Annotated in this window: 45 protein-coding genes and 1 riboswitch (1 of these 46 running past the window's edge); of the genes, 10 read left to right on the top strand and 35 right to left on the bottom strand. The window is 73.0% G+C overall.

Annotated elements, in window-relative coordinates:
- From AC3EVP_RS17010 to AC3EVP_RS16985, 6 genes are all read right to left on the bottom strand, one after another.
- Positions 1-450, bottom strand: the 5' portion of a protein-coding gene (locus AC3EVP_RS17010) for a GNAT family N-acetyltransferase (RefSeq protein WP_435130788.1). Its footprint begins 48 nt before the window's first position; the window shows 450 of its 498 coding nt (coding positions 1-450); its start codon is at positions 448-450; its stop codon lies beyond the left edge, outside the window.
- Between the two features lie 116 nt (positions 451-566).
- Entirely contained in the window at positions 567-2,192 is a 1,626-nt protein-coding gene (gene cimA, locus AC3EVP_RS17005; RefSeq protein ID WP_435130787.1) for a citramalate synthase, read from the bottom strand.
- Between the two features lie 368 nt (positions 2,193-2,560).
- Positions 2,561-3,649, bottom strand: a complete 1,089-nt coding sequence (locus AC3EVP_RS17000; RefSeq protein WP_335974209.1) for a branched-chain amino acid aminotransferase — start codon at positions 3,647-3,649, stop codon at positions 2,561-2,563.
- 138 nt (positions 3,650-3,787) lie between these two features.
- Complete coding sequence (locus AC3EVP_RS16995) at positions 3,788-4,831, bottom strand: 3-isopropylmalate dehydrogenase (RefSeq protein WP_435130786.1); 1,044 nt, start codon at positions 4,829-4,831, stop codon at positions 3,788-3,790.
- A 509-nt stretch (positions 4,832-5,340) separates the two neighbouring features.
- Complete coding sequence (pruA, locus tag AC3EVP_RS16990) at positions 5,341-6,981, bottom strand: L-glutamate gamma-semialdehyde dehydrogenase (RefSeq protein ID WP_435130785.1); 1,641 nt, start codon at positions 6,979-6,981, stop codon at positions 5,341-5,343.
- 52 nt (positions 6,982-7,033) lie between these two features.
- Positions 7,034-7,963: a proline dehydrogenase family protein gene (locus tag AC3EVP_RS16985; protein ID WP_435130784.1), complete on the bottom strand. Its 930-nt coding sequence runs from the start codon at positions 7,961-7,963 to the stop codon at positions 7,034-7,036.
- Between the two features lie 214 nt (positions 7,964-8,177).
- On the opposite strand from AC3EVP_RS16985, the gene AC3EVP_RS16980 reads away from it, so the two are divergent.
- Entirely contained in the window at positions 8,178-9,440 is a 1,263-nt protein-coding gene (locus AC3EVP_RS16980) for a PucR family transcriptional regulator (RefSeq protein ID WP_435130783.1), read from the top strand.
- Positions 9,441-9,468: 28 nt separating this feature from the next.
- Here AC3EVP_RS16980 and AC3EVP_RS16975 read toward each other — a convergent pair whose 3' ends face one another.
- From AC3EVP_RS16975 to AC3EVP_RS16945, 7 genes are all read right to left on the bottom strand, one after another.
- Positions 9,469-10,056 (bottom strand): Uma2 family endonuclease, encoded by a 588-nt coding sequence (locus AC3EVP_RS16975; protein WP_435130934.1) that lies wholly within the window; start codon positions 10,054-10,056, stop codon positions 9,469-9,471.
- 146 nt (positions 10,057-10,202) lie between these two features.
- A complete protein-coding gene (gene serA, locus AC3EVP_RS16970) occupies positions 10,203-11,795 on the bottom strand; it encodes a phosphoglycerate dehydrogenase (RefSeq protein ID WP_335974224.1) in 1,593 nt (530 codons plus the stop codon).
- A 330-nt stretch (positions 11,796-12,125) separates the two neighbouring features.
- On the bottom strand, positions 12,126-13,124 hold the full coding sequence (ilvC, locus tag AC3EVP_RS16965) for a ketol-acid reductoisomerase (RefSeq protein WP_335974227.1): 999 nt from the start codon (positions 13,122-13,124) through the stop codon (positions 12,126-12,128).
- A 124-nt stretch (positions 13,125-13,248) separates the two neighbouring features.
- Positions 13,249-13,776, bottom strand: a complete 528-nt coding sequence (ilvN, locus tag AC3EVP_RS16960; protein ID WP_335974241.1) for an acetolactate synthase small subunit — start codon at positions 13,774-13,776, stop codon at positions 13,249-13,251.
- A 32-nt stretch (positions 13,777-13,808) separates the two neighbouring features.
- On the bottom strand, positions 13,809-15,677 hold the full coding sequence (locus tag AC3EVP_RS16955; RefSeq protein WP_335974245.1) for an acetolactate synthase large subunit: 1,869 nt from the start codon (positions 15,675-15,677) through the stop codon (positions 13,809-13,811).
- A gap of 239 nt (positions 15,678-15,916) precedes the next feature.
- Entirely contained in the window at positions 15,917-18,997 is a 3,081-nt protein-coding gene (locus AC3EVP_RS16950) for a putative bifunctional diguanylate cyclase/phosphodiesterase (RefSeq protein ID WP_435130782.1), read from the bottom strand.
- Positions 18,998-19,244: 247 nt separating this feature from the next.
- Complete coding sequence (locus AC3EVP_RS16945; RefSeq protein WP_335975208.1) at positions 19,245-20,165, bottom strand: 2-hydroxyacid dehydrogenase; 921 nt, start codon at positions 20,163-20,165, stop codon at positions 19,245-19,247.
- A 111-nt stretch (positions 20,166-20,276) separates the two neighbouring features.
- Here AC3EVP_RS16945 and AC3EVP_RS16940 point away from each other — a divergent pair, with 111 nt between their 5' ends.
- Entirely contained in the window at positions 20,277-21,314 is a 1,038-nt protein-coding gene (locus AC3EVP_RS16940; RefSeq protein WP_335974253.1) for an aldo/keto reductase, read from the top strand.
- Between the two features lie 303 nt (positions 21,315-21,617).
- Positions 21,618-22,799, top strand: a complete 1,182-nt coding sequence (locus AC3EVP_RS16935) for a PQQ-dependent sugar dehydrogenase (protein ID WP_435130781.1) — start codon at positions 21,618-21,620, stop codon at positions 22,797-22,799.
- 38 nt (positions 22,800-22,837) lie between these two features.
- Here AC3EVP_RS16935 and AC3EVP_RS16930 read toward each other — a convergent pair whose 3' ends face one another.
- The 11 genes from AC3EVP_RS16930 to mnmA all read right to left on the bottom strand — a co-directional run bounded on the left by AC3EVP_RS16930 (position 22,838) and on the right by mnmA (position 37,509).
- Positions 22,838-25,186 (bottom strand): MMPL family transporter, encoded by a 2,349-nt coding sequence (locus tag AC3EVP_RS16930; protein WP_435130780.1) that lies wholly within the window; start codon positions 25,184-25,186, stop codon positions 22,838-22,840.
- 257 nt (positions 25,187-25,443) lie between these two features.
- Complete coding sequence (gene gatB, locus AC3EVP_RS16925) at positions 25,444-26,946, bottom strand: Asp-tRNA(Asn)/Glu-tRNA(Gln) amidotransferase subunit GatB (RefSeq protein ID WP_435130779.1); 1,503 nt, start codon at positions 26,944-26,946, stop codon at positions 25,444-25,446.
- Between the two features lie 39 nt (positions 26,947-26,985).
- Positions 26,986-27,267, bottom strand: coding sequence for a hypothetical protein (locus AC3EVP_RS16920; protein WP_335974265.1), 282 nt, complete (start codon positions 27,265-27,267; stop codon positions 26,986-26,988).
- Entirely contained in the window at positions 27,264-28,757 is a 1,494-nt protein-coding gene (gene gatA, locus AC3EVP_RS16915) for an Asp-tRNA(Asn)/Glu-tRNA(Gln) amidotransferase subunit GatA (RefSeq protein ID WP_335974268.1), read from the bottom strand. Before gatA ends, AC3EVP_RS16920 begins: the two co-directional genes overlap by 4 nt.
- Positions 28,758-28,761: 4 nt before the next feature.
- Positions 28,762-29,058, bottom strand: a complete 297-nt coding sequence (gene gatC, locus AC3EVP_RS16910) for an Asp-tRNA(Asn)/Glu-tRNA(Gln) amidotransferase subunit GatC (protein WP_335974273.1) — start codon at positions 29,056-29,058, stop codon at positions 28,762-28,764.
- Between the two features lie 274 nt (positions 29,059-29,332).
- The gene (locus AC3EVP_RS16905) at positions 29,333-31,462 is read right to left on the bottom strand and encodes a putative bifunctional diguanylate cyclase/phosphodiesterase (protein WP_435130778.1); all 2,130 of its coding nucleotides are present in this window, start codon (positions 31,460-31,462) and stop codon (positions 29,333-29,335) included.
- A gap of 235 nt (positions 31,463-31,697) precedes the next feature.
- Positions 31,698-33,977, bottom strand: a complete 2,280-nt coding sequence (gene ligA / locus AC3EVP_RS16900; RefSeq protein ID WP_435130777.1) for an NAD-dependent DNA ligase LigA — start codon at positions 33,975-33,977, stop codon at positions 31,698-31,700.
- Between the two features lie 48 nt (positions 33,978-34,025).
- A complete protein-coding gene (locus AC3EVP_RS16895; protein WP_435130776.1) occupies positions 34,026-35,051 on the bottom strand; it encodes a methionine synthase in 1,026 nt (341 codons plus the stop codon).
- A 42-nt stretch (positions 35,052-35,093) separates the two neighbouring features.
- Entirely contained in the window at positions 35,094-35,783 is a 690-nt protein-coding gene (locus tag AC3EVP_RS16890) for an SDR family oxidoreductase (RefSeq protein WP_435130775.1), read from the bottom strand.
- On the bottom strand, positions 35,780-36,310 hold the full coding sequence (locus AC3EVP_RS16885; RefSeq protein WP_335975212.1) for an LOG family protein: 531 nt from the start codon (positions 36,308-36,310) through the stop codon (positions 35,780-35,782). Before AC3EVP_RS16885 ends, AC3EVP_RS16890 begins: the two co-directional genes overlap by 4 nt.
- Before the next feature lie 80 nt (positions 36,311-36,390).
- Positions 36,391-37,509 (bottom strand): tRNA 2-thiouridine(34) synthase MnmA, encoded by a 1,119-nt coding sequence (mnmA, locus tag AC3EVP_RS16880; RefSeq protein ID WP_435130931.1) that lies wholly within the window; start codon positions 37,507-37,509, stop codon positions 36,391-36,393.
- Between the two features lie 203 nt (positions 37,510-37,712).
- Between mnmA and AC3EVP_RS16875 the strand changes: the two genes are divergently transcribed.
- The gene (locus tag AC3EVP_RS16875; RefSeq protein ID WP_335974292.1) at positions 37,713-38,573 is read left to right on the top strand and encodes a thioesterase family protein; all 861 of its coding nucleotides are present in this window, start codon (positions 37,713-37,715) and stop codon (positions 38,571-38,573) included.
- Positions 38,574-39,138: 565 nt separating this feature from the next.
- Positions 39,139-40,311 (top strand): cysteine desulfurase family protein, encoded by a 1,173-nt coding sequence (locus AC3EVP_RS16870; protein WP_435130774.1) that lies wholly within the window; start codon positions 39,139-39,141, stop codon positions 40,309-40,311.
- A gap of 54 nt (positions 40,312-40,365) precedes the next feature.
- Here the strand turns inward: AC3EVP_RS16870 and AC3EVP_RS16865 are convergent, their stop codons facing one another.
- The 9 genes from AC3EVP_RS16865 to AC3EVP_RS16825 all read right to left on the bottom strand — a co-directional run bounded on the left by AC3EVP_RS16865 (position 40,366) and on the right by AC3EVP_RS16825 (position 50,108).
- Positions 40,366-41,286: an amino acid ABC transporter permease gene (locus AC3EVP_RS16865; protein ID WP_435130773.1), complete on the bottom strand. Its 921-nt coding sequence runs from the start codon at positions 41,284-41,286 to the stop codon at positions 40,366-40,368.
- Complete coding sequence (locus tag AC3EVP_RS16860; protein WP_435130772.1) at positions 41,283-41,927, bottom strand: amino acid ABC transporter permease; 645 nt, start codon at positions 41,925-41,927, stop codon at positions 41,283-41,285. The genes AC3EVP_RS16865 and AC3EVP_RS16860 overlap by 4 nt, the downstream gene beginning before the upstream one ends.
- 9 nt (positions 41,928-41,936) lie before the next feature.
- Positions 41,937-42,926 carry a glutamate ABC transporter substrate-binding protein gene (locus AC3EVP_RS16855; RefSeq protein WP_435130771.1) on the bottom strand — a complete coding sequence of 330 codons (990 nt, stop codon included), beginning with the start codon at positions 42,924-42,926 and terminating at the stop codon, positions 41,937-41,939.
- Positions 42,927-43,013: 87 nt separating this feature from the next.
- Positions 43,014-43,805 (bottom strand): amino acid ABC transporter ATP-binding protein, encoded by a 792-nt coding sequence (locus AC3EVP_RS16850; protein WP_435130770.1) that lies wholly within the window; start codon positions 43,803-43,805, stop codon positions 43,014-43,016.
- 48 nt (positions 43,806-43,853) lie between these two features.
- On the bottom strand, positions 43,854-45,068 hold the full coding sequence (locus AC3EVP_RS16845; RefSeq protein ID WP_435130769.1) for an ABC transporter ATP-binding protein: 1,215 nt from the start codon (positions 45,066-45,068) through the stop codon (positions 43,854-43,856).
- A gap of 17 nt (positions 45,069-45,085) precedes the next feature.
- Positions 45,086-46,156, bottom strand: coding sequence for an ABC transporter ATP-binding protein (locus AC3EVP_RS16840; RefSeq protein WP_435130768.1), 1,071 nt, complete (start codon positions 46,154-46,156; stop codon positions 45,086-45,088).
- On the bottom strand, positions 46,153-47,166 hold the full coding sequence (locus tag AC3EVP_RS16835; RefSeq protein WP_335974309.1) for an ABC transporter permease: 1,014 nt from the start codon (positions 47,164-47,166) through the stop codon (positions 46,153-46,155). Before AC3EVP_RS16835 ends, AC3EVP_RS16840 begins: the two co-directional genes overlap by 4 nt.
- A gap of 97 nt (positions 47,167-47,263) precedes the next feature.
- A complete protein-coding gene (locus AC3EVP_RS16830; protein ID WP_335974312.1) occupies positions 47,264-49,006 on the bottom strand; it encodes an ABC transporter substrate-binding protein in 1,743 nt (580 codons plus the stop codon).
- 103 nt (positions 49,007-49,109) lie between these two features.
- Entirely contained in the window at positions 49,110-50,108 is a 999-nt protein-coding gene (locus AC3EVP_RS16825) for an ABC transporter permease (protein ID WP_335974315.1), read from the bottom strand.
- A gap of 325 nt (positions 50,109-50,433) precedes the next feature.
- On the opposite strand from AC3EVP_RS16825, the gene AC3EVP_RS16820 reads away from it, so the two are divergent.
- The gene (locus AC3EVP_RS16820; protein ID WP_435130767.1) at positions 50,434-51,966 is read left to right on the top strand and encodes a DUF885 family protein; all 1,533 of its coding nucleotides are present in this window, start codon (positions 50,434-50,436) and stop codon (positions 51,964-51,966) included.
- Positions 51,967-52,025: 59 nt separating this feature from the next.
- On the opposite strand, the gene AC3EVP_RS16815 is transcribed toward AC3EVP_RS16820, so the two are convergent.
- Positions 52,026-52,754: an enhanced serine sensitivity protein SseB C-terminal domain-containing protein gene (locus tag AC3EVP_RS16815; RefSeq protein WP_335974322.1), complete on the bottom strand. Its 729-nt coding sequence runs from the start codon at positions 52,752-52,754 to the stop codon at positions 52,026-52,028.
- Positions 52,755-52,929: 175 nt separating this feature from the next.
- The gene (locus tag AC3EVP_RS16810) at positions 52,930-53,700 is read right to left on the bottom strand and encodes an enhanced serine sensitivity protein SseB (RefSeq protein WP_435130766.1); all 771 of its coding nucleotides are present in this window, start codon (positions 53,698-53,700) and stop codon (positions 52,930-52,932) included.
- A gap of 123 nt (positions 53,701-53,823) precedes the next feature.
- Positions 53,824-53,942: riboswitch (glycine riboswitch) on the top strand.
- A 197-nt stretch (positions 53,943-54,139) separates the two neighbouring features.
- Here AC3EVP_RS16810 and gcvT point away from each other — a divergent pair.
- From gcvT to AC3EVP_RS16790, 4 genes are all read left to right on the top strand, one after another.
- Positions 54,140-55,255, top strand: a complete 1,116-nt coding sequence (gene gcvT / locus AC3EVP_RS16805) for a glycine cleavage system aminomethyltransferase GcvT (RefSeq protein ID WP_435130765.1) — start codon at positions 54,140-54,142, stop codon at positions 55,253-55,255.
- Positions 55,256-55,463: 208 nt separating this feature from the next.
- On the top strand, positions 55,464-55,844 hold the full coding sequence (gene gcvH, locus AC3EVP_RS16800; protein ID WP_335974330.1) for a glycine cleavage system protein GcvH: 381 nt from the start codon (positions 55,464-55,466) through the stop codon (positions 55,842-55,844).
- Positions 55,845-55,856: 12 nt separating this feature from the next.
- A complete protein-coding gene (locus AC3EVP_RS16795) occupies positions 55,857-57,131 on the top strand; it encodes a serine hydroxymethyltransferase (protein ID WP_435130764.1) in 1,275 nt (424 codons plus the stop codon).
- Positions 57,132-57,276: 145 nt separating this feature from the next.
- Positions 57,277-57,671 (top strand): serine dehydratase beta chain (locus AC3EVP_RS16790; RefSeq protein WP_435130763.1); only part of this gene is annotated, 395 nt, incomplete at its 3' end.

Raw genomic sequence — 57,671 nt, 5'->3', positions numbered from 1 at the left:
CATGTCCGGTTCCCGCTCCATGTTCCGCGAACCGTCGTTGCGGTCCACCACCGTGAAGCCGTGGCGCGCGTAGAACGCCTGAGCGTCGGTGTTGCGCTGGAAGACGTGCAGATCCAGGCCCTGCGGGCGGTGCGCCTTCGCGCGGGCCAGCAGCAGCGAGCCGATGCCGCGCCGCCGCGCGCCGGGCAGCAGGTAGAGGTGCTCCAGCCACTCCCCCTCCACCGCCGCGTATCCGAGGACGGTGCCGCCGCCGTCGACCGCGACCCAGACGTCGGACTGCGCGAGCACCACCTCGCGCACCCAGCGCTCCACCTCCGCGTCGGTACGCCTGCGCGGCGGCAGCCACGGCATCGCGGCTTCCCGCGAGGTGATGTGCACCTGGGCGATGGCGGACGCGTCGGCGGCCTCCGCCGGACGGACGGATGGTGGCTGCTGCTCGGTTGCTGTCACGCCCGGCAGGCTAGGGCCTGCCGGGCGCGGACTCGACCGGTTTTCGCGGCCCGCGAGGCACTGCGGCCGGTCGGGGTCAGGCGCGGCCGGTCGGAATCAGTCGGCGTCAGGCGGCGTCAGGTGCTCGGTACCTCGTCCTGCGGCTCCAGGCCGGCCCGGATCAGGCCGTAGGCGTAGGCGTCCTCGAGGGCCTGCCAGGAGGCGGCGATGACGTTGTCGGCGACACCGACCGTGGACCACTCGGACGCGCCGTCGGAGGTGGTGATCAGCACCCGGGTGGTCGAGTCGGTGCCGGAGCGGCCTTCGAGGATGCGGACCCGGTAGTCGACCAGCGCGAAGGTGCCCAGCTGCGGGTAGATCCGCTCCAGCGCCACCCGCAGGGCCCGGTCGAGCGCGTTGACCGGCCCGTTGCCCTCGGCGGTGGCGACGATCCGCTCGCCCTTCGCCCACAGCTTCACCGTGGCCTCGTTGGCGTGCGAGCCGTCCGGGCGGTCCTCGGTGATGGCGCGCCAGGACTCGATCCGGAAGAAGCGGCGCGGGCCCTCCGGGTGGCCGCTCTGCAACTCGTCGCGCAGCAGCAGCGCGAAGGACGCGTCGGCGGCCTCGTAGGTGTAGCCGCGCAGCTCGCGCTCCTTGACGCGGGCCACCACCCGGCCGACCAGTTCGCGGTCGCCGCCGAGGTCGATGCCGAGCTCCTTGCCCTTCAGCTCGATCGAGGCGCGGCCGGCCATGTCGGAGACCAGCATCCGCATGGTGTTGCCGACCCGTTCGGGGTCGATGTGCTGGTAGAGGTCGGGGTCCACCTTGATCGCGGAGGCGTGCAGCCCGGCCTTGTGCGCGAAGGCGGACACGCCCACGTACGGCTGGTGGGTGGAGGAGGGCAGGTTGACGATCTCGGCGATGGCGTGCGAGATGCGGGTCATCTCGCCGAGCGCACCCTCGGGCAGCACCCGCAGGTCGTGCTTGAGTTCCAGGGCCGCGGTGACGGGGAAGAGGTTGGCGTTGCCGACCCGCTCGCCGTAGCCGTTGGCGGTGCACTGGACGTGGGTGGCGCCGGCGTCGACGGCGGCGAGGGTGTTGGCGACCGCGCAGCCGGTGTCGTCCTGGGCGTGCATGCCCAGCCGCGCGCCGGTGTCGGCGAGCACCTGCGCGGTGACGGTCTGGACCTGCTTGGGCAGCATCCCGCCGTTGGTGTCGCACAGCACCACCACGGACGCGCCGGCCTCGTGGGCGGCGGCCACCACGGAGGTGGCGTAGCCGGGGTTGGCGCGGTAGCCGTCGAAGAAGTGCTCGCAGTCCACGAAGACCCGGCGGCCCTGCTCGACCAGGTACGCGACGGTGTCGCGGACCATCGCGAGGTTCTCCTCCAGCGTGGTGCGCAGCGCCAGTTCCACGTGCCGGTCATGGGACTTGGCGACCAGGGTGATGACCGGGGCGCCGGACTCCAGCAGCGCGTTGACCTGCGGGTCGTCGGCGGCCTTGGTGCCCGGGCGGCGGGTGGCGCCGAACGCGACCAGCGTGGCGTGCTTCAGGTCCAGTTCGGCGGCGGCGCGGGCGAAGAACTCGGTGTCGCGGGGGTTCGCACCGGGCCAGCCGCCTTCGATGAAGCCCACGCCGAAGTCGTCCAGGTGCCGTGCGATACCCAGCTTGTCGGCGACGGTGAGGTTGATGCCCTCGCGCTGCGCGCCGTCGCGCAACGTGGTGTCGAAGACGTGGAAGCTGTCGTCGGGTTCGGCGGTCATGGTGGTTGCAACTCCTGTCGGGTGGGTGGGGTTGGCCCCGGACGGCGTTCATCCGGAGGTTCCGACTCCACTTGCCCCCAGTCTCCTCGTGCGGTTCCGCCTCCGGCGCGGGTGGGCCGGGAAACGAAAAAACCCCTCGCGGATGCGAGAGGTCTGCACGCGGGTCTGGGGCACGGTGAGGTTCCGCCTGGGTTCAGCGGAAGCGTCACTGCGGACCGGCGTGCCTGCGGCCAATAATCAGCGTGGCGTACGAGGACACGCGAGCAGTGTGGCACACCTTTCCGCCATACGGGTGGCCGTCTCACGTTCTGAGCAGGACGGCGAGCCCCCCGCCACGGCAGGCGGGGGGCTCGGCAGCGTACCGGCGCTCACGCGCCCAGGGGGTGCATCCAGCCGTGGGGGTCGGGGGCGTGGCCGGTCTGGATGTCGAGCAGGGCCTCGCGCAACCGCAGGGTGACCTCGCCCGGACCGCCGTCGCCCACCGTCCAGTTCGCCCGGGTGGACTTGATCGAGCCGACCGGGGTGATCACGGCCGCGGTGCCGCAGGCGAACACCTCGGTGAGGGTGCCGTCCTCGTTGCCCTGCTTCCAGTCGTCGACGCTGATCCGGCCCTCGCCGACCTCGTACCCCAGGTCGGCGGCGATCGCGAGCAGGGAGTCCCGGGTGATGCCGGGCAGCAGCGAGCCGCTGAGCGAGGGGGTGACGATGCGGTTGCCGTAGACGAAGTACAGGTTCATGCCCCCCATCTCCTCGATCCAGCGCCGCTCGATCGCGTCGAGCCACACCACCTGGTCGCAGCCCTGCTCGGCGGCCTGCGCCTGGGCGACGAGGGAGGCCGCGTAGTTGCCGCCGGTCTTGGCCGCGCCGGTGCCGCCGGGGGCCGCGCGGACGTACTCCTCGGACAGCCACACCGAGACCGGCTTGACCCCGCCGGAGAAGTAGGCGCCGGCCGGGGAGGCGATGACCAGGAAGAGGTACTCGCGGGAGGGCCGGACACCGAGGCCGACCTCGGTGGCGATCATGAAGGGCCGCAGGTAGAGGGATGCCTCGCCCTGGCTGGGCACCCAGTCCTTGTCCTGGCGGACCAGCACGTCGCACGCCTCGACGAAGGTCTCCACCGGCAGCTCCGGCATCGCCAGCCGCCGTGCGGAGTTCTGGAAGCGCCGCGCGTTGGCCTCGGGCCGGAAGGTGGCCACGCCGCCGTCGGGCTGGCGGTACGCCTTGAGGCCCTCGAAGATCGTCTGGGCGTAGTGCAGCGTCATGTTCGCCGGGTCGACCGACAGCGGCGCGTACGGCACCAGCTGGGCGTCGTGCCAGCCGCGGCCGTCGGTCCACTTGATGGTGACCATGTGGTCGGTGAAGTACCGCCCGAAGCCGGGGTCGGACAGGATCGCTTCGCGCTCCACCGCGGGCAACGGGTGCGCGGAGGGCTTCAACTCGATCGTGGGCGTCGTCATCTTCTGTTCCTTCACCGTGTCGCTGACGCCCTCGACCGTACTGCTAGGACGTCCTACTTTCCCGCCAGGAAGCGGCCCCGTCACCGATTATCGCAGCGACGGGGCCGGGTGGTACCTCGGGTGGGCCGGCTTCCCGCGTCAGCCGGCCACCCGCGCGGCCAGCGCGTCGCCGATCTCGACCGTGGAGCGGGCCGGGCGGCCGGCGCGCTCGGCGAGGTCCGCGTGGACGGCGGCGTCGATCCGGTCGGCCTCCGCGTCGTAGCCGAGGTGCCGCAGCAGCAGCGCGACGGACAGCACGGTCGCGGTCGGGTCGGCCTTGGACTGGCCGGCGATGTCGGGCGCCGAGCCGTGCACGGGCTCGAACATCGACGGGAACTCGCCGCTGGGGTTGATGTTGCCGCTCGCGGCCACACCGATGCCGCCGGAGACGGCCGCGGCGAGGTCGGTGACGATGTCGCCGAAGAGGTTGTCGGTGACGATCACGTCGAACCGCTCGGGCTGCGTCACCAGGAAGATCATGGTGGCGTCGACGTGCAGGTAGTCGGTGGTGACCTCGGGGTACTCCTTGCCGACCGCCTCGAAGATCCGGGTCCACAGGCCGCCGGCGTGCACCAGCACGTTGTTCTTGTGCACCAGGGTGAGCTTCTTGCGCGGGCGGGCCTGGGCGCGGGCGTAGGCGTCGCGCACCACGCGCTCGATGCCGTAGGCGGTGTTCAGGCTCACCTCGGTGGCGACCTCGGCCGGGGTGCCGGTCCTGATCGCGCCGCCGTTGCCGGTGTAGGGGCCCTCGGTGCCTTCGCGGACCACCACGAAGTCGATGTCCGGGCTGCCCGCGAGCGGGGTGCCCACGCCCGGGAACAGCTTGCTGGGCCGGAGGTTGACGAAGTGGTCGAAGGCGAACCGCAGCTTCAGCAGGAAGCCGCGCTCCAGGACGCCGGAGGGCACCGACGGGTCGCCGATCGCCCCGAGCAGGATCGCGTCATGGGCCTTGAGCTCGGCCAGGTCCGCGTCGGTGAGGGTCTGACCGGTGGCGTGGTACCGCTTGGCGCCGAAGTCGTACTCCTTCGTCTCCAGCTTGGTTTCCTGCGGGAGCGCCGCGGCGAGGACTTTGAGACCTTCGGCGACGACTTCCTGACCGATTCCGTCGCCGGGGATCACTGCGAGGTTGATGCTGCGAGACATGCGGGGCACCCTACTCCGCGTCTTGACCTATGACACAGCACGTCCGCATGTCGGACGCAGCATCTCCGGTGCGTTCTGGGCGCGTGCGGTATGCGCGCGGCTCAGTGCTCGTGGCCGGTGGAGCCGCCGTTGTCGCGGCGGTCCATGGAGCGCTGGAGGGCGCGCAGGGCGTTCTGGCGGGCGTCGTCGTCCATGGGAATCAACTCCGTTGAAGAGTGGTACCGACGGGTGGTGAGACGTGCCAAGGAACGCGGGCGGAGAGCAGCGCCGCGGGGGTGGCCCGCCTGGAGGCGCCTGGCTCGCATCCGCCGTCCGCTCGGTCGAGCGGGAAACGTTCGGCTCATTCAAAGTTAGGACACAGCGCGCGCCCTGTCCCCAGGTTTACTCGGACTTCCTACTATCTGAGACGACCGGCCGTTCGTTCGGCCGCACGGAGGCCGTGCAGGGGCCGGGCAGGGAGCTGCCCCCGTCTCCGAGGCCGGGAGGCGGGGGCAGTGGCGCGGGGGCGGTCAGCCCTGGTGCGGGTAGCGGTAGTCCGTCGGCGGGACCAGCGCCTCCTTGATCGCGCGGGTCGACGTCCAGCGCAGCAGGTTCTGCGCGGAGCCCGCCTTGTCGTTGGTGCCGGAGGCCCGCGCACCGCCGAACGGCTGCTGGCCGACCACGGCGCCGGTCGACTTGTCGTTGATGTAGAAGTTGCCCGCCGCGAAGCGCAGCCGCTCCATCACGTGGGCCACGGCCGCCCGGTCGCGGGCGATCACCGAACCGGTCAGCGCGTAGGAGGCGACCGACTCCATCTGGTCGAGCATCGCGTCGAACGCCCCCTCGTCGCTGTCGTCGTAGACGTACACCGCCAGCAGCGGGCCGAAGTACTCCTCGCGGAAGATCTCGTGCTCCGGGTCGGTGGCGACAAGCACCGTCGGGCGGACGAACCAGCCGACCGAGTCGTCGTACGTGCCGCCGGCCACCACCTCGACGGCCGGGTCGGCCTTGGCGCGCTCGATCGCGGCCTTGTTCTTGGCGAACGCGGCGCCGTCGATCAGCGCGCCCAGGAAGTTGCTCAGGTCGGTGACGTCGCCCATGGCCAGGCCGTCGACCTCGGCGGCGAACTCCTCCTTGAAGCCGCCCTCCCACAGCGAGCGCGGCAGGTAGGCGCGCGAGGAGGCCGAGCACTTCTGGCCCTGGTACTCGAAGGAGCCGCGGGTCAGCGCGGTCTTCAGCACCGCCGGGTCCGCCGACGGGTGGGCGACCACGAAGTCCTTGCCGCCGGTCTCGCCGACGATCCGCGGGTAGGAGCGGTAGCGCTCGATGTTCTCGCCGACCGTCCGCCACAGGTACTGGAAGGTCCTGGTCGAGCCGGTGAAGTGGATGCCGGCCAGCTCCGGATGGGTGAGCGCCACCTCCGAGACTGCCTCGCCCCGCCCGGTGACGAGGTTGATGACGCCGTCCGGCAGCCCGGCCTCCTTCAGCAGCCGCATCACCAGCAGCGCCGAGTGGGTCTGGGTCGGCGACGGCTTCCACACCACCACGTTGCCCATCAGCGCGGGCGCGGTGGGCAGGTTGCCGGCGATGGCGGTGAAGTTGAACGGCGTGATCGCGTAGACGAAGCCCTCCAGCGGGCGGTGGTCCAGGCGGTTCCACACCCCGGGGGAGTTCGTCACCGGCTGCTCGGCGAGGATCTGCCGGGCGTAGTGGACGTTGAACCGCCAGAAGTCGACCAGTTCGCAGGGGCTGTCGATCTCGGCCTGCTGGACCGTCTTGGACTGGCCGAGCATGGTGGAGGCGACGAGCGTCTCGCGCCAGGGGCCGGAGAGCAGTTCGGCGGCGCGCAGGAAGATCGCGGCGCGGTCGTCGAAGGAGGTGGCGCGCCAGGCGGGGGCCGCGGCGAGCGCCGCGTCCACCGCGTCCCGGGCGTCCTGGGCGTCGGCGGCGGCGCTGGTGCCGAGCCGGGCCGCGTGGTGGTGCGGCTGCACCACGTCGAACCGCTCGCCGCGCCCCATCCGCTCGGTGCCGCCGATCACCAGCGGCAGGTCGATCGGGTTGCCGGCCAGCTCCTTGAGCTTCGCCTCGAGCCGGGCGCGTTCCGGGCTGCCGGGCGCGTAGGTGTGCACCGGCTCGTTGACCGGAGCGGGGACCTGGGTCACAGCGTCCATGGAGCGTGTCTCCTTGTGGGATCGGTTCGGCGGAACGGTTCGGCGGAACGGTTCAGCGGCTGGGGGCGAAGGAGCGCAGGAAGAAGGCGAGGTTCGCCGGGCGCTCGGCGAGGCGGCGCATGAAGTACCCGTACCAGTCTGCGCCGTAGGGGACGTAGATGCGCATGCGCTCGCCGGCCGCCGCGAGCCGGCGCTGCTCGGCGGTGCGGATGCCGTAGAGCATCTGGAACTCGTACGACCCGGCGGCCCGCCCGTTGCGGGCGGCGAGTTCCTGGGCGATGGCGATCATGCGCGGGTCGTGCGAGCCGACCATGGGGTAGCCCTCGCCCTCGAAGAGGATGCGCAGCGCGCGCACATAGGCGCGGTCGACGGACTTGCGGTCCTGGTAGGCGACGTGCGCGGGCTCCTTGTAGGCGCCCTTGACCAGCCGGACCCGGGAGCCGGCGGTGGCCAGCTCCTTGGCGTCGGCCTCGGTCCGGAAGAGGTACGACTGGAGGACCGCGCCGGTGCGCGGGTGCTCGCGGCGCAGCTCGCGCAGGACCGCCAGCGTCGAGTCGACGGTGGTGTGGTCCTCCATGTCGAGGGTGACGGTGGTGCCGGTCGCGGTGGCGAGCTCGGCGACCGCGCGGACGTTCTCCAGCGCGATGTCGTGGCCGCCGTCGGGCAGCGCCTGGCCGAAGGCGGAGAGCTTCACCGACACCTCGGCGCGCCCGCCGAGGTCGGCGGTGGCCAGCGTCTCCAGCAGCCGCAGGTAGGCGTCGCGGGTCTGCCGGGCGGTGGCGCGGTCGGTGACGTCCTCGCCGAGGTGGTCGAGGGTGACCTCCAGGCCGGCGGCGGTCAGCGCGTGGACGGTGTCCATCGCGGGGTGCAGCGCGTCGCCCGCGACGAAGCGGTCCACCACCGGACGGGTGACGGGGGCGGCGGCGACGACGCGGCGCAGCCGGTCGCTGCGCGACGCGGCGAGCAGCACGGGACCGAGCACTTGGGGCCTCCTGGCGGATGGCGGGCGGCCGGGGCGGTGGGACCGCCGGGCGGGGCCGGTGGGCGGATGGGCGGGTTGCCGGTGCGGCGGGGGTGGCCGCCGCACCGGAGCGGCGGCACGGATCGCGTGCCGTCACCGCGAATGTAGGTACGGGCCCGCCCGGTGGGCCATCGACACCTGTCACGCATCCGGGTGCGACCCCTCATACAGATGTATGAGGGCCGTGGAGGACAATGGACGGGTGGCCGCTGACTACGGTGATTTCCAGGATCTGGTGGACGAGGTCTCGGCGCTCCTCGGGGCGCCCGCGACGCTGGAGGACCGGGACTTCCGGCTGATCGCGTTCGGTGTGCACGACAGCGACGACGAGGCCGCGGTCGACCCGGTGCGGACCCGGTCGATCCTGACCCGGCGCTCCACCGCGGAGGTCCGCGCCTGGTTCGAGCAGTTCGGCATCGCCCGCGCCACCGCCCCGGTCCGCATCCCCGCGGCGCCGTCCGCGGGGGTCTTCACCGGCCGGCTGTGCCTGCCGGTGCGGCACGCCGGGGTGGTCTACGGCTATGTGTGGCTGCTGGACGAGGCCGACCACTCCCCCGGGCAGCTCGGTGCGGCGATGGCGGTCGCGGTGCGGATCGGGGACCGGCTCGCGGCGATGTCCGCGGCCGGGGCCGAGGCCGGCCAGGCGCTGCGGGCGCTGCTCACCGGGGCGACCCGGGCCGCGCTGGACACCGCGGAGGAGGCGCTGCGCAAGGCGCTGGGGCCGGACGCGGACGAGCCGCACGCGCTGGTGTGCGTGTGGCCGCCGGAGCGGGGCGGCAAGCGGCTGGCCGGGCCGCCGCCGGAGGGCTGGGCCGGCCGCGCCGACGACCTGCCCGGGGCGCGGACCGTGCCGGGCGCCGCGGCGATCGCCCGGGTGCCGGGGTGGGGGCGCTGGGCGGCGGTGGCGGTGCTGGTGCGGCTGCGCTCGCCGCAGGTGCTGGCACCCGCGCGGACGGCGGCGACCCGGGTGCTGGCCGCGGTCGCGGCGGGCGGCCCGGGTGAGGCGAACGGGGCCGGCGGGGCGCAGGAGCCGGTGGCGGGGGTGAGCGACGCGCGCACCTCGCTGGCGGAGCTGCCCGGCGCCTGGCAGGAGGCGACCGCGTCCGCCCGTGCGGCCCGGGCGCAGCCGCTGCTCGGGCCGGTCGCCAAGTGGTCGGGGATCGGGCCGTACCGGCTGCTCACCGCGCTGCCGGCCGAGGCGTCGCCGGACCCGGCGATCGCCTCCCTGCTCACCGACGCGCACCGCGAACTCGCCCACACCGCCGAGGTGTTCCTCGACCACGCGGGCCAGGCCGGGCGGACCGCCACCGCGCTGGCGATCCACCGCCAGACGCTCTACTACCGCCTGTCCCGGATCGAGCAGCTCACCGGACTCGACCTGGCCGACGGCGAGTCCCGCCTGCTGCTCCACATGGCACTGAAGGCCGCCCGCCTGTAGCGGGACGTGGCGGCACGGTCGGACAGCGCTACATGCGGTCGATCTCGGTCAGGTCGATGTCGATGGTGTATGGGGCGGAGACCTTGAGGCGGTCGTGGTGGATGCCGGTCAACTCGTACGCGTGGCCGAGCCGGTCCAACTCGTAGGTGTGGACCACCGGGCGACCGATTTCCGTCCGCTCGACCAGCCAGAAATGCGGAATTCCCGCACGTGCGTAGAGCAGCGGTTTGCGCTCACGGTCACGGTCGGCGGACTCCGGCGAGACCACCTCCACCGCGAGGACCACGTCCTCGGCACGGTAGCTCGTCTCACCATGTCCGGCGTTCGGCACCGCACGTTCGTGCAGGACCGTCAGGTCCGGCTCAGGCCGGTTGGTCTTGTCAAGCACGATGGTCATTTCTCGGCGCACCCGAAGGTCCTTCGGCGCGAAACCGCGCAGCGCGTGGACCAGCAGGTCCAGGACCAGCGCATGGAAACTCTTCTGCGGACTCACGAAGATGAGGCTCCCGTCGATCAGCTCGGTGTGCGGCGGGAGATCGGGGATGCGGTCGAGGTCGTCCGCGGTGAAGCCACCCGGAGGGGGGAAAACCCAGTCCGGGAGTTTTTCGGCAGTCATCTGTCCTCCCATGGACGGGATCGTGTCGGCATTGATCAGATGAACGCCAGAAAACACCGGCGCCACCACCCGAACGAGTGATTTGTACTACCGGTGTTTTCTGGTCACGTCATAAAGACAAGCCTACGCGCCACCGCGGTCCGGAATCAGTCCGTAAGGTTGACCGCGCGGGCGGACGTGGCGCCGATCTCGTCGGCGATGTCGGTGAGGACGCCGGCGGGGATGGTGGAGTCGACGGTGAGGGCGACGAGCGCGTCGCCGCCCGCGGCCGCGCGGGCGACCTGCATACCGGCGATGTTGACGCCGACCTCGCCGAGGATGCGGCCGACGGTGCCGACCACGCCCGGGCGGTCGGTGTAGCGCAGGAACGCCATGTGGTCGGCGAGCGCCAGGTCCACGTCCTCGTCGCCGACCGCGACGATCTTCTGGAGGTTCTTCGGGCCGGCCAGGGTGCCGGACACCGACACCTCGGTGCCGTCGGCGAGGGTGCCGCGCACGGTGACGAGGTTGCGGTGGTTGGGCGACTCGGAGCTGGTGGTGAGGCGGACCTCCACCCCGCGCTCCTGCGCGAACAGCGGTGCGTTGACGTAGGACACGGTCTCGGCCACCACGTCCTCGAACACGCCCTTGAGCGCGCTGAGTTCGAGCACCTTCACGTCGTGCTGGGTGATCTCGCCGCGGACCTCGACGTCCAGGCGGGCGGCGACCTCGCCGGCCAGCGCGGTGAAGATCCGGCCCAGCTTCTCCGCGAGCGGCAGCCCGGGCTTGACGTCCTCGGCGATGACGCCGCCCTGCACGTTGACCGCGTCCGGGACCAGTTCGCCGGCGAGCGCGAGCCGCACCGACTTCGCGACCGCGATGCCCGCCTTCTCCTGCGCCTCGTCGGTGGAGGCGCCCAGGTGCGGGGTCGCCACCACGTTGTCGAACTGGAAGAGCGGGGAGTCGGTGCACGGCTCCTTGGCGTACACGTCCAGGCCGGCGCCGGCGACCCGGCCCTCCTTGAGGGCCGCGGCGAGCGCCTCCTCGTCGACGATCCCGCCGCGCGCGGCGTTGACGATCCGCACCGACGGCTTGACCTTGTGCAGCGCCTCGTCGCCGATCAGGCCCAGCGTCTCGGGGGTCTTCGGCAGGTGGACGGTGATGAAGTCGGAGACCTCCAGCAGCTCGTCCAGGGAGAGCAGCCGGACACCCATCTGGGCGGCGCGGGCGGGCTGCACATAGGGGTCGTAGGCGACGACGTTCATCCCGAAGGCCGACATCCGCTGGGTGACCAGCACGCCGATCCGGCCCAGGCCGACCACGCCGAGGGTCTTCTCGCTCAGCTCGACGCCGGTGTACTTGTTCCGCTTCCACTCCCCGGCCTTCAGCGCCGCGTTGGCGGGCGCGATGTTCCGGGCGGTGGCGATGATCAGCCCGCAGGCGAGTTCGGCGGCGGTGACGATGTTGGAGGTCGGGGCGTTCACGACCATGACGCCGGCCTTGGTGGCGGCGGCCACGTCGACGTTGTCCAGGCCGACGCCCGCGCGGGCGACGACCCGCAGTTTGCCCGCGGCGGCGACCGCTTCGGCGTCCACCTTGGTGGCGCTGCGGATCAGGATGGCGTCGACGTCGGCGATCGCGGACAGCAGCTCGGCTCGGTCCGCGCCGTTGCAGTGCCGGATCTCGAAGTCCGGGCCGAGCGCGTCGACCGTGGCCGGCGACAGCTCTTCTGCGATGAGTACGACAGGCTTCTGGCTCACGTGGTCCTCACTTGTTCCTGCGGGGGCGGCCGGTCCCGTGGGGCCGCTCCTGGGAGGGCGGGGTAGTGGGCGAAGAAGAAGCCCACCCATCCGGGGGATGGCATGCCGCGTGGAAGACGCACGACGCTGTGAGCCTGACGCGCTTGTTAAGGGAGTGTATCGGCGGGGTGGATCAGCGCCATCGCCGAAATGGAAGGATCACCCTCAAGGGTTGCGTCGCTTCGTACAAACCCCGCCCCGAATCCCCCGTTCAGGGGCACTGCCGGGGGCGGGGTCGTGTACGAAACGAGGCGCGCGGGGGCCGGTCCGGGACGGCCCGGACCGCGGGGCTTACGCCTCCTCGTCCACCCAGCTCATCAGCTTGCGCAGCTTCTTGCCGGTGGTCTCCAGCAGGTGGTTCTCGTCGGCCTTCTTGTACTCGTTGTACTTCGGCAGGCCGGCGTTGTACTCGGCGATCCAGTTGTTGGCGAAGGTGCCGTCCTGGATCTCGCCGAGGATCTTCTTCATCTCGGCCTTGGTGTTCTCGTTGATGATCCGCGGGCCGGTGACGTAGTCGCCCCACTCGGCGGTCTCGGAGACCGACCAGCGCATCTTCTCCAGGCCGCCTTCGTACATCAGGTCCACGATGAGCTTCAGCTCGTGCAGGCACTCGAAGTACGCGATCTCCGGCTGGTAGCCGGCCTCGACCAGGGTCTCGAAGCCCGCCTTGACCAGCGCGGAGGTGCCGCCGCACAGCACCGCCTGCTCGCCGAAGAGGTCGGTCTCGGTCTCCTCGGTGAAGGTGGTCTTGATGACGCCGGCGCGGGTGCCGCCGATGCCCTTGGCGTAGGAGAGCGCCAGCGCGAAGCCGTTGCCGCTCGCGTCCTGCTCGACGGCCACGATGCACGGCACGCCGCGGCCTTCCTCGTACTGGCGGCGGACCAGGTGGCCCGGGCCCTTCGGGGCGACCATGCAGACGTCGACGCCGGCCGGCGGCTTGATGAAGCCGTAGCGGATGTTCAGGCCGTGCCCGAAGAAGAGGGCGTCGCCGTCCTTGAGGTTGTCCTTGATGGACTCCTCGTAGACGCGCGCCTGGATCGGGTCCGGCACCAGGACCATGATGACGTCGGCCTCGGCCGCGGCCTCGGCGACCGTCACCACGCGCAGGCCCTGCTCCTCGGCCTGCGCCTTGGACTTGGAGCCCTCGTGCAGGCCGATGCGCACATCGACGCCGGAGTCGCGCAGCGACAGCGCGTGGGCGTGGCCCTGGCTGCCGTAGCCGATGACCGCGACCTTGCGGCCCTGGATGATGGACAGGTCGGCGTCGTCGTCGTAGAACAGCTCGGCCACTTCGGGTATCTCCTTGGTTCGGTTGGTACGGCCCACCGTACGCCGGTGGGCGGGAAGGGGTTTCGGGGTCTCGCCATGCGGATCGGCCCGCGCGCGGGTCGCGCGCGCCGGGCCGTCCGCCGCGTCACGCGGAGCGGTCGAGCGCGCGCAGGCTCCGGTCGGTGATGGAGCGGGCGCCGCGGCCGATGGCGATGGTGCCGGACTGGACCAGCTCCTTGATGCCGAACGGCTCCAGCATCTTGAGCATGGCCTCCAACTTGTCGGCGCCGCCGGTGGCTTCGATGGTGACGGCCTCCGGCGAGACGTCGACGGTCTTGGCGCGGAAGAGCTGCACGATCTCCACGACCTGCGAGCGGGTGTCGTTGTCGGCCCGCACCTTCACCAGGACGAGTTCGCGGGCGACCGCGGCCGTCGGGTCGAGTTCGACGATCTTCAGCACGTTGACCAGCTTGTTGAGCTGCTTGGTGACCTGTTCGAGGGGCAGTTGGTCCACCACGTTGACCACGATGGTGATCCGGGAGATCTCGGGGTGCTCGGTGGTGCCGACCGCGAGGGAGTCGATGTTGAAGCCGCGGCGGGAGAACAGCGCGGTGATCCGGGCCAGGACGCCGGGCTTGTTCTCCACCAGGACGGAGAGGGTGTGCTTGGACATGTCAGTGGTTTCCTTCGCTCGTCCCGGCTCGCTCAGTCGTTTTCGCTGTCGCCGAAGTCAGGGCGGACGTCGCGCGCGGCCATGATCTCGTCGTTGGAGGTGCCGGCGGCGACCATCGGCCAGACCATGGCGTCCTCGTTCACGATGAAGTCCACCACCACCGGGCGGTCGTTGATCTCGTTCGCCTTGGCGATGACCGCGTCCAGCTCGTCGGGCGACTCGCAGCGCAGCCCGACGCAGCCCATCGCCTCGGAGAGCTTCACGAAGTCCGGCACCCGGGTGCCGTGGTTGCGGATGGAGCCGACGCCCTGGGTGGAGCCGGGCACGTGCTCGGCGCCGTCGTGCAGCACCGTGTTGGAGAACCGCTCGCCGTAGAAGAGGTTCTGCCACTGGCGGACCATGCCCAGGGCGCCGTTGTTGATGACGGCGACCTTGATCGGGATGTTGTTCAGCGCGCAGGTGACCAGTTCCTGGTTGGTCATCTGGAAGCAGCCGTCGCCGTCGATCGCCCACACGGTCTGCTCCGGGCGGCCGGCCTTGGCGCCCATCGCGGCGGGCACCGCGTAGCCCATGGTCCCGGCGCCGCCGGAGTTGAACCAGGTGCCGGGCTGCTCGTACTTGATGAACTGCGCGGCCCACATCTGGTGCTGGCCGACGCCGGCGGCGAACAGGGTGCCCTCGGGGGCGAGTTGCCCGATCCGCTCGATGACCTGCTGCGGGGCGAGGCTGCCGTCGCCGGGCGTCTCGTAGCCGAGCGGGTAGGTGTTGCGCCAGAAGGACAGCTGCCGCCACCAGTCGGTGTAGTCGCCGCGGTGGCCGGCCTCGTGGTCGGACTGGACGGCGACGATCAGGTCCGCGAGCACCTCGCGGGCGTCGCCGACGATCGGCACGTCGGCGATCCGGTTCTTGGAGATCTCGGCCGGGTCGATGTCGGCGTGCACGACCTTCGCGTTCGGCGCGAAGGTGTCCAGCCGGCCGGTGACGCGGTCGTCGAAGCGGGCGCCGAGCGCGACGATCAGGTCCGACTTCTGGAGCGCGGTGACCGCGGAGACGTCGCCGTGCATGCCGGGCATGCCGACGTGCTGGGGGTGGCTGTCGGGGAACGCGCCGAGCGCCATCAAGGTGGTGGTCACCGGGGCGCCGGTCAGCTCGGCGAGGATGCGCAGCTCCGCGGTGGCGCGGGCCTTGAGCACGCCGCCGCCGACGTAGAACACCGGGCGGCGGGCCTCGTTGATCAGCCGGGCGGCCTCGCGGATCTGCTTGGCGTGCGGCTTGGTCACCGGGCGGTAGCCGGGCAGGTCCTGCTGCGGCGGCCAGCTGAAGGTGGTCTCGTTCTGCAGCGCGTCCTTGGCGATGTCCACCAGGACCGGGCCGGGGCGGCCGGTGCCGGCGATGTGGAACGCCTCGGCGATGGTGCGCGGGATCTCGGCCGGGTCGGTGACCAGGAAGTTGTGCTTGGTGATCGGCAGGGTGATGCCGCAGATGTCGGCTTCCTGGAAGGCGTCGGTGCCGATGGACTTCGAGGCGACCTGGCCGGTGATGGCCACGATCGGCACGGAGTCCATGTGCGCGTCGGCGATCGGGGTGACCAGGTTGGTGGCGCCCGGGCCCGAGGTGGCCATGCACACGCCGACCTTGCCGGTGGCCTGGGCGTAGCCGGTGGCGGCGTGGCCGGCGCCCTGCTCGTGGCGGACCAGCACGTGGCGGACCTTCACGGAGTCCATCAGCGGGTCGTACGCCGGCAGGATCGCGCCGCCCGGGATGCCGAACACGGTGTCGGCGCCTACGGCCTCAAGGGAGCGGATGAGGGCCTGTGCACCAGTCATGCGCTCCGCGGGGGCGGCGGGCGCCGCGCTGCGGCTCCGCTGCGGGTGGTGGGACCCGGTGGCCTGCTCGGTCATCTGCGTTCTCTTCTCTCGAAGATGAGGGTTTGCGGTGGTGCGTCGCTGCTCTGGTACTGCGGTGGCCGGCGGCGACGGGCTGCCGCCGGGCAACAAAAAACCCCCCGTGCCGTGAGGCAAGCGAGGGGAGCGCGCCGGTGCGGTGCGAGGCGTAGGGGCCTCGGTCAGCCGACGCGCTTTCCAAGTACGAGAATTCGGGTGCGCATGGCTCCGACCCTCCTCCCGCCCCCGCTTTGGTGTCAAGCCGGTGGGACGGGCGTCTCATTATTCGAGCATACCGGGTAGCCGCCGCGGGCCAGCGAGCCGCGCAGGTGGTGCTCGTCGAGCGGGCCGGAGAAGGCCATGCCCAGGCCCTGGGCGCAGCCCATCTCGTGCATCGCCTGGAGCTGCTCGGGGCGGTCGATGCCGTCGGCGACGGCGCGGATGCCGAGGTCGGCGGCGATGCCCAGCAGGCCGCCGGTGATCTTGCGCAGCCGGCCGGACTCGACCACGCCGTCGGTGAAGGCGCGGTCGAGCTTGATCATGTCCACCGGGAGGGTGCGCAGGGCGCCGAGCGCGCCGTATCCGGCGGCGAAGCCGCCGAGCGCGATGCGCACGCCGAGCCGGCGCAGGCCGGTCAGCCGGCGTTCCAGCTCCTCGGGGGCGATCCGGGGGTCGCCCCCGGTCACCTCGACGACCAGGCCGCTGGGCGGCAGCTCGTGGCGGGCGAGCAGCCGCTCGATGCCGGTGGCCGGCTGGTCGCGGTGGAGCAGACGGCCCGCGGACAGCCGTACGGTGACCGGGACGCGGTGGCCGGCGCCGTAGCGCAGCGCGGCCTGTTCGACGGCCTGGTCGAGCAGGCGGTCCAGCAGGCGCCCGGTCCCTAACGCGCGCTCGCCGCCGTCACCGGAGTACAGGAACTCGGCGGGCGTGGAGAGTATGCCCTGCGGGGTGCGCCAGCGGGGGCGGGCCTCGACGCCGGTGATCCGGCCGCCGACCAGTTCCACGACGGGCTGGTGCAGCAGGGTGAACTCGCCGTCGTCGAGGGCTTTGCGCACCCGCCCGGCCAGTTCGTTGCGCCGCACGGCGTCGGATTGCAGCCGCGGGGCGTACAGCTCCACGCGGCCCTTGCCGGCCTGTTTGGCGCGGTACATCGCGAGGTCGGCGTGGCGCATCACGTCGCCGGGGGCGGCGCCGGGCTCGGCGAAGGCGATACCGACGCTGGCGCCGACCCGGACCTCGATGCCGTCCACCCGATAGGGCTCGGAGAGGACGGCGCGCAGCCGGTCGGCGATGTCGCGGACGCGGTCCTCGACGGTGGCGGCGGGCCGGCCGGGGGCAGCGGCGCCGGGAGCCGGGCCGGTGCTTGCGCCGGTGCCAGGGCCGGTACCGGGGCCGGGGCCCGCGGCCGGGTCGGGGCCGGGCAGTGGCTCGGCGGGGGCCGCGCGGGGCCCGGGGATCGAACCGTGCCCGAGGTACGCGCAGTGGCCCGGGTGCCCGCCGGGGTGGGCGGGACAGGGCAGGTGGCCGGGGGCGGCCCCGGCGTGGTCGGCGCTCCCCTCGGGGTGCGCCGGGTGCGCCGGGTGCGTGGGGTGCCCTGGAGACCCGGACGCCTGCGCGGCGGCGGGGGCCGCCTCCGGGCCCGAGATGAGCGCGGCGAACTCGTCGCCGCCGAGGCGGGCCGCCACGTCGCCGGAGCGCAGGGTGTCCCGCAGCCGGCGGGCGGCCTGGATCAGCAGGTCGTCGCCCGCCTGGTGCCCGACCGTGTCGTTGACCGCCTTGAAGCCGTCGAGGTCCACATAGAGCACGGCGGCCCTGGCGTCCCCGGCCCGCCGGCCGCCGACCGCGCGGCCGAGCCGTTCCAGGAACAGGGCGCGGTTGGGCAGGTCGGTGAGCGGGTCATGGGACGCGTTGTGCTGCAACTGGGCCTGGAGCCGCACGCGTTCGGTGATGTCGCGGCTGTTGAAGATCAGGCCGCCCTGGTAGCGGGTGACGCTGGACTCGATGTCGAGCCAGCCGTGGCGGTCGGCGCGGATGCGGCACTCGATGCGGGTGGCCGGCTCCTCGCCGGGCGGGGCGGCCAGGAAGCGGCGCACCTCGTGCAGGACGCGGCCCAGGTCCTCGGGGTGGATGTGGGCGGCCAGCTCGGTGCCGACCATCTCCTCCGGGTCCCGGCCGTAGACGCCCTGGGCGGCGGGGCTGACGTAGCGCAGCACGCCGGTGGGCGCGGCGATCATGATGACGTCGCTGGAGCCCTGCACCAGGGAGCGGAAGTGGTTCTCCTTGTGGGCCAGTTCCTGAGTGAGGGCGATGTTGTCGAGGAGCATGATGCCCTGGCGGACCACGAGCGCCAGCACCACGGTGCAGCCGGTGAGCAGCACGACGCGGTCGCACGTCTGGCCGGTGATCACGTTGTACAGGATGCCGAGGGTGCAGACGGCTGCCGCCAGGTAGGGCGTGAGGGCGGTCAGCGAGGTGGCGACCTTGCGGGTGGTGGCGCCGGCCCGGCGGGCGGGGTGCGGGTGGGCGTACAACCGCGCGCCGACCCAGGGCGCGTACGCCAGCAGCAGGCTGCCGGCGAACCAGCCGGCGTCGAGCACCTGGCCGGAGCGGTAGTGCGCGCGCAGCAGCGGCGAGGTGAACAGCGCGTCGCACAGCACGGTGAGCGCCAGGGCGGCGATCGCGGTGTTGACGGCGGCGCGGTTGACCCCGGCGCGCCGGAAGTGCAGCGCGAGCACCATGCTGACCAGCACGATGTCCAGCAGCGGGTAGGCCAGCGACAGGGCTGTCCGGGCGGTGCTGGGAGCGTCGATCGCGGCGGTGCGGGCCAGTGCCAGGCTCCAGGACAAGGTGAGCAGCGAGCCGCCGATCAGCCAGGTGTCCAGCGCCAGGCAGACCCAACCCGCCCTGGTCACCGGGCGTTTGGCGAGCACCAGCAGCCCGATGATCGCGGGCGGGGCGAACATCAGGAAGCAGAAGTCGGCGGCGGAGGTCTGCGGCACGGGACGGCGCAGCACCACTTCGTACCATCCCCAGATGCCGTTGCCCAGGGCGGTCATCGCGGAGGAGCAGGCGAACAGCAGCCAGGCCGGGCGGTGCGGCCCGGCCTGGCGCCGGGCGTACAGCAGGGCGGAGACCGAGGCGGCGGACGCGGCCGCGGCGAGCCCGAAGTCGCCCATGACCAGGGCCATTTCGTGGCTTCCCCAGCCGAGTGAGGCGCCGGTGGTGTAGCCGCCGCAGACCAGGGCCAGCAGGAGTTGGGGCAGCAGGCCGACGGCGGCGTGGCCCTCGGCCTCGGCGGTGGTCTGCGGCGCCGCGAGCACGGCTCCCCCGGTGCTCATGCCGCGCTCCGCTGTGCCGCGGTACGCCGGTGCCGCGTGATCGGTCCGCACGGTCGGTCCTGCATCACCCGCCCCCTCACTTCGTCGTCGTTCACAGCGCCGCGCCCGTGGTCGTTCGGTCACAACGTGCCCCCGAATGCCGACGATACACCAGATTCGTCACTCTGGGATAGGTCTTTCCTACTGTGTGTAACCATCAGGGGGTTGCCGGCATTCCCGGACCAGGTGGCGCCGCCCGGCGGGCCGTTCAGTTCCCGGCGACCACGTTCTCCAGCGGCAGGCCGGCCGCGAACCGCTCCAGCTGCGCGCGCACCAGGCGCTTGGCGCGCGGCAGGAAGGCGGAGGTGCTGCCGCCGACGTGCGGGCTGACCAGCACCCCCGGCGCGTGCCACAGCGGGTGCCCGGCCGGCAGCGGCTCGGGGTCGGTGACGTCGAGCGCCGCCGTGAGCCGCCCCGACTCGGTCTCGGCGAGCAGCGCCTTGGTGTCCACCACCGGTCCGCGCGCGACGTTGACCAGCAGCGCGTTGTCCTTCATCGCCGCCAGGAACGGGGCGTTGACCAGTCCCCGGGTCTGCTCGGTGAGCGGGGTGGTGAGCACCACGACGTCGGCGGACGGCAGCAGCGCGGGCAGCTCGGCCATGGCGTGGACCGGCCCGCGCGGCGCGTCCCGCCGGGTGCGGGCGACCCGGTCGACGGTGCACTCGAAGGGCGTCAGCCGGTCCTCGACGGCCGAGCCGATCGAGCCGTAACCGACGATCAGCACCCGGCGGTCGGCGAGCGCGGGGTAGAAACCGGCGTACCACTTCTCGTTGTCCTGGCCGCGAACGAAGCGCGGGATGCCGCGCAGCGAGGCCAGGATGAGCGCGAGGGTCAGCTCCGCGGTGCTGGCCTCGTGCACGCCGCGGGCGTTGCACAGCCGGACGCCGGCCGGCAACTGCCCGAGGTGGGGTGCGATGTGGTCGACGCCCGCGCTGAGCGTCTGCACCACCTGGACCCGGCTCATCCGCGGCAGCGGGCGCGCGCCGAGCACGGGCCCTCTCATGTACGGCACGACGTAGAAGGCGGCCTCGGCGGGGTCGGCGGGGTACTCGTCGGCGCCGTCCCAGAAGACGTAGTCGAAGGCGTCGGGCAGGTCGTCGAAGTCCGCGGGCGGCAGCGAGAGCCACACGGTGGGGCGCTCTCCGGAGGTGCCGCGGGCCGCGGTCCGGTCGCTTCGGGTGGTGTCGGTCATGGTCAGGAGGCTATGACACAGTGGGGCGGCGCAAGGAGGTTGTGACGGGTGGAGCGCAGAAGGGTCGGGGCCACGGCGCTCGACGTGGGCGCGGTCGGCCTCGGCTGCATGCCGATGAGTTGGGGCTACGGCCCCCCGCGGCACCGCGGCGTGTCAGCCCCCGCCGGGCGCGGCAGCGGCATCGAGCAGTCGCTGCGAGTGGTGCACGCCGCACTCGACGCGGGCGCCACCTTGCTGGACACCGCCGACATGTACGGCCCGTTCACCAACGAACTGCTGCTGGGGCGGGTGCTGGCGAAGCGCCGGGCGGACGCGTTCGTCGCCACCAAGTGCGGGCTGCTCGTCGGCGAGCAGCACCTCGTGGCCAACGGCCGCCCCTCCTACGTGCGCAGGGCGTGCGACGCGTCGCTGCGGCGGCTGCGGACCGACACGATCGACCTCTACCAGCTGCACCGGGTCGACCCGGAGGTGCCGGTCGAGGAGACGTGGGGGGCGATGGCGGAGCTGGTCGCGGCCGGCAAGGTGCGCGCGCTGGGCCTGAGCGCGGTGGGCGCGCGCGGCCGCCGCACCCGGGGCGGCCGGGCGGGCGGCGGCCGGTACGACGAGACGATCCGTCATCTCGCCCGCGTGCAGCAGGTCTTCCCGGTCGGCTGCGTGCAGGCGGAGCTGTCGGTGTGGGCGCCGGAGGCACTGGCGGAGCTGCTGCCGTGGTGCGCCGCGCGCGGCATCGGCTTCCTGGCCGCGATGCCGCTCGGGAACGGCTTCCTCACCGGCACCCTCACCCCCGGCGAGGGCTTCGCGCCGGAGGACCTGCGGGCCCGGCACCCGCGGTTCACCGCCGAGATGATGGCCGCCAACCAGCCGATCGTGGCCGGGCTGCGCCGGGTCGGCGCGCGGCACCGGGCGAGCGCGGCGCAGGTCGCGCTCGCCTGGGTGCTCGCGCAGGGCCCGTCGGTGGTCCCGCTGCCCGGCACCCGCTCCGCCGAGCGGGCGGCACAGAACGCGGCGGCCGCCGACCTCGCGCTGACCGCCGCGGACCTCGAGGAGATCGCCGCGCTGCCGCCCGCGCAGGGCTCCTGGGACTGACCGCCCGGCCCGCGTCCGCGCCCGGCCGGGCGGTGTGACGCCGACCGCGTCGGGCCCGAACTGCCCCTGGGCCGCGGCGGGATGTGGTGTGCTTGGCTGCTGGAGCGGCCCGGCGGTGCGGGCCCGGCGGAACTGGTGGAGCGCGTGGATCGACGGTTGCGGGAGCTGACGGTGGCGGACGGCGGATCGGCGCGCGGGCCCGTACGAGGGCTCCTGGCCCGCCCCTTCAACAGGCCCGGCAGGCCCGGCGGGCCCGCTCGCGAAACCGCTCGCGGGCTCGTACGCGGGCCGGTACGCGCGCCGGTGCGGCGCGCCGCGTGGCTCGCGCCGGCGCTCGCCGCGGTGCTGGTCGGCGGCTGCTCCTCGGCCGCGTCCCCGAACCTGGCGCACCCGATGTCCCCCACCGCGTCCGGCACCGCGCACTCCGGCGGCGGCGCGCCCTCCGGGTCCGCCGCCCCCTCCGCCCCGGTGTCCACCCCGCCCGCCAAGGGAAGTGCGAAGGTCACCGCCACCATGGCGACCGGGCTGAGCGCGCCGTGGGGGCTGGCCCGGCTCCCCGACGGCAGCCTGCTGGTGGGCGCGCGCGACACCGGGCGGATCTCCCGGGTCGACCACGCGACGCACGCGGTGAGCGAGGTCGGCCTCGTGCCGGGGGTCGCCCACACCAAGGGCGGCGAGAACGGCCTGCTGGGCCTGGCGGTCTCCCCGGACTACGGCTCCGACCACCTCGTCTACGCCTACTTCTCCACCGAGTCCGACAACCGGGTCGCGAGCTTCCTGTACGACCCGTCGCGGCCCAAGGGCGAGCAGCTGGGCGCGCCCGACACGCTGCTGCGGGGCATCCCGACCGGCACCCAGGACGACGGCGGCCGGATCGCGTTCGGCCCCGACGGCGACCTCTACGCGGGCACCGGCGACGCCGGCCGGCGCGCGCTCGCCCAGGACGCCTCCTCGCTCGGCGGCAAGATCCTGCGGATGGCGCCCGACGGCGGGACCCCCGCCGACAACCCGACGTCCGGCTCGCTGGTCTACGCGACCGGCTTCCGCAACGTCCAGGGCCTGGACTGGGACGGCCAGGGGCGGCTGTGGGCCTCGGAGTTCGGGCAGGACACCTGGGACGAGCTGGACCTGGTCAAGCCCGGCGGCAACTACGGCTGGCCCACGGTCGAGGGCACCGCCCACCGGGCCGGGCTGGTGGACCCCGTCGAGCAGTGGCATCCCGCCGACGCCTCCCCCAGCGGCGTCGCCTACGCGGCCGGCTGCGTCTGGACGGCCTCCCTCAAGGGCGGCCGGCTGTGGCGGGTCCCGCTGGCCGGCGCCAAGCCGTCCGCCGCCCCGCAGGCGTTCCTCACCGGCACCTACGGCCGCCTGCGGACCGTCGTCGCCCTCGACGACCACACGCTGCTGCTCACCACGAGCAACACCGACGACCGCGGCACCGCCCGCTCCGGCGACGACCGGGTGCTCGAACTGACCGTCTCCTGACCGCGATCGGGCCCGTCGCGGCGGGCCGCCCCCGGCGGCTACACGGTGACGCGCGGCGGCGCGGGCGGCGGGACAGGCGGCGGGCCGGCTGACGGGACAGGCGGCGGGACGACGGACACCGCGACGGGCGCCGCGGGCGCCGGCACCGCGACCGGGGCGGGCACCTTCGCGTCCGCACCGCCGCCCGGCACCACTTCGATGTCCAGCCGCGGCAGCCTCCGGTCCAACCAACCCGGCAGCCACCAGTTGGCCGGGCCGAGCAGGTGCATCAGCGCCGGGACCAGCAGCGTACGCAGTACGAACGCGTCGAGGGCGACGGCCGACGCCAGCCCGATGCCGAACATCGCGATCACCCGGTCCCCGCTGAGCACGAACGCCAGGAAGACCGCGACCATGATGACCGCCGCCGAGCTGATCACACGGCTGGTCTCGGCGAGTCCGACCCGTACCGCCCGGCCGTTGTCACCCGTCTCCCGCCACTCCTCGTACATCCGGCTGACCAGGAAGACCTGGTAGTCCATGGACAGGCCGAACAGCACGGGGACGAGGATCACCGGCAGGAAGGGCTCGATCGGCCCGGCCCGGCCCAGGCCCAGCCACTCGCTGCCCCAGCCCCACTGGAAGACCGCGGTGACCACCCCGAAGGACGAGGCGACCGCGGCCACGTTCATCAGCGCCGCCTTGACCGGGACACCCACCGAGCGGAAGGCGACCAGCAGCAGGAGGCAGCCGAGCCCCACCACGCAGCCGACGAACAGCGGCAGCTTCCCGACCACCACGGCGGCGAAGTCGTCGTAACTGGCCGTGGAGCCGCCGACGTCGACCTCCAGGTCGGTGCCCCGCTCCGCCGATGGCAGGACCTGGTGGCGCAGTTCGCCGACGAGGCGGGAGGTGGCGGTGGACTGCGGGGAGGTGGTGGGCACCACCGTGATGACGCCGGTGCTGCCGGCGTCATCGAGGTCGGGGCCGGAGACCGACGCGACGCCCGGGGTGTGGCGCAGGGTGTCCGGCAGGTGTTCCAGGGCGACCAGCCCGCCCGCGCTGCCGGTGGTGGCCACCAGCGTCAGCGGGCCGTTGCTGCCGGGTCCGAAGCCCTCGGCGAGCAGGTCGTACGCCTTGCGGGTGGTCGAGGTCGAGGGGTCGTTGCCCTGGTCGGAGGTGCCCAGGTGCAGCGAGAACGCGGGCAGGGCGAGCACCACCATGGCGGCGGCGGCGAACGCGCCGAGCAGCCGGGGGTGGCGGGAGACGAAACCGGACCAGCGGGCGGCGGCGCCGGTGGGCGGGGCCGCCGGGCTGTCGGCGCCGCGGCAGCCCGGATGGCGTTCGGCCCGGCGGTGCTGCGCCGCCGGGCAGCCGCCGCCGTGCGCCAGCACCCGCCGCTCCCGCCGGCTGAGCGCGCGGTGCCCTATGACGCCGAGCAGCGCGGGCAGCAGCGTCACCGACGCGGCCACCGTGAGCAGCACCGTCAGCGAGGCGGCGACGGCGACGCCGTCCAGGAAGTCCAGCCGCAGCAGCAGCATCCCGAGCACCGCCACGCACACGGTGCCGCCGGCGAAGACCACCGCCTTGCCGGTGGTGGCCACCGCCTCCTCGGCGGCACGGGCCACCGGCAGACCGCGTTTGAGGCCCTTGCGGTGCCGGGTGACGATGAACAGCGCGTAGTCGATGCCGACGCCGAGCCCGATCAGCATGCCGAGCATGGGGGCGAAGTCGGCGACGGTCATGGCGTGCCCGAGCAGGACCGTGGCCATGTAGGCGGTGCCGCAGCCGATCAGCGCGGTGGCGATCGGCAGCAGCATCGCGGCGAACGACCCGAAGGCGACCAGCAGCACCACCGCGGCCACCGCCACCCCGACCGCCTCGCTGAGGTGGGCGCTGGCCGCCTCGGTGGTGCCGACCGCCTCGCCGCCGAGCTCGACCTCCAGGCCGGCCCGCTGTCCGGACTTGGCGGTGTCGACCAGGGCCTGGGCCTGGGCGCGGCTGACCCCGTCGGCGTCCTTGCCGTAGCCCACGGCGGCGTAGGCGGTGTGCCCGTCGGCGCTGATCTGGGTGCCGCCCGCGGCGCTGTAGGGGCTGGTCACGGACGTGACGCCGGGCAGGGTGCGGGCCTGGTCGAGCACCCTTGTCATGGTCTGCTCGACGGCGGCGGCGCGGACGGTGCCGTGCCCGGTGTGCCACACGATCGTGTCGGAGTCGCCGGCCTGCGCGGGGAAGGCGGTGCGCAGCAGTTGCGCGGCCCGGCCGGACTCGGTGTTCGGCGCTTCGTACTTCTGGGAGTACGTGGAGCCGGCGACGGCAGCGGCCGCGGTGAGCCCGAGCAGCGCGGTCAGCCACAGCAGCACCACGAGGAGGCGGCGGCGGAAACACCACCGAGCGAGTACGGCCATGGGCTGCTGTCCCCTTGCGGGTGCGGTTGGTCGGTACGCCGGGTGGGTTCCGTGGCGACACGTTCCGCCTACTCTGCCAGCAGATAACGGTTTTTTGCGTCTTTCGTGCTTCTCCTCACAAGTGTCCGAAACGGATAAAGAGTTCCGGTGGCAGGCGAAGGCGGCCGCACCCCGTTGGCAGCACGAAGGAGGCGGCACCCCGGCCGGGGTGTCGCCTCCTTCAGGTGCGTGCCCGATGTGCGCACGCGGACCGCGGGTCAGCCCTGGAGCTTCTCCAGCACCAGTTCGCGCACCCGCTTGGCGTCCGCCTGGCCGCGGGTCAGCTTCATGACCGCGCCGATCAGCGCGCCGGCCGCCGCCAGGTTGCCGCCGCGGATCTTCTCGGCGACCGCCGCGTTGTCCGCGATGGCCTGGTCCACGGCCGCGCCGAGCGCGCCGTCGTCCGAGACGACCTTCAGGCCGCGCTTGTCGACCACCTGGTCCGGGTCGCCCTCGCCGGCGAGCACGCCCTCGATGACCTGGCGGGCCAGCTTGTCGTTGAGGTCGCCGGCCGCCACCAGCGCGGCGACCCGGGCCACCTGCGCGGGGGTGATGGCCAGCCCGGCCAGCTCCGCACCGGTCTCGTTGGCGTGCCGGGCCAGCTCGCCCATCCACCACTTGCGGGCGGCGGCCGCGTCCGCGCCCTCGTCGATGGTGGCCGTGATCAGGTCGATCGCGCCGGCGTTGAGCGCGGACTGCATCTCGAAGTCGGAGATGCCCCACTCCTGCTTGAGCCGCTTGCGGCGGGCCAGCGGCAGTTCGGGCAGTCCGGCCCGCAGCTCCTCGACCCACTCCCGGGCCGGGGCGACCGGCACCAGGTCGGGCTCGGGGAAGTAGCGGTAGTCCTCCGCCTCCTCCTTGATCCGGCCGGAGGTGGTGGAGCCGTCCTCCTCGTGGAAGTGCCGGGTCTCCTGCACGATGGTGCCGCCCGCGGAGAGCACCGCGGCGTGCCGCTGGATCTCGAAGCGGGCCGCCCGCTCCACGCTGCGCAGCGAGTTGACGTTCTTCGTCTCGCTGCGGGTGCCGAACTTCTCCCGGCCGTGCGGACGCAGGCTCAGGTTGACGTCGCAGCGCATCTGGCCCATTTCCATCCGGGCCTCGGACACGCCCAGCGCCTTGATCAGCTCGCGCAGCTCGGCGACGTAGGCGCGGGCCACCTCGGGCGCGCGGGCACCGGCGCCCTCGATCGGCTTGGTGACGATCTCGATCAGCGGGATGCCGGCCCGGTTGTAGTCCAGCAGCGAGTGCGAGGCGCCGTGGATACGGCCGGTCGCGCCGCCGATGTGGGTGGACTTGCCGGTGTCCTCCTCCATGTGGGCGCGCTCGATGAGCACCCGGAAGACCTCGCCGTCCTCCAGCTGGACGTCCAGGTAGCCGTTGAAGGCGATCGGCTCGTCGTACTGCGAGGTCTGGAAGTTCTTCGGCATGTCCGGGTAGAAGTAGTTCTTCCGGGCGAACCGGCACCACTCGGCGATCTCGCAGTTGAGCGCCAGGCCGATCTTGACGGCCGACTCGACGCCGATCTCGTTGACCACCGGCAGCGCGCCGGGCAGGCCCAGACAGGTCGGGCAGACCTGCGAGTTGGGCTCGGCGCCCAGTTCGGTGGAGCAGCCGCAGAACATCTTCGTCCGCGTACCCAGCTCGACGTGGACCTCCAGGCCCATCACCGGGTCGTACGACGCGAGCGCGTCCTCGTAGGACAGCAGGTCCGTGACGGTCACTGTTCCCTGTACCTCTTCTTCCGTCAGTCCGTCGGTCGCTCAGCCCGCGAGGACGTCGTCGTCGCCGAGCCGGCGCAGCTCGCGGACGAGCAGCACGATGCCGGTGGTCACCGCGGCGGCGCGCAGCACCGCGTCGAGCAGCTGGAGGTTGTCCTCCTCGGCGCGCGCGGCGCGGACCTTCTTCACCGCGGAGAAGGCGCTGAACAGCGAGGTGCCGATGGACAGGTAGGTGCCCTTCTTGCTCTTGCCGCTCTTGTCCTGGTCCGCCGGACCGGTGGCCTTGCCGGTGCTCTTCGCCGCGGACTTCGTCTGGGTGCTCACAGCTGCGGTGCCTCCTCAAGTAGCGGGTGGCCCCACTTCGACACGAAGGCGGCCTCTACGGCGGCGCCGACCCGGTAGAGCCGGTCGTCCTTGAGCGCGGGCGCGATGATCTGAAGGCCCACCGGGAGACCATCCTCCGGCGCGAGACCGCACGGCAGCGACATCGCCGCGTTGCCGGCCAGGTTGACCGGGATGGTGCACAGGTCGGCGAGGTACATCGCCAGCGGGTCGTCGGCGCGCTCGCCGATCGGGAACGCCGTGGTGGGCGTGGTGGGCGAGACGATGACGTCCACCTGCTCGAAGGCGCGCTCGAAGTCTCGGGTGATCAGGGTGCGGACCTTCTGCGCCGAGCCGTAGTAGGCGTCGTAGTAGCCGGAGCTGAGCGCATAGGTGCCGAGGATGACGCGGCGCTTGACCTCGGGGCCGAAGCCGGCCTCGCGGGTGAGCGCGGTGACCTCCTCCGCGGACCGGGTGCCGTCGTCGCCGACCCGCAGCCCGTAGCGCATCGCGTCGAAGCGGGCCAGGTTGCTGGAGCACTCCGACGGCGCGATCAGGTAGTACGCCGCCAGCGCGTAGGTGAACGACGGGCAGGACAGCTCGACGATCTCCGCGCCCAGCTCGCGCAGCAGCTCGACGGACTCCTCGAACCGCTGGACCACGCCGGCCTGGTAGCCCTCGCCGCCGAACTCCTGGATGACGCCGATCCGCAGGCCCTTGACGTCGCCGTTGCGGGCGGCCTCGACCACCGGCGGCACGGGCACGTCCACGGAGGTGGAGTCGAGCGGGTCGTGGCCGGCGATCACCTCGTGCAGCAGCGCCGCGTCCAGCACGGTGCGCGCGCACGGGCCGCCCTGGTCGAGCGAGGAGGAGAACGCGACCATGCCGTAGCGGGAGACCCCGCCGTAGGTCGGCTTGACGCCGACGGTGGCGGTGACCGCGGCCGGCTGCCGGATCGAGCCGCCGGTGTCGGTGCCGATCGCCAGCGGCGCCTGGTACGAGGCGAGCGCCGCGGCCGAGCCGCCGCCCGAGCCGCCCGGGATGCGGGTGAGGTCCCACGGGTTGCCGGTCGGGCCGTACGCGCTGTTCTCGGTGGAGGAGCCCATCGCGAACTCGTCCATGTTGGTCTTGCCGAGGATCACCACGTCGGCGTCCTTCAGCTTCCGGGTGACCGTCGCGTCGTAGGGCGGCAGCCAGCCCTCGAGGATCTTCGAGCCGACGGTGGTCGGCACGCCCTCGGTGGTGAAGATGTCCTTCAGCGCGAGCGGCACCCCGGCGAGCGGGCCCAGCGCCTCCCCCGCGGCGCGCTTGGCGTCCACCGCGCGGGCCTGGGCGAGCGCGCCCTCCCGGTCCACGTGCAGGTAGGCGTGGACCTTCTCGTCCACGGCCTCGATCCGGGCCAGGTGCGCCTCGGTCACCTCGACCGCGGTCAGCTCGCCGGACGCGATCTTCTGCGCCGTCTCGGCGGCGGTGAGCCTGATGATGTCCGTCACGACGTCAGTCCTCCCCCAGGATCTGCGGGACCTTGAAGCGCTGCTGCTCCTGCGCGGGCGCGCCCGACAGCGCCTGCTGCGCGGTCAGCGACGGCCGGACGGTGTCCGGACGCATCACGTTGGTCAGGGGCAGCGGGTGGGAGGTCGGCGGCACGTCCTCGCCGGCCACCTCCGAGACGCGGGCTACGGCGCCGATGATGTCGTCGAGCTGTCCGGCGAAGTGGTCCAACTCTTCGCGTGACAGCTCCATCCGCGCGAGCCGCCCGAGGTGGGCGACCTCCTCGGGCGTGATGCCAGGCATGCAGCGGTCCTCTGCGGGGTGAGATGTCGATGGACCCCCAATCCTACGGTGCCCCTGCGGCCGACCCGAACCGATATCCCCGCCGGGCGCGGGTGCCCTGCGCGGGCGGCGGCAAGCAACAAGGGGCGCGGGGAACTGCGCGCTCGGCCGGTACGGCGCCGCGCCGGGCCCGCAGGCCCAGCCCCCGCGGCGAGTCGCCGGACCACCGGCCGGTGGAGGGCTGGTCGCGCAGTTCCCCGCGCCCCCTTGTTGCCCTCTTCCGCGAGGGCGCCCGCTACGCGTGTTTGGCGGGGAGGGCGGCGGCCGGGCGCTGCCAGCCGCGCTCGCCGCGGGCCCGCAGCCACTGCGTGGCCTCCTGCTCGGGCATGGCGGCGGCCACCAGCCACCCCTGCACGGCGTCGCACCGCAGGTCCCGCAGGCGTTCCCAGGTCTCGTCGTCCTCGACGCCCTCGGCGACGACCATGAGCCCGAGCGAGTGCGCGAGGTCGATGGTGCAGCGCACGATCTCCGCGTCCTCGGCGTCGGCGATGAGCCGGGCCACGAAGGAGCGGTCGATCTTCAGTTCGCTGACCGGCAGCCGCCGCAGGTGGACCAGGGAGGAGTAGCCGGTGCCGAAGTCGTCGAGGGACATCTTCACGCCGTGCCCGGTGAGCCCGTTGAGCGTGTCGGCGGCGCGCTGCGGGTCCTCCAGCAGGACGTGCTCGGTGATCTCCAGCTGGAGGGAGCCGGGCGGCACCTGGTGGCGGGACAGCCGCGCGGCGACGGCCCCGGCGAACCCCGGGCTGTGGACGTCGCGGGGCGAGACGTTGACGGCGACGGGGACGTCGAGCCCCATGGCCCGCCAACGGGCGATCTGGGCGAGCGCGGTGTCCAGGACGTACTCGGTGAGCTGCGGCATCAGCCCGGAGGTCTCCGCCATCGCGATGAACTCCTCCGGGTTGACCCGGCCCCGCTCGCGGTGCTCCCAGCGCACGAGCGCCTCGAGCCCGGCCACCTGGCCGTCGAACCGCACCTTCGGCTGGTAGTGGAGTTCGACGTCCCCGGCGTCCAGTGCCCGCCGCAGGTCGCCGAGCAGGCCGAGGCGGTCGGGGGTGTTGGCGTCGCGCGTGGCCTCGTAGACCTCCGCGCCGCTGCGGTCCCGCTTGGCCTGGTACATCGCCACGTCGGCGCGGCGCAGCAGGCCCTCCGCGTCGGAGGCGTGCTCGGGGAAGATGCTCACCCCGGCGCTGGCCTCCAGCACCAGCGTCAGCCCGTCGAGGTTGAGCGGTGAGCCGAGCGCGGCGACCAGGGTGCGGGCGATCCGCTGGGCGCGGGTGGCGGAGTCGCAGGCCGGCAGCAGCACCGCGAACTCGTCGCCGCCCAGCCGGGCCGCCTCCGCGCCGCGCGGCAGGGCCAGCCGCAGCCGGTCGGCGACCTGGAGCAGCAGCCGGTCGCCGGCGAGGTGCCCGAGGGTGTCGTTGACCGAGCGGAACTTGTCCAGGTCGATCAGGATCAGCCCGACCCGGCCCCAACTCGCGGGCGTGCTCTCACCGGGGCCGCCGCCCGCGCCGCGCGCGGTGTCGATCGCGGACCAGGTGCGCTCCAGCAGCCACTGCCGGTTGGGCAGCCCGGTGAGCGGGTCGCGCAGCTGCTCCTCGGCCCGGGCGTGCACGATCCACAGCGTGGAGTCCAGGGCGATCAGCGGCACCGCGAACAGCGGCAGCAGCGCCGGCTGGTCGCAGGCGACGACGAGGATCAGCGGGGAGATGCCGAGCAGGGCGGCGCCGACCAGCCCCTGCCGGACCAGGGCGGTCCTGGCCACCGTGGGCAGGCCGCCGCGCGGTGCGAACGCGGCCCACAGCAGGACCCTGGTCGCGGTGAGGTAGGCCAGGGCGGTGACGATGACGGCGGGCAGCGCCGACCAGTCCCAGCCGGAGGTGCTCCAGGGCCGGGCCACGGAGGGGTGGATGCCGAACAGGTCGAGGCTGAGCGCGCCCGCGCCGATGCCGAGGATGTCGATCGCGCCGTGCAGTCCGGCCTGCCACCAGCGGTGCCGGCGGGCGGCGCCGACCAGCACCACCACCGCGAGGCTGACCAGCACCGCGGGCACCCAGCCGAAGAGCAGCAGCACCGCAAGCACGAGGGCGGCACCGGAACCGGTGCCGCCCCACCAGCGGTCGCGCCCCATCGCGACCAGATGGCCGACGATGATCCCCGTCAGGACCGCCAGCGCCCAGCCGATCCGGCCGCCGGGGAAGAGTGCGTCGCCTTCGTCCAGCAGCCGCCCGACCCCGGCGGCGAGCACGGCGGCCGCCCCGACGAGCACGGCCCAGCGCACGATCGGGGCCGGGCTCGTGGGGAGGACCGGTGCGGCCGCGCTGCTCCGGGGCAGCCGTGCCGCTCCGGCGCTCTCCGTGGGTTCCATACCCGTGTCCCTCTCACAGCCCGTGAAGCAAGCAGGTGCGCGGGTGCCGGGACGGACGCGGGGCGGCCGGATGGGCCGCCGCGATCCCGCTGCCCGACGGGGCGCTCCTCAACAGTAGGCCGCGGCGTGCCGTCGCGGGCACCGATCGGCGGTCAATGCTTCCGCGCGCCCCGGAACGCACGCGCTCGAACTCACCTGTCCGACAGGGGCCGATCGGGTGACATGTGGCTCCAGGTCAGTCTGATGCGGCGTCGGATTCCGCTTCGGACTGCGGCTCGGGCTCCTGGTCCGGCTCCGGTTTTGACTCCGGCTCCGGCTCCGGCGGGTTGACCGCCACCGCGCGGGCGGCGTCGGCGCCCTGCTCCAGGAGCACCCCGAATCCGTCCTCGTCCAGGATCGGGACCTTCAGCTGGACCGCCTTGTCGTACTTCGACCCGGGGTTGTCGCCGACCACCACGAAGTGCGTCTTCTTGGAGACCGAACCGGTGACCTTGGCGCCGCGGCCGGCCAGCGCCTCCTTCGCGCCGTCGCGGGTGTGGCCGGTGAGGGTGCCGGTCACCACCACGGTCAGCCCCTCCAGCGGACGCGGGCCCTCGTCGGAGCCCTCCTCGGTGAAGGTCACCCCGGCGGCGCGCCACTTCTCGATGATCTCCAGGTGCCAGTCCACGGAGAACCACTGCTTGAGCGAGGCGGCGATGGTCGGCCCGACCCCGTCGACCGCGGCGAGCTCGGCCTCCTCGGCGTCCTTGATCCGGTCCAGGTCGCGGAACTCGCGGGCGAGCGCCTCGGCGGCCACCGGCCCGACGTGCCGGATGGACAGCCCGGTGAGCACCCGGGCGAGCGGGCGCTCCTTGGCCGCGGCGATGTTCTCCAGCATGGACAGCGCGTTCTTCTTCGGCTCGCCCTTCTGGTTGGCGAAGAAGGTGACCACCTTCTCCTCGCCGGTCTCCGGGTCGCGCTTGGGCAGGCCGGTGTCCTGGTCCAGGACGTAGGAGCGGATCGGCAGCAGCCGCTCGATGGCGAGGTCGAACAGGTCGCCCTCGTCGGCCAGCGGCGGCTGGTCGGGGGCGAGCGGCTGGGTGAGCGCGGTCGCCGCGACGTACCCCAGCGCTTCGATGTCCAGGCAGCGGCGGCCGGCGAGGTAGAAGATCCGCTCGCGCAACTGGGCGGGGCAGCGCCGCGCGTTGGGGCAGCGCAGGTCGATGTCGCCCTCCTTCATCGGCTGGAGGGCGGTGCCGCACTCGGGGCACTCGGCGGGCATCACGAACTCCCGCTCGCTGCCGTCCCGCAGGTCGGCGACCGGGCCGAGGATCTCCGGGATCACGTCGCCCGCCTTGCGCAGCACCACGGTGTCGCCGATCAGGACGCCCTTCTTCTTCACCACCTCCTGGTTGTGCAGGGTGGCGAACTCGACCTCGGAGCCGGCCACCGTCACCGGCTCGACCACCGCGTACGGCGTGACCCGGCCGGTGCGGCCGACGCCGACCCGGATGTCCACGAGCTTGGTGTTGACCTCCTCCGGGGCGTACTTCCAGGCGATCGCCCAGCGCGGGGCGCGGGAGGTGGAGCCGAGCCGGCCCTGGAGCGGGATCTCGTCGACCTTGACGACGACGCCGTCGATCTCGTGCTCGACGTCGTGGCGGTGCTCGCCGTAGTACGCGATGAACTCGCGAACGGCGGCGAGCGAGCCGACCACCTTGTTGTGGCGGGCGGTGGGCAGGCCCCACTCGTGCAGCAGTTCGTACGCCTGCGACTGGCAGTCGATGGCGAAGCCCTCGCGGGCGCCGATGCCGTGCACCACCATGCGCAGCGGGCGGGTGGCGGTGATCCGGGGGTCCTTCTGGCGCAGCGAGCCGGCCGCGGCGTTGCGCGGGTTGGCGAACGGCTTGTCGCCGCCCTCGACCAGCCGCGCGTTCAGCTCCTCGAACTTCTCGCCGGGGAAGTAGACCTCGCCGCGGATCTCGACCAGTTCGGGCACCCGCTCGCCGGCCAGCCGGTCGGGGATGTCGGAGATGGTGCGCACGTTCGGCGTGATGTCCTCGCCGGTGCGGCCGTCGCCGCGGGTGGCGGCGCGGGTCAGCCGGCCGTGCTCGTACGTGAGGTTGACCGCGAGGCCGTCGACCTTCAGCTCGCACAGGAAGTGGTACGGACTGCGGGTGTTGTCCGGCGGGCCGAGTTCGGCGGCGACGCGGTCGGCCCAGGTGGCCAGTTCCTCGTCGGTGAAGGCGTTGTCCAGCGAGAGCAGGCGCTCGCGGTGCTGGACGGAGGTGAACTCCGTTTCGTACGCGCCGGCGACCTTCTGGGTGGGCGAGTCGGGGGTGCGCAGGGCCGGGTGCTGCTCCTCGACCGCCTCCAGGCGGCGCAGCAGCCGGTCGAACTCGGCGTCGCTGACCACCGGTGCGTCGTTCACGTAGTAGCGGAAGCGGTGCTCCTCGACCTGCTCGGCCAGGCGCGCGTGCTCCTCACGGGCCTCGGCGGGGATGTCCGCCCGGCCGGCCTCCTGCTCGGCTGCCACGTCCGTGTCCCTCCTACCAATCGGGCCGCAAGCGGCCGCACTCCGGCGTCACTCTGGGTTGTCGACGAGCGAGCGTGCCGCCTTCGCGCAGTGCACGAGCGCGGCACGGGCATAGGCCGGTGAGGCCCCCGCCAGACCGCAGGACGGGGTGAGGGCCACGGCGGCGCCCAACGCCCCCGGTGCCAGTCCCAACCTGCGCCACAGCGCCCGAACACCACTGACGCTACCGGCTGGGTCTGACAACGGGGCGTCCGTGCCGGGCACGACACCGGCGAAGAGCGCGAGGCCGGCCTCCGCGGCCTCCCCGAAGGCGTCCCAGTCACGTTCGGTGAGCAGATCGAAGTCGAAGGAGATGCCGTCGACCCCGGCGCGGCGCAGCAGCGCGAACGGCACGTCGGGGGCGCAGGAGTGGACGCTGACAGCGGCGCCCGCGGCCCGTGCGGCGCCGGCCAGGTCGCGCAGCGCGCCCTCGACGACGGCGCGGTCCACCGCGCGGTGGGTGCGGTAGCCGCTGGCGGTCCTGACCTGGCCGCGCAGCACCGCGGTGAGGCCGGGTTCGTCGAGTTGCAGCAGCAGGCGGGCGCCGGGCACCCGGCGGCGGACGTCGGCGAGGTGCGCGGTGAGGCCCTCCGCGAGGGAGGCGGTCAGGTCGCGGACGGCGCCGGGGTCGCGCAGCGCGGCCTCCCCGCCGTGCAGTTCGACGGCGGCGGCGAGCGTCCAGGGGCCCACCGCCTGGATCTTGAGCGGGCCCTGGTGGCCTTGCGTGAACTCCTCCAGCGCGTCCAGGTCCTCCCCCAGCCACGCCCGGGCGCGCTTGGTGTCGCGCCCGGGCCGGTCGCCGAAGCGCCAGCCGCTGGGCTCCACCCGCGCGTACAGGTCGACCAGCAGTCCCAGGGTGCGGCCGATCATGTCCGCGCCCGGGCCGCGGGCCGGCAGCTCGGGCAGGTAGGGCAGGGCGCCGACGGCCTCCGTGGCCACCCGGGCGGCTTCTCGCGCGTCTCCCCCGGGCATCGACCCGACGCCCGTCGCGGCGCCCTCGGGCAGGGTGAAACGTTCACTGGTCTCGGTGCTCACGGTGGCAGCGTAGAGGTTCGGCCGCGGCGCCCCGCGCCGGGACTACCGCGCGGGGCGGACCGTGAGGTCGGGGATCGTGGCGTCCCGCGGCAGGTCGAGGGCGGTCAGCAGGGCGGTCGCGACGGACCCGGGGTCGATGAAGCGCGCCGGGTCGTAGGGCTTGCCCTCCTGCTGGTGGACCTTCTGCTGCATGGGGGTGGCGGTCCGCCCGGGGTACACGGTGGTGACGCGCACACCGGCGGCGTGCTCCTCGGCGCGCAGCGAGTCCGCGAGGGCCTTCAGGCCGTGCTTGCTCGCGGCGTACGCGCTCCACTCGGCGTGCGCCTGGAGGCCCGCGCCGGAGTTGACGAAGACCACGGTGCCGTGGGACAGCCGCAGTTGGGGCAGGAGCAGCCGGGTCAGTTCGGCGGGGCCGGTGAGGTTGACCGCGAGGGTGTGCTCCCACAGCTTCGGGGTGATCTCGCCGACCGGCCCGAGGTCCACGGTGCCGGCGATGTGCAGCAGCGAGTCCAGCCGGTCCGGCAGCGCCTGCTTCTCCAGCGCCCAGGACAGCCGGCCCGGTACGGCGAGGTCGCCGACGACGGTGTGCGCGCCGCCGAACTCCTCGGCGAGCTGCCGGGCCCGGCCGGCGTCGCGGGCCAGCAGCCACAGTTCGTCGCCGCGGTCCAGCAGCCGGCGGGCGACGACGGCCCCGATGCCCGAGCCGGCGCCGGTGACGAGATGGACGCTCACGCGTGCTCCTGGAGGTAGGCCAGCGCGTCGGCGCCGTGGTCGGAGATGTGCACCAGCTCGGCGAGCGGCAGGGGCAGGAAGCCCTCGGACTCCATCCTGCGCAGCTGGGCGGCCAGTCCGTCGTAGAAACCGCCGCTGTTGAGCAGGACCACCGGTTTGGCGTGCAGGCCGTGCTTCTTCAGCTCCAGGATCTCGGTCGCCTCGTCGAGGGTGCCGGTGCCGCCGACCATGATGACGATCGCGTCGCTGCGGCGCAGCAGTTCGGCCTTGCGGGCGGCGAGGTCCGGTGCGATCACCATCTCGTCGGCGTCGGCGCGCGCCTTGGCGCGCAGGAACTCCACGGAGACGCCGACCAGCCGGCCGCCGGCCTGCCGTACGCCGTCGGCGACGACCTTCATCAGCCCGGACTCCGAGCCGCCCCACACCAGGGTGTGGCCGCCGGCGCCGAGCAGGCGGGCGAAGTCGCGGGCGGGCGCGGTGTACTGCTCGGGGAGGTCCGCGGCGGACAGGAAGACGCAGATGTTCAGCGGGCGGACCGGGCGGGTGCCGGCGACGGGCGCGAGGGCGGCTCCCACCGCGGGCTCGGCCGCCGGTTCGGTGGTGCCGGTCATGCGGGGTGTCCTGCCGCGGCCGGGGCGGGGCGGCCCTGGTCGCGGGTGCGCTCGCGGTCGGTGGTGGCGATGGTCGCGGAGCCGACGACGCGGGTGCCGTCGTACAGCACGACCGCCTGGCCGGGGGCGATGCCGCGCATCGGGTGGTCGAAGGAGACGTGGAGGGTGCCGTCGAGGAGTTCGGCGGTGGCGGGCACCTCCTCGCCGTGGGCGCGCAGTTGGGCGGTGTACGCGGCCGGGCCGGCCGGCGGGGTGCCGCACCAGCGCGGGCGGATGGCGGTGAGCGCGGTGACGTCGAGGGCCTCGGCGGGGCCGACGGTGACGGTGTTGTCCACCGGCGAGATGTCCAGGACGTAGCGGGGCTTGCCGTCGTCGGCGGGCACGCCCAGCCGCAGGCCCTTGCGCTGGCCGACGGTGAAGCCGTACGCGCCGGTGTGGGTGCCGACGACCGCGCCGCTCTCGTCCAGGATCTCGCCCTCGCGGGTGCCCAGGTGCTTCGCCAGGAAGCCCTGGGTGTCGCCGTCGGCGATGAAGCAGATGTCGTGGCTGTCGGGCTTGCGGGCCACCATCAGGCCCCGGCGCTCGGCCTCGGCGCGGATCTCGTCCTTGGTGGCCGCGGTGTCGCCGAGCGGGAACATGGCGTGGGCGAGCTGCTGCTGGTCCAGGACGCCCAGGACGTAGCTCTGGTCCTTGGCGGCGTCGCCGGAGCGGTGCAGTTCGCGGCTGCCGTCGGGGGCGGTGCGCACAGCGGCGTAGTGGCCGGTGCAGACCGCGTCGAAGCCGAGGGCGAGGGCCTTGTCCAGCAGCGCGGCGAACTTGATCTTCTCGTTGCAGCGCAGGCAGGGGTTGGGGGTGCGGCCGGCGGCGTACTCGGCGACGAAGTCGTCCACCACGTCCTCGCGGAAGCGGTCGGCGAGGTCCCACACGTAGAACGGGATGCCGATGACGTCGGCGGCGCGCCTGGCGTCCCGGGAGTCCTCCAGGGTGCAGCAGCCGCGGGCGCCGGTGCGGAAGCTCTGCGGGTTGGCGGACAGGGCCAGGTGCACCCCGGTCACGTCGTGGCCCGCCTCCGCGGCCCGGGCGGCCGCGACCGCGGAGTCGACGCCGCCGCTCATGGCGGCCAGCACGCGGAGCCGCTGCCGCGGCGGCTCGGTCGGGATATCACTCACCGGACCAGGGTAACGGGCGGCCCGGGCCGCGCCGCGCGGGCTTTTCCGCCCCCTCGGCGCGGGCGTCGGCCGCCGGCCACCGCGCGCTCGCCCGGTCTTTGCCCGGGAAGCCTGGACAGGTCGGCCTTACCGATGGGTAACATGCGGTCATGGCACACAGGACGGCCGGCGCGGCCATCGACGACAGCGAGTTCGACCGGGACACCGCGGTCACGCCCAGGGCGGGCGAGCCCGGGACGTACGACGCCGAGCTGTCCGAGGGGTGGACGATCGTCGCGGCGATCAACGGGGGCTACCTGCTGGCGCTGGCCGCGCGGGCGCTGCGCGCGCAATTGCCGCACCCGGACCCGCTGACCATCACCGCGCACTACCTGACCGCGGCGAAGGCCGGACCCGCGGTGGTCCGCACCCAGACCGTGCGCGCCGGGCGGACCATGTCGACCGGGCAGGCGTCCGTCTTCCAATACGACGAGGACGGCAACGAGGTCGAGCGGCTGCGGGTGCTGGCCGGCTACGGCGACCTCGACGCGCTCCCCGACGACGTGCGGACCTCCGCGCGGCCGCCCCTCATGCCGGGGTACGACGAGTGCGTCGGCCGCGAGCAGGCGCCCGAGGACGCGCCCTTCACCGGCTCCACCGCGATCATGGACCGGCTGGACCTGCGGCTCGACCCGGCCACGGCCGGGTGGGCGGTCGGGGCGCCCTCCGGGGCCGGGGAGGTCCGCGGCTGGCTCGGGCTCGCGGACGGGCGCGACCACGATCCGCTGTCGCTGCTGCTCGCCGTCGACGCGCTGCCGCCGGCGGCGTTCGACCTCGGGCTCAAGGGGTGGACGCCCACGCTCGAACTCACCGTGCACCTGCGGTGCCGGCCCGCACCCGGGCCCGTGCGGGTCTCTGTCACCACGCGGAACCTCGCCGGTGGGCTGCTCGAGGAGGACTGCGAGGTCTGGGACGGCAACGATCGGCTCGTGGCCCAGTCCCGCCAGTTGGCTCGCGCCCCGCGCGGCTGACGCCCCCGGGTGCCCCTGTCCGGCCCCCTCAGCGACCACCTGCCGGTGGGGGGTTCCCTCCGAGCTGCCCCAGCCGCGGTTCCACGGGACCTTGCGGTGAGTGGGGGTCCCCCCGGGCTGCCCCAGCCGCGGGTCTACGGGACCTTGCGGTGGGTGGGGGTCCCCCCGGGCTGCCCCAGCCGCGGGTTTACGGGACCTTGCGGTCCGCGGTGGCTGGTCGCGCAGTTCCGCCCCCAGAGCGCTTCGCCTGGGAGGTGCCCCCAGCGCCACCTGGGCAGCTGCGGCTCGGGCCGGGGTTGCCCCGGGAGGACCCGGGCGAATCCAGGGGCGCGGGGAACTGCGCGCGCAACACGCCACCGGCCGGAGGCCGGACAGCACAGCGCAACCACGACGGCGCGCAGCCGAAGGGGCGCGGGGAACTGCGCGACCGGCCACCCACCCACCGCAAGGTCCCGCGATCCACAGGGGCGGGCAGCCCGGAGGGAACCCCCCACCGGCAGGTGGTCCCTCTCCCGACAGGACGGGGGCGCCCGGGGGGTCGGGGCACCCTTAGAATCGGGGGATCATGGCCTACCTCGATCACGCCGCCACGACGCCGATGCTCCCGGAGGCGGTCCGGGCGATGACCGCGCACCTGACGGTGACGGGGAACGCGTCGGCACTGCACGGGGCGGGCCGGCGGGCACGCCGTACCGTCGAGGAGTCGCGGGAGGCGCTGGCGGCGGCGCTGGGCGCCCGGCCGAGCGAGGTGGTCTTCACCGCCGGCGGCACCGAATCGGACAACCTGGCCGTGAAGGGCCTGTTCTGGTCGCGCCGTGCGGAGGACCCCCGGCGGGTGCGGGTGCTGGCGAGCCCGGTGGAACACCACGCGGTGCTGGACGCGGTGTACTGGCTCGCCGACCACGAGGGCGCCGTGGTGGAGTGGCTGGAGGTCGACGGTTACGGCCGGGTGCGGCCGGAGGCGCTGCGGGCGGCGCTGGAGCGGGGCGCGGGCCCGGCGGATGTGGCGCTGATCACCGCGATGTGGGCGAACAACGAGGTCGGCACCGTGCTGCCGATCACGGAACTGGCGGCGGTGGCAAGGGAGTTCGCCGTGCCGATGCACTCCGACGCGGTGCAGGCGTTCGGCCAGGTGGACCTGGACTTCGCCGCGAGCGGCCTGGACGCGATGACGGTGACCGGGCACAAGGTGGGCGGCCCGTACGGGGTCGGCGCGCTGCTGCTGCGCCGCGAGGACACGCCGGTGCCGCTGCTGCACGGCGGCAGCCAGGAGCGCAGCCGGTCCGGCACGCTGGACGTGCCGGCGATCGCCGCGTTCGCCACGGCGGGCACGCTCGCGGCCGAACGGCGCGCGCAGTTCGCCCGCGACGTCGGCGCGCTGCGCGACAGCCTGGTACGCGGGGTGCTCGCGGCGGTGCCGGACGCGGTGCTCAACGGCGACCCCTCGCCCGAGGGCCGGCTCGCCGGGAATGCCCACTTCACGTTCCCCGGCTGCGAGGGCGACGTCCTGCTGCTGCTGCTGGACGCGCAGGGCATCGCCTGCTCCACCGGCTCGGCGTGCACCGCGGGCGTGGCCCAGCCCAGCCATGTGCTGCTGGCGATGGGCCGCTCCGCGGGCGACGCGCGCGGCACCCTGCGCTTCTCCCTGGGGCACACCTCGACCGCCGAGGACGTGGCGGCCCTCACCGCGGCGATCGGCCCCGCGGTGGAACGCGCCCGGGCGGCGGGCCGCACCTGACCCGGCCGCTCCCGGCCCGCGGGGCCCGCGGGGTCCGCGGGGCCGCAGCCGCGCTCAGACCGGGCGCAGCGGCTCGGCCCCCGCGCCCCCGGCGGCCTTCGGCTCCCGGGGACCGGGCAGGCGCGGGGCGACCCCGGATGCCCCGCCTGCCGTACCCGGTGTGCCCGCTGCCGGACGGCGCCTGCCACGGCGTTCCAGCGCCTCGGCGAGCTGGGACAGGGCCGCGTTGGCCACGATGTACACCACCGTGACCGTCAGATAGCTCTGCAGGAAGTCGTGCGTGTAGGAGCCCAGCACCTTGCCCTGGTTGAGGAGTTCGGGGTAGCTGACGACGTATCCGAGGGTGGTGTCCTTGAGCAGGCTGACCAGTTGGGAGACCAGCGTGGGCACCACGAGGCGGACCGCCTGCGGCAGCACCACCAGCCGCATCACCTGGCGGCGGCTGAGCCCGAGGGCGTGGGCGGCCTCGGACTGCCCGCGGTCCAGGGCCAGGACGCCGGCCCGGAAGACCTCGGCGAGCAGCGCCGAGGTGCACAGCACCACCGGGATGACCAGCTCCCAGAAGACCGGGAAGGTGTAGCCGGCCCGCGGGATGCCCATCAGGAAGACGTACAGCACCAGCAGCAGCGGCACCGAGCGGAACAGCTCGACGAAGCTGCCCGCGGCCAGCCGGGTCAGCCGGTGCGGCGAGAGCCGGCCGAGCGCGAGGAGCGCCCCGGCCGGCAGCGCGAGGAGCGCGGCCACCCCCGCCGCCTTGAGGGTGCGCACCAGCCCCTGGAGCAGGAAGCGCTGGTAGGGCCACTGCCCGAAGGGCTGCCAGCGGGCGCGGTCGAGCTGGCCGTGCCGCGCCAATTGGTGCAGCCCCAGGGCCAGCAGCCCGGCGATGAGCAGCACCGACAGCAAGGTGGCCAGCCGGATGCGGCGCCGGGCCCGCGGTCCCGGCGCGTCGAACAGCACCCGGTTCGGCCCGCTCACCGGCGCACCGCCATCCGCTTCTGGAGCCGCCCGGCGAGCAGCGCGACCGTCGCGGTGACCAGCACGTAGCCGGCCGCGGCGAGCAGGAAGGTCGGCACCGGCTCGTCGTACTTCAGGTCCAGCCACTGGGTGCGGCCGATGAGTTCGCTGACGCCGACCGCCGCGCCCAGCGAGGAGGAGAGCACCACGCCGATGAGGATGTTGGCCAGCGGCTGGACCATGGTGCGGAAGGCCTGCGGGAAGATCACCAGGGCCAGGGACTGGCCGAAGGTCATCCCGATCGCGCGGGCCGCCTCGGCCTGCCCGACCGGCACCGCGTTGATCCCGGCCCGCAGCGCCTCGCAGACGTACGCGGCGAAGTACAGCGCCAGGCAGGCCGCTTCGGAGGTGAACAGCGGGTAGGTGACGCCCGCGTCGGGCAGTCCGAAGACGAACAGCACCAGGAACGCCAGCAGCGGCACGTTGCGGAACACCTCGACGTACAGGGTGCCGAGCAGCCGCAGCGGGAGGACCGGGCCGACCCGCAGCACCGTCAGCAGGGTGCCGAGCAGCAGTGCGCCGGCGAAGCCGAGCAGGGACAGCTCCAGGGTGGTGCCGAGTCCGCCGGCGAGGTAGCCGAGGTGGCTGAGGACCCCGTGCACGGCGGGCCGTCAGGAGCCGTCGGCGGAGCCGATGGCGGGCGGCGCGGGTGGCGAACCGCCCACCTTGGCGCCGATGGTGGCCTGCCACAGCTTGGCCCACTGCCCGTCGGCGTAGATCGTCTTCAGCCACGCGTCGACGAACGCCTTCGCCTCCGGGTCGGCCTTCGGCAGGCCGATGCCGTAGGGCTCCTGGGTGAAGGGCTGCCCGACGACCTTCAGGCCCGTGTCGTCGGCCACGTCGCCCAGCAGGATGCTCTGGTCCAGCACGTAGGCGTCCGCGCGCCCCTGCTTGACCGCGGCGACGCACTCGCCGTCCTCCTGGAAGAGCAGGGTCTTCGCCTTGGGCGCGACCTTCTTCAGGTCCAGCGCGGCGGTGGAGTTGCCCTCGGTGGCGACCGTCTTCCCGTTCAGGTCGGCCGGCCCGGTGATCCCGGTGGTGCCCGCCTTGACCAGGATCGCGTCGCCCGACTCGTAGTACGGCCCGGCGAAGGCGACCTTCTCCGCGCGCTGCGGGGTGACGGTGTAGGTGGCGAACACCGCGTCCACGGTGCCGTTCTGGAGCAGCGTCTCGCGGGTGTCCACGGTGACCAGGGAGAGCTTCGTGGACGGCTTGCCGATGATGTAGCGCGCCAGCATCTGCGACAGCCCGGCGTCGAAGCCCTCCAACTTATTTGTGACGGGGTTGCGTTGGGAGAAGACCGCGGAGGAGTCGGTGCCGCCGACCAGCAGGGTGCCGCGCTTCTTGACCTTCGCCATCCAGGAGCCGGGGGTGATCGCGGCGGCCGGGGCGACCGGCGCGCCCGCGACCACCTGCTCCTGGGTCGGCCCGGCCGCCCCGCCCCGGCCGCCCTTGACCGGGTGGACGCTGCTGCCGCCGCCGCACGCGGCGAGCACTCCGGTCAGCGCCAGTGCCGCGCCCGCGGCGAGCACCGCCCGGCGCCACCGCGGTAATCCGCCTGGTCCTTGCTCCGTCCGACGGCCGCGCTGCTGAGGAACCATGAGGGACTCCTTCGGTACGAGTACGGATACGGGTACGGGTACGGGTGGTCCGGACGGCAGCGGGCGCGGGGCGCCGGATGCCGGGCGTCAGTGCCGCAGGATCGTGGAGAGGAAGTCGCGGGCGCGCTCGGTGCGCGGCTTCGTGAAGAACGCCTCGGGCTCGCCGGTCTCGACGATCTGCCCGGCGTCCATGAACACCACCCGGTCCGCGGCGCGGCGGGCGAAGCCCATCTCGTGGGTGACGGCGACCATCGTCATGCCGTCGCGGGCCAGGCCGACCATCACGTCCAGCACCTCCCGGATCATCTCCGGGTCGAGCGCGGAGGTCGGCTCGTCGAAGAGCATCAGCTTGGGGTGCATCGCCAGGGCGCGGGCGATCGCGACGCGCTGCTGCTGGCCGCCGGACAGCTCCGCGGGGTGCCGGGACTCCTTGTCCGCCACGCCGACCCGCTCCAGCAGCGCCCGCGCCTCCTCGACGGCCTCGGCCCGGGGCACCTTGCGCACCCGGGTCGGGCCGAGCACCACGTTCTCCAGCACGGTCTTGTGCGCGAACAGGTTGAAGGACTGGAAGACCATCCCGACGTCGGCCCGCAGCGCCGCCAACGCGGCGCCCTCCTGCGGCAGTTCGCGGCCGTCGAAGACGATCCGGCCGGAGTCGGCGGTCTCCAGCCGGTTGACGCAGCGGCACAGCGTGGACTTGCCGGAGCCGGACGCGCCGAGCACGACGACGACCTCGCCCTCGTGCACGTCGAGGTCGACGTCGCGCAGGGCGACGAAGTCACCGAACCGCTTGTTGACCGCCTCGATGCTCAGCAGCACCCGCCGGCCGCTGCCGCCGGCCGCGGTGCCGCCCGCCGTCCCGTTCGCGTCGTCCGCCATGCTTACGACGATAGGGGGCCGCGCGGCGGAACAGTAGCGGCCGGGGCGTCATCGCAGGGCGGGCTCCGGACGCTGGTCGGCGGCGTTCTCCGGGTGGTGGCAGGCCACCTGGTGGCCGGGCGCCAGCTCCACCAGCGGCGGCTGCTCGGTGGTGCACACCGCGGTCGCCTTCCAGCAGCGGGTGTGGAACCGGCAGCCGGGCGGCGGGGAGATCGGCGAGGGCACGTCGCCGGTGAGCAGGATGCGGCCGCTGCCGCTGACCGGGGCGGCGGCCCGCGCGGGCGCCGGCTCGGCGTCCGCCGGGGCATCGGCGGCGGCGTCCGCGACGGTGTCCGCGGCCTCCTCGCCGGGCACCTCGGGCGTCACCGTCGGCCGGTTGCGCCGCTTCGGGTCGGGCACCGGCACCGCGGACAGCAGCGCGGTGGTGTACGGGTGGAAGGGCGAGCTGTACAGCGCCTCCCGGTCGGCCAGCTCCACCACCTTGCCCAGGTACATCACCGCGATCCGGTCCGAGACGTGCCGGATCACCGACAGGTCGTGCGCGATGATCACGTAGGTCAGGCCGAGTTCGGACTGGAGGTCGTCCAGCAGGTTGACCACCTGCGCCTGGATGGACACGTCCAGCGCGGAGACCGGCTCGTCGGCGACCACCAGCTTCGGGCGCAGCGCCAGCGCCCGGGCGATGCCGATCCGCTGCCGCTGCCCGCCGGAGAACTCGTGCGGGTAGCGGTTGTAGTGCTCGGGGTTGAGGCCGACCAGTTCCAGCAGCCCCTGCACCTCCTTCTTCACACCCTGCTCGGTGGCGACCTTCTGCAACCGGAAGGGGGTGCCGACGATGGTGCCGATGGTGTGCCGCGGGTTGAGCGAGGAGTACGGGTCCTGGAAGATCATCTGCACGTCGCGGCGGAGCGGGCGCATGGCGCCGGTGCTCAGGTGCGTGATGTCGCGGCCGTCGAACTCGACCGTCCCGCCGGTCGGTTCGAGCAGCCGGGTGATCAGCCGGCCCATGGTGGACTTGCCGCAGCCGGACTCGCCGACCACGCCCAGCGTCTCGCCCGCCCGGACCTGGAAGTCGATGCCGTCGACCGCCTGCACCGCGCCGACCTGGCGGCGCAGCAGGCCCTTGGTGATCGGGAAGTGCTTGGTCAGCCCGGTGACCTTCAGCAGCGGCTCCCCGGCCGGCTTGCGCGGCGCGGGGGTGCGCTCCTGCGGCGTCGCGTCGGCGGCCGGACCGCCCTTGTCCAGCGAGGTCTTCTCCGCCACGGTCTCGTCCCGGCCCTTCACAGCTTCGGCTCGATCTCTTCGGTCCAGATCCTGACCCGCTCCTCGTCGCCGAGGTGGCAGGCGGCCACGTGGCCGGCGGCGACCTCGCGCAGCTCGGGCACCTCGGACTGCGAGGCGCCGCCGGTCAGTTCGGCGTAGGGGCAGCGCGGGTGGAAGGCGCAGCCGCTCGGCACGTTGATCAGGCTGGGCGGCGTCCCCTTGACCGGGTTGAGCCGGTCGGTGCGCTCCCGGTCCAGCCGGGGCATGGAGCCGAGCAGGCCCCAGGTGTAGGGGTGCTTGGGCTCGCTGAAGAGCTTCTCGGCGGTGCCGCGCTCGATCACCCGGCCCGCGTACATCACCAGCAGGTCGTCGGCGACCTCGGCGACCACGCCCAGGTCGTGGGTGATCATGACGACCGCGGAGCCGAACTCCTGCTGGAGGTCGCGGATCAGGTCGAGGATCTGGGCCTGCACGGTGACGTCGAGCGCGGTGGTCGGCTCGTCGGCGATGAGCAGTTCGGGGTTGTTCACCAGCGCCATCGCGATCATCGCGCGCTGCCGCATGCCGCCGGAGAACTGGTGCGGGTAGTCCCGGAAGCGCTTGCGCGGCTCGGGGATGCCGACCCGGTCGAGCATGTCGATGGCCCGCTGGGCGGCCTCCTTCTTGCTGACCGCGTGGTGCACCCGGTACGCCTCGACGATCTGGTTGCCGATCGAGTAGTACGGGTGCATCGCCGACAGCGGGTCCTGGAAGATCATCGCCATCTTGCGGCCGCGCAGCCGCCGTACCGCGTCCGGCGGGGCGCCGACCAGTTCCTCGCCGTCCAGCCACACCTCGCCGGAGATCCGGGCCCGCGCGGTGCGGTGCAGGCCCATGATGCCCAGGGACGTGACGGACTTGCCCGACCCGGACTCGCCGACGATGCCCAGGGTGCGGCCGCGCGGCAGGTCGAAGCTGATGCCGTCGACGGACTTCACCAGGCCGTCGTCGGTGTCGAAGTGGATGCGCAGGTCGCGCACCGACAGGTACGCGTCCTGCGCGGCGGGCGGCTCTTGCGGGGTTTTCAGCAGCCTGTCGGCGGAACTCACGAGTACCTCACGCGGGGGTCGAGAACGGCGTAGGCGAGGTCCACCAGCAGGTTGCAGACCACGACGAAGAAGGCGACCACCAAGGTCACGGCCATCACGATGGGCAGGTCGTTGGCGGTCACGCCCTGGATGGCGTAGGCGCCCATGCCCGGCAGCGAGAAGACCTGCTCGGTGATGACCGCGCCGCCGACCAGCAGCCCGAAGTCCATGCCGAAGATGGTCACGATCGGGGTGAGCGTGGAGCGCAGCGCGTGCTTGACCACCACGTCCCGCTCGCGCAGGCCCTTGGCGCGCGCGGTGCGGATGTAGTCCTCGCCCATCGTCTCCAGCATGCCCGCCCGGGTCAGCCGGGCGTACAGCGCGGAGTACAGGAAGGCCAGGCTGCACCAGGGCACCAGCAGGTTCCACGCCCAGTCAGCGGGGTTGTCGGTGAACGACACGTAGCTCATGCCGTTGCTCCACAGCGGCCACTGCACGGTGAAGACGCTCAGCGCGAGGATGCCGGTGAAGAAGATCGGCAGCGACACGCCCATCAGGGCCACGCCCATCGACAGCCGGTCGATGATGGTGCCGCGCTTGAGCGCGGAGACCACGCCGACCGCGACGCCGGTGATCACCCAGATCACCGCGGCGCCGATGGCCAGCGAGAACGTCACCGGGATACGGGACTTCAGCTGCGGCCACACCTCGACGTGGCTCTTGAAGGAGTAGCCGAAGCAGGGTGCGTGGCAGTGCACCGGGTCGGGGCCGTAGTGGTAGTCGGCGCCGGCCACCAGGCCCTTGAGGAAGTGCCAGTACTGCTCGTAGAGCGGCAGGTCGAAGCCGAGGTTCCTCTTGATCGCCGCGACGGCCGCCGGGTTGGCGTCCTTGCCCACGTACTGCGTGGCGAGCTGGGTGGTGGTCTGGCCGCCGATGCGGGGCACGAGGAAGAAGATCGCGAAGGTGATCATGCTGACCACCAGCAGGAGCACGATCGCGGCGAACACGCGACGGATGAAGTAAGCGGTCACGGCCGTTCCGGCTGGCGTCCGCCCGGCCCGGATCGCGGGCCGGACCGGGCGGACGCCGGAGCCTTCACCTGCCTTTCGGTGCGTAGGAGCCTTGCGGCTACTTCGAGGAGCCCATCAGCAGGTAGTCGTACATGCCCAGGTACGCCTGGGTGACCGTCACGTTGGTGGCGGAACTCGGGCGGTAGAGCAGGTTCTTGCGGTAGATCAGCGGCACCACGGAGGCGTTCGCCATGACCATCTTGTCGATGTCGCCCCACGCCTTGGTGCGGGCGGCGGCGTCGGTGTTGGAGATCGCCGCGGCCAGCGCCTGGTTGATCTTCGGGTCGTTCAGCTCCATCAGGTTGTTGCCGCCGGACGGCTTGATCGCGCCGCCGTCGACGATCTGGTCCAGGAAACCGTAGCCGGTGGGCCAGTCGGCGCCCCACGCCATCATCATCATGCCGACGTCGTGCGAGTGCACGTAGTCCGGGACGCCCGCGTAGTTGGAGAAGTACTTGTCGGCGGGGAAGGTCTTGATGTTGACGGTGATGCCGACCTTCTTCAGCGCCGCCTGGATGGCGGTGGCGCCGTCCACCTCGGGCTGCCGGTCGCTGCGCGCGGTGAGCGTGGTGGTGAAGCCGCCTGGCTTGCCGCAGGCCGCGAGCGCCGCCTTGGCCTTGGCCACGTCGCCGTTGTTGCCGGCGGTCGGGTACTCGTCGAACTTGGTGTAGCCGTTCACCGACGGCGGCAGCAGCGTGGTGGCGACGTCGCCCTTGACCGCGCCGCCCTCGGCGTTGACCACGGAGGTCTTGTCCACCGCGTACTGCACGGCCTTGCGGCAGTTGATGTTGTCGAACGGCGCCACGTGCAGGTTGAGCGCCATGTACGAGGTGGCGCCGGCGATCGCGTCGTCGGTATGCGAGAGCTGGTTCTTGTTGCCCAGGATCTTCGACTGCGTCTCGGCCTCGACGCCGGTGCCCTGGAGGTCGACGGTGGCGTTGTCGGCCATCAGGTCGTTGTCGATGGTGCGCTGGTTGATGTTGAACTTCAGCACGTACTTGTCGGGCAGCGCGGTGCGGATCGGGTCGGTGGCCTTGCTCCACTCCGGGTTGCGCACCAGCGTGGCGCCCTTGCCCTCGGAGTAGGAGGCGAACTTGTACGGGCCGGTCGACTGGATGTGCTGCACGTAGGTCGCGCCGGTGTCCTTGGACTGCTCGACCGGCGCGGTCTGCGAGAACGTCGCCAGGTAGTCGAAGTCGGCGAACGGCTTGGCCAGGTGGAAGATGATCGTCTGGTCGTCAGGCGTCTCTATGGACTTCAGCCCGTCCGGGCTCTTGTCCTTGTACGGGCCCTGGTACGTGCTGTCGTCGGCCAGGTAGCTCTTGAAGTACACCGGGCCGTTGGACATCACCTCGGGCGCGAAGTTGCTGCGCTCGATCGCGTACTTGACGTCCTTGGAGGTCACCGTGGTGCCGTCCTGGAACTTCACGCCGGTGCGCAGGTGGTACGTCCAGGTCTTGGCGTCGGCGCTGGCGGTGCCGAGCCCGGTCGCCAGGTCGGGGACCACCGTCAGACCGGCCTTGCCGGCCGCCGGCTTGAACGTCAGCAGCGAACGGGCGTAGAGCCGGGAGAAGTCCTGCACCCAGCCGTAGTAGGTGTTGCCCGGGTCGAGCGAGTCGGGGCCGCTGGAGTGGTCGGCCGTGACCGTCCCGCCCTTCTTCGTCGACGCGTTGACGATCGACGTGAGCGCCTGGTCCTTCTTGCCGGAGCTCTTGCTGCCGCCCGAGCCGCCGCAGGCGGACACACCGAGTGCCATCGCCAGACCGAGCGCGATGGCGGAGGTCACCTTTCTGGTGTTCATACCGGGTTACGCCCCTCACTTCCTATGGAGTCGCCGGGTCGGTCGCGGTGCGCCGCACGGCACACGGGGTGCCACCCGGGGTTCGATGGGTGTCCCTGCGGGATCACTTGCTGCGCGGGTCCAGGGCGTCCCGCAACCCGTCGCCGAACAGGTTGAAGGCCAGCACCGTGATGAAGATCGCCAGGCCGGGCACGAACATGTACTGCGGGTCGGACTGGTAGACGTCGACCGCGCTGGTCAGCATGCCGCCCCAGGACGCCTGCGGCGGCGCGATGCCGACCCCGAGGAAGCTCAGCGCGGCCTCGAACAGGATGTTGGTGGGGATCAGCAGGGTGGAGTAGACCAGGATCGGCGCCACCAGGTTCGGCAGCAGCTCGCGGAAGAGGATGAACGGCCCGCGCGCGCCCATGCCGCGGGCGGCGTCGACGAACTCGCGCTCGCGCAGGCTGAGGGTCTGGCCGCGGACGATCCGCCCCATGTAGGGCCAGTTGAAGAAGCCAATCACGAAGATCAGCACGCAGATCCGCAGCGGCAGCCCGCTCAGCCCGAAGGCGCCGTCCTGGAGCGAGGCGGAGATGGAGATCGCGAAGAGCAGCAGCGGGAAGGCGAGGAACACGTCCATCAGCCGGCTGATCAGGCTGTCCACCCAGCCGCCGTAGTAGCCGGCGATGATGCCGAGCACGGTGCCGATCACGTTGGACAGCACGGTGGCGCCGGTGGCCACCAGCATGGAGATCCAGGAGCCCTCGACGATCCGGGCGAGGATGTCGCGGCCGAACTTCGGGTCCACGCCCAGCGGGTGGGACCAGCTCATGCCGCCCCAGCCGCCCTTGGGCGCCAGCAGTTCGGGGTCGACCAGGTTCTGGTGGAAGGCGTTCGGGTCGAGGTTGAAGACCATCTCGATCGGCTTGGCGAGGATCGCCAGCAGCACCAGCAGCACCACCACGACGCCGCCGGCCATCGCGACCTTGTCGCGTCTGAGCCGGCGCCAGGCTATCTGCCCGAGCGAGCGGCCCTCGATCATGCCTCGCCCGGCCCCGCTCAGGACGGCCTCCGGGTCTGCCGCCGCCTGTCCGGAGGTGGTCTCGATAGGTGCGGTCATGGCGTTTTTGCCGACCCCTCTCGCCGGTGGTGACCGGCGCGCGCCCGCCGCGGTAGCGGCTTCCTCGTCACTTGGTGCCTGTGGTGCTTCGGTTGCGTACGAAACGGCCGTCACCCGCAGTGAACGCTCTTCGTGATCATGCGTGCGACGTGCGTATCCACTACGCGCATTGCGGTTGGGACATGTCAACGCCAAGGCGTCTTGCCGCTGGATTCTTCTTCCGGTCGGCGATCACCCGCCAGACCCCACGGAGAAGGGATGCGCAACTGTGATGTGGGTGGTTCTTTCATCGTTACCGACGCGTACCTCGGGGTACGGTCACCAGATGGACGAACGGCTGCGCGCGGTCTGCGACCTGATGGTGCCCCAGGCCCGCGAGATGTCGGGCCTGCACGAGTACGACGGACAGGTGCAGGACCTCTCCCCCCAGGGGGTGCGCGCCGGCCTGGCCGCGATGGCCCGCGCCGCCCGGAGCGCCGGACCGCTCCAGGACCCGCACGACGAGGCCCACTTGGCTGTCTTCGAGGAGTCACTGCGGGTGCAGTACGGCGAGCTGGAGCTGCACCGCCGCGACCCCTACCCGCACCTGTCCAACCTCGAACTCGCCTGCTACGACCGCGAGTACGCCCCGCGCGCCGACCGCAGGAAGGCCCGCAAGGCGCATCTGGCGCGGTGGCCGGACGCGGTGGACGCCGCGCTGGCCTCGCTGGACCGGGTACGGGCCCCGGTCGCCGAGGCGCTGCTCGGGCCGGTGCTGGGACTGGCCGCCGACCTCGACCCGGACGGCGGCAAGGTGGAGCGGGCCGCACTGCGCGCGCACGCCCGGCTGGAGGGCCACCTGCGGCACGTCGCCGAGCACGGCGACCCCGACCCGCGGCTCGGCGGGCGGGCCCTGGCTGCCTTGATGGGGGCTCAGGAGGGCCTTCGGGTGGATCTGACCGAGCTGGCCGGGCAGGCCGACAAGGAGCGCGTCCGGCTCACCGAACTGCTCACCGACGCCTGCCGCGTCCTCGACCCGGGCCGCGGCGTGGACGAACTCCTGCCGGGGCTGCTCGCCGACCACCCGGGCGCGGACGGCGTCATCGCCGAGGCGGCCCGGCTCACCGAGGAGGCCGTGGAGTTCACCCGGGAACGGGGCCTTGCGCCCTACGTCGACGGCGAGTGCCTGGTCGGCCCGGCACCCGCCTCCCGGCGCTGGGCGATGGCCATGATGACCTGGTCCGCGCCCGCCGAGGCCGACGCGCCCTCCTGGTACCACGTCACCCCGCCCGAGCCGGACTGGCCGGCCGACGAGCGCGAGGAGTGGCTGACCGTCTTCAGCCGCACCAGCCTGCCGTCCATCACCCTCCACGAGGTCGCGCCCGGCCACTTCGCGCACGGCCGCGCCCTGCGCCGCGCCCCCTCCCCGGTGCGGCGGCTCCTGCACAGCCTGTCCTTCGCCGAGGGCTGGGCGCACTACGTCGAGGAGGTCTGCCTCGACGAGGGCTTCCGCGCCCGCGACCCGCGCTTCGCGATCGGCGTCGCCCTCGAAGCGCTGGTCCGCGTCACCCGGCTCACCTGCGCGATCGGATTGCACACCGGGGCGCTGTCGCTGGAGGAGGCCGCGCGGTACTTCGTGCGCGACGCCCACCTGTCGCCGGCGGCCGCCGCCGCGGAGGCGCGGCGCGGCACCTTCGACGCCGGGTACGGCCGCTACACCTGGGGCAAGCTGGAGATCCTGCGCACCCGCGCCCGCGCGCAGCGCGCCTGGGGCGCCGAGTTCACCCTGCCCCGCTTCCACGCCGCCCTGCTGCACCTGGGCAGCCCGCCCCTGGGCCTGCTGGACGCGGCGGTCCACCCGCCCGGCCCGGCCGCGTGACCGCCGCACAGCCGCTGGATGGCCGCCGCGCAGCCGCCGCTTGATCGCCGCGCAGTCGCCTAGCGGTCGAAGAAGGGCCGGCCGAACGTACGCATCCACAGCGCGACCGGGTCGTACGGGTCGGCCATGGCGACCGTGGAGACGGCCACCGAGTCGGGCACCCCGCCGACGGCCTGCTGCATCATCAGCCGGACGGACTCCACGGCCTGCCCGGCCCCCTCGTAGAGCTCGACGCCGATCGCGAGGTAGGGCTCGCCGAGCACCGGCTGCACCCACGCCTGGCGCAGCGCGCGCACCGCGGAGGTGCGGTGCGCCGCCTGGGCGAGCAGCGCGTAGAACTGGGGCATCTGGAGCGAGGGTTCGCCGATCTGGAGCGGCCCGGCGGGCAGCAGGTCCAGGCCGACCGCGATCCGGCGCAGGTCGGCCCAGGGGATGCCGAGGCCGCCGCCGGCGCTGTGCGGGTTGAGCCAGAGGCCGGACCGGTCCGGGAAGAGGGTCTGGGCGATGTCCCGCCCGGAGACCACTTCGTGCTCGCGGTTCCACCCGCTGGCGGCCAGTTCCCGCGGCGAGGTGAAGCACGGCGCGTAGCCGTAGCCGCCGATCTCCATCGTGCCGTACTGCGCGTCGGGCGTGCCGGGGGCGCCCTGCCACAGCAGCATCCACACCTGGCCCTCGGCGAGTGACGCGAGCAGGTTCTCGTATGCGTCGAACCGGCCGGGTGCCACCTGGAGCAGCATCTGCTCCACATGGCCGGCCTGCGCCGCACCGCCTTGCGCGCCCGCGATCACGTGGGACCGCCCCTTTCCCTTCGTACTGCTCTTCGCACGACATCAAACCAGGTCGAGTGTGCCCAGCGGTATGCCCGCCGACTCAAACCGAACCGGCTATAGACGCGGTATACGACCGCTGAACGCGTGCGCCGAGCCGCACCTGCCGTGGCCCTGCCCCGTGCCGTGCCCGGGCTCAGTCGCGGGCGAAGAACGGCCGCACCGTCTCCAGCATCCAGTCCCCCACCGGGTCCTGCGCCACGTCCAGCAGGATCAGGTGCACCGGCCACGGCGGCTGGGCCGCACCCATCGCCCGGCCGAGCGCGTCCATCGCGGCCGACCGGTCCGCCTCGGTCCAGCGGTCCAGCTCCACGCCGACGAACAGCGCCGGCGGCTCCTCCTCCACCACCGCCAGGGCCCGCCGGCCGCTCAGCACCACCGAGGTGACCGCGAACTCGCCGGCCGCGGCGGCCAGGAAGTCCACCGGCTCCTCGTCGTGGTCCGGCTCCCACAGCCGCACCCGGGCGCCGGGTGGCGCGTCACCGCCGCGCACCCCGGCGAACGCCGCCTGGCGCTCGCCCTGCGCCGGGCGGCACAGCTCGGCCACCGCGGCCGGCGGCAGCGGCACACCGACCGCGCCCCCGGGGTTGACGGCGATCCCGACCAGCGGCGGCAGCCCGCGGGCGAACTCGTGCACCGGCGCGACCGTGCAGGGCATGCCGTCCGCGGCCTGCCGGAACTGCTGCTCGGAGCTGAACACCGGCACGTAGGGCGCGCCGCCCAGCACGACCGTCGGCAGGTCCAGGTCGGCCGCCTCGCGCGAGCCGCCGTTCGGCAGCGGCACCCACACCCGGGACCGGCCGAGCACCTCCAGCAGCCTGGGCGTGGCCGAGGGGTTGCCGAGGCTGGCGCTCAGCACCTCTTCCAGCTCGTTCGCCGGCCATGTGTACGGCGCCGGATTCTCCATGTCCACCCTTGTCCGCCCGAGTACCGCGTCTGTAGCGTCGTGCCCCGGAAACCCTAACGGCTGCCGGGGGCCGCGCACCCTGGGCATGCAATGATGAAGCCGACAACTTGCATACCGGCCGTTCGAGGCCGCGCGGGAGAGTCCCGGACCGGTGCACGCGACTTGCTCGCGGGCGGCGGGCCGGGCGCCGAAGGAGCAAGTCCTCCCTTGAATCTCTCAGGCACAGATACCGCGCGGGCGAGGCAGATCTGAAAAGCGGCGGAGCCGTCGGCGCACCCCTGGGGGTGCCCGCCCGGCCCCGCCCACCCAAGGTGCAAACCGTGACCCGCCGGTGCGGGGTTCACGGTGAACCTCTCAGGTTCCGATGACAGATGGGGAGCATCCGATCCGTCGTCCCCTTTCTCTCTTCACCGAGACCGAGCCTGGGAGCCCGTCACCGATGAGCGAACCCCGCCGTACCGCGCTCGACGCCCTGCACCGCGCCCTCGGCGCGACCATGACCGACTTCGCCGGCTGGGACATGCCGCTGCGGTACGCCAGCGAGCGCGAGGAGCACCAGGCGGTGCGCACCCGCGCCGGCCTGTTCGACCTGTCGCACATGGGCGAGATCACCGTGACCGGCCCGCAGGCGGGCGAGGCGCTGGACCACGCCCTGGTCGGCCACCTGTCCGCGCTGGCGGTGGGCCGGGCCCGCTACACGATGATCTGCGCGCCCGACGGCGGCATCCTCGACGACCTGATCGTCTACCGGCTGGGCGCGCAGGAGTTCATGATCGTCGCCAACGCCTCCAACGCGCAGACCGTGCTCGACGCGGTCGCGCTGCGGGCGGCGGAGTACGACGCGCAGGTCCGCGACGACCGCGAGGCGTACGCGCTGCTGGCCGTCCAGGGCCCGCAGGCCCCGGCGATCATGAAGGCGGTGACCGACGCCGACCTGGACGGGCTGAAGTACTACGCCGGGCTGCCCGGCACCGTGGCCGGGGTGCCGGCGCTGATCGCCCGTACCGGCTACACCGGCGAGGACGGCTTCGAGCTGTTCGTGGCGCCGGGCGACGCCGAGCGGCTGTGGCAGGCGCTCACCGAGGCCGGCGCGCCCGCGGGCCTGGTGCCGTGCGGGCTGTCCTGCCGGGACACGCTGCGCCTGGAGGCGGGCATGCCGCTGTACGGGCACGAGCTGACCGCCGCGGTGACGCCGTTCGACGCGGGGCTGGGCCGGGTGGTCAAGTTCGACAAGCCCGGGGACTTCGTCGGGCGCGCCGCGCTGGGCGCCGCCGCCGAGCGGGCCGCCGACCTGCCGCCGCGCAAGCTGGTCGGGCTGGTGGCGCGGGGCCGCCGGGTGCCGCGGGCCGGCTACCCGGTGACCGACGCCTCGGGCACGGTGATCGGCGAGGTCACCTCGGGGGCGCCGTCGCCGACCCTGGGCAAGCCGATCGCGATGGCGTACGTGGACGCGGCGCACGCGGCGCCCGGCACGCCGGACGTCGCGGTGGACATCCGCGGGACGCGGGAGCCGTACGACGTCGTGGCGCTGCCGTTCTACAAGCGCGAGCGCTGAGCGCGGGGCTCCGGCGCGAGCCGGGGCCCCGGCACTGACCGCGGGGGTACGGCGCGAGCCGGGCCCGGCACCGACCGCGGGGCTCCGGCACCGGCCGGCGCCCGAGCCGGCCGGGACCCGGGCGCCCCGCCCCCGCACCCCCACCCTTACCTTTCCGTTTGCCGTGCCGCGCACGCGAGCACCCCTGCCGATCCGGGAGAATCCACCCATGAGCATCAACCCTGAGCAGCTTCGCTACAGCAAGGAGCACGAGTGGCTGTCGGCCCCCGCCGACGGCGCGGCCACCGTGGGCATCACCTCGCACGCCGCCGACGCGCTCGGTGACGTGGTCTTCGTCCAGCTCCCCGAGGTGGGCGCGACGGTGACCGCGGGCGAGACCTGCGGCGAGCTGGAGTCCACCAAGTCCGTCAGCGACCTGTACTCGCCGGTCGGCGGGGAGGTCACCGAGGTGAACCAGGACGTGGTGGAGGACCCGTCGCTGGTGAACTCCGCCCCCTTCGAGGGCGGCTGGCTGTTCAAGGTGAAGGTGGCCGAGGAGCCGTCCGACCTGCTGTCCGCCGCCGAGTACGACGCTTTCATCGAGAGCTGAGGGAACCCCGCGATGTCGCTGCTGAACCAGTCCCTGCACGCGTTCGACCCCGACGTGGCCGCGGCGGTCGACGCCGAGCTGCGCCGCCAGCAGTCCACGCTGGAGATGATCGCGTCCGAGAACTTCGCGCCGGTCGCCGTGCTGGAGGCGCAGGGCTCGGTGCTGACCAACAAGTACGCGGAGGGCTACCCGGGCCGCCGCTACTACGGCGGCTGCGAGCACGTCGACGTGATCGAGCAGCTCGCGATCGACCGGGTCAAGGCGCTGTTCGGTGCCGAGAGCGCCAACGTGCAGCCGCACTCCGGTGCCCAGGCGAACGCCGCCGCGATGTTCGCTCTGCTCAAGCCGGGCGACACCATCCTCGGCCTGGACCTGGCGCACGGCGGGCACCTGACCCACGGGATGAAGATCAACTTCTCCGGCAAGCTGTACCAGGTCGCGGCCTACCACGTGGACGCCGAGACCAACCTCGTCGACATGGCCGAGGTGGAGCGGCTGGCCAAGGAGCACCGCCCGCAGCTGATCGTGGCGGGCTGGTCGGCCTACCCGCGGCAGCTGGACTTCGCGGAGTTCCGCCGGATCGCCGACGAGGTCGGCGCGTACCTGATGGTGGACATGGCGCACTTCGCCGGGCTGGTCGCGGCCGGGCTGCACCCCTCCCCCGTGCCGTACGCCGACGTGGTCACCACCACGACCCACAAGACGCTCGGCGGCCCGCGCGGCGGGGTGATCCTGGCCAGGGCGGGCCTGGCGAAGAAGATCAACTCGGCGGTCTTCCCCGGGCAGCAGGGCGGCCCGCTGGAGCACGTGATCGCGGCGAAGGCGGTGGCGTTCAAGGCCGCGGCGACCGACGAGTTCAAGGACCGCCAGACCCGTACCCTGGAGGGTGCGAAGATCCTCGCCGACCGGCTGACCCGGCCCGACGTGGCGGAGCTGGGTGTGTCGGTGCTGTCCGGCGGCACCGACGTGCACCTGGTCCTGGTCGACCTGCGCAACTCCGCGCTCGACGGCCAGCAGGCCGAGGACCGGCTGCACGCGGTCGGCATCACCGTCAACCGCAACGCGGTCCCGAACGACCCGCGGCCGCCGATGGTGACCTCGGGGCTGCGGATCGGTACGCCCGCGCTGGCCACGCGGGGCTTCGGCGCCGACGACTTCCGCGAGGTCGCCGACATCATCGCGGCGACGCTCACCGCGTCGCCGGCCTTCCCGCCGTCGGAGGTGGAGCCGCTGCGCAAGCGGGTCACCGCCCTGGCGGAGAAGCACCCGCTGTACCCGGCGCTGTAGCCGGGCCGGCCGGGGTGGCGGGCGGCCGTGCCCGCCACCCCGGCAGCAGCACCCCGCCGTCCCGGCGGCAGCACCAACCGCCGCGCGCGGCCGCAGCACCACCCTGCGGACAACGGCGTCCGCGAACCCCAGGAGCAATGACACCGTGGCAATCTCCGTCTTCGACCTGTTCTCCATCGGCATAGGGCCCTCCAGCTCGCACACCGTCGGCCCGATGCGGGCGGCGAACATCTTCGTGCACCGCCTGAAGAACGAGGCGCTGCTCACCCACACCGCGTCCGTGCGCGCCGAGCTGTTCGGCTCGCTCGGCGCGACCGGGCACGGCCACGGCACCCCGAAGGCCGTGCTGCTGGGCCTGTCCGGCCATGCGCCGCGCACCGTGGACGTCGAGACCGCCGACGACGAGGTGGCCCGTATCCGCGCCGAGCGGCGGCTGCCGCTGCTGGGCACCCACGAGGTGCCCTTCGACCCCGACGCCGACCTGGTGCTGCACCGGCGCCGCTCCCTGCCGTACCACGCCAACGGGATGACGCTGGCGGC

The organism is Actinacidiphila sp. bgisy144, assembly GCF_057708105.1.
Note: the sequence above shows the minus strand (reverse complement) of the source record. Positions and strands in the feature narration are given on the sequence as shown.

What these genes read in the sequence shown, in the direction of transcription:
- cimA (WP_435130787.1), bottom strand. Translation starts at nt 2,192, where the DNA reads ATGACCGCCGAACCCGACGACAGCTTCCACGTCTTCGACACCACGTTG.
- AC3EVP_RS17000 (WP_335974209.1), bottom strand. Translation starts at nt 3,649, where the DNA reads ATGACGACGCCCACGATCGAGTTGAAGCCCTCCGCGCACCCGTTGCCC.
- AC3EVP_RS16995 (WP_435130786.1), bottom strand. Translation starts at nt 4,831, where the DNA reads ATGTCTCGCAGCATCAACCTCGCAGTGATCCCCGGCGACGGAATCGGT.
- pruA (WP_435130785.1), bottom strand. Translation starts at nt 6,981, where the DNA reads ATGGACGCTGTGACCCAGGTCCCCGCTCCGGTCAACGAGCCGGTGCAC.
- AC3EVP_RS16980 (WP_435130783.1), top strand. Translation starts at nt 8,178, where the DNA reads ATGAGGGCCGTGGAGGACAATGGACGGGTGGCCGCTGACTACGGTGAT.
- AC3EVP_RS16975 (WP_435130934.1), bottom strand. Translation starts at nt 10,056, where the DNA reads ATGACTGCCGAAAAACTCCCGGACTGGGTTTTCCCCCCTCCGGGTGGC.
- ilvN (WP_335974241.1), bottom strand. Translation starts at nt 13,776, where the DNA reads ATGTCCAAGCACACCCTCTCCGTCCTGGTGGAGAACAAGCCCGGCGTC.
- AC3EVP_RS16955 (WP_335974245.1), bottom strand. Translation starts at nt 15,677, where the DNA reads ATGACCGAGCAGGCCACCGGGTCCCACCACCCGCAGCGGAGCCGCAGC.
- AC3EVP_RS16950 (WP_435130782.1), bottom strand. Translation starts at nt 18,997, where the DNA reads ATGAGCACCGGGGGAGCCGTGCTCGCGGCGCCGCAGACCACCGCCGAG.
- AC3EVP_RS16930 (WP_435130780.1), bottom strand. Translation starts at nt 25,186, where the DNA reads ATGGCCGTACTCGCTCGGTGGTGTTTCCGCCGCCGCCTCCTCGTGGTG.
- gatC (WP_335974273.1), bottom strand. Translation starts at nt 29,058, where the DNA reads ATGCCTGGCATCACGCCCGAGGAGGTCGCCCACCTCGGGCGGCTCGCG.
- AC3EVP_RS16905 (WP_435130778.1), bottom strand. Translation starts at nt 31,462, where the DNA reads ATGGAACCCACGGAGAGCGCCGGAGCGGCACGGCTGCCCCGGAGCAGC.
- mnmA (WP_435130931.1), bottom strand. Translation starts at nt 37,509, where the DNA reads ATGAGCGGCGGCGTCGACTCCGCGGTCGCGGCCGCCCGGGCCGCGGAG.
- AC3EVP_RS16875 (WP_335974292.1), top strand. Translation starts at nt 37,713, where the DNA reads ATGGCACACAGGACGGCCGGCGCGGCCATCGACGACAGCGAGTTCGAC.
- AC3EVP_RS16870 (WP_435130774.1), top strand. Translation starts at nt 39,139, where the DNA reads ATGGCCTACCTCGATCACGCCGCCACGACGCCGATGCTCCCGGAGGCG.
- AC3EVP_RS16855 (WP_435130771.1), bottom strand. Translation starts at nt 42,926, where the DNA reads ATGGTTCCTCAGCAGCGCGGCCGTCGGACGGAGCAAGGACCAGGCGGA.
- AC3EVP_RS16850 (WP_435130770.1), bottom strand. Translation starts at nt 43,805, where the DNA reads ATGGCGGACGACGCGAACGGGACGGCGGGCGGCACCGCGGCCGGCGGC.
- AC3EVP_RS16830 (WP_335974312.1), bottom strand. Translation starts at nt 49,006, where the DNA reads ATGAACACCAGAAAGGTGACCTCCGCCATCGCGCTCGGTCTGGCGATG.
- AC3EVP_RS16825 (WP_335974315.1), bottom strand. Translation starts at nt 50,108, where the DNA reads ATGACCGCACCTATCGAGACCACCTCCGGACAGGCGGCGGCAGACCCG.
- AC3EVP_RS16820 (WP_435130767.1), top strand. Translation starts at nt 50,434, where the DNA reads ATGGACGAACGGCTGCGCGCGGTCTGCGACCTGATGGTGCCCCAGGCC.
- AC3EVP_RS16810 (WP_435130766.1), bottom strand. Translation starts at nt 53,700, where the DNA reads ATGGAGAATCCGGCGCCGTACACATGGCCGGCGAACGAGCTGGAAGAG.
- gcvT (WP_435130765.1), top strand. Translation starts at nt 54,140, where the DNA reads ATGAGCGAACCCCGCCGTACCGCGCTCGACGCCCTGCACCGCGCCCTC.
- gcvH (WP_335974330.1), top strand. Translation starts at nt 55,464, where the DNA reads ATGAGCATCAACCCTGAGCAGCTTCGCTACAGCAAGGAGCACGAGTGG.
- AC3EVP_RS16795 (WP_435130764.1), top strand. Translation starts at nt 55,857, where the DNA reads ATGTCGCTGCTGAACCAGTCCCTGCACGCGTTCGACCCCGACGTGGCC.